Source organism: Pedobacter psychrodurus (assembly GCF_032678585.1).
Lineage (GTDB): Bacteria > Bacteroidota > Bacteroidia > Sphingobacteriales > Sphingobacteriaceae > Pedobacter > Pedobacter psychrodurus_A.
The window spans coordinates 57,672-111,489 of the sequence record NZ_JAVTSN010000025.1 but is presented as its reverse complement, the minus strand read 5'-3'; the positions used below and the strand labels follow the sequence as shown (position 1 = coordinate 111,489).

The window sequence follows — 53,818 nt, the reverse complement described above, 5'->3', positions numbered from 1 at the left end:
CCAGGAAAGATTGCTTCACTCCATCACACATTCCCTTTCTTCAGTTCGCAATGACGAATATATTTCTATTTCACCAAAGGCAATAACTCATCAGCAACCAGTTTATTACCGGTTTCGTTTAAATGTACCCTATCAACGGTTAACACGCCTTTTTCTTTATCTTCTGTGTTATTTTTCGCTTCGTATTCCGTGAAAATTTTTCTCAAATCGCACACGGGAAGATTATTTTTTGCAGCCAATTCTCTAATACCAGCAGCATATTTATTTAAATCGGCATCCAATTCATTGGTGCCATCTTTTTTCTCACCAACAACTGATGGAGTTACCAAAACCACTTTACTTCCAACACCTTGAATTTTATTGATCAAAGCCTGGTAAAATTTCAAATACTTATCATAATCTGTCCCGGTATGTGAAGATTGTTTGTGCCAAACATCATTGATCCCCACATAAATCACTACTAAATCCGGTTTCTTGTTCAATACATCGTCTTCTAAACGCAGATATAAATCGTATACTTTATTGCCACCTATCCCAGCTCCGATTACATTGTATTTGGTAGAATCGAGCGATTGTTTGATCAGCGTTACGTATCCATTTTTAGAAACACCCTGCTGGGTAATCGAGTCGCCGAAAAAGATAATCCGTTTTGGTTTAAATGTCATTGAGGTTAATGCAATTAAGCAAAAGCTTAGTAAAATACTTGTTTTCAATAGTGTTTTCATCTGTTTGTAATAATTGGTTAGGGTTATTTTTTATCGGTCTTTTTAAAATCAAGATCCTGAAAATCGAAACTAAAATCTGTTAGCGGCGATATCGCTTCTATTTTAAATCCATCTGCCATTGCATTGTTGTCTAAACTAAAATTAACAAAAGCATCGGCATCCAGACTTCTATCATACCATTTTACGATGTAGGTATTTCCTTTGTAATAGGTCATATCGCCTCTTAATTTTGGTGCATTCTTAGCTTGAAAATGCATTTTACCATTTACGTCGATGATGGTAACATCGCCAAACCAGGCATCATGAAAAGTTCCGTAGTAATTTTTGACATCAGGTTTTGTAGTCGATAGTTTTTGTTGTGCTGCAATATCGTTCCAAACTTTGCTTACCATTTCATCGGCCTGTTTTTCATTTCTAAGACGGTTATCGTTGTAGGTTTTAATTCTATCCTGTCCTTTAATTCCAAGGTAGCCGTCTTTAATCGAATTGGTAATGGCATTAAATGCGGCACCAGACTGTTGATTGGTTAATACGATAATCCCCAATTTCATTTCCGGAAGGATGGTTACCTGCGTTACAATCCCAGATAAACCGCCGGTATGTGTAGCCTGAAAATTGCCATTCACATTACTTAAAAACCAGCCTAAACCGTAGCTGCTAAAAGCAGCAGGATTACCACCTGCTATAATGGTCTGCGGGGTCCAAAGTTCTCTGGCTACTGCAGGACTGAATAATTTCCTATCCAATGTTTCGCCGTATTTACCCCCGTTGATCATGGCCATTACCCATTTGCTCATATCGGTAACATTCGAATAAATTCCTCCGGCTGCATTCGCAATTTCTCCAAAGCTTAATCCTACCGGAAGCAGCTTGCCTTCGTAAGGCGCATGGCCATCAATTACATTCGATTTATCTTTTAAACGGTACCAGGAGGCGGCTGTTTTGCTCATGCCCAATGGTTTAATGATTCTGCTTTCTATAAAATCCTCATAAGTACCTCCTGAAACCCTTGCTACTACATCACCTGCAACAATATACATCAGGTTGTCGTAATCGTATTTGGTACGGAAAGATGAAACTGGTTTCAAATAACGGAGGTTATGGATCAGTTGTTTTTTATCTACTGTTGATGAATCGGGCCAGATCATTAAATCGCCGGCCCCTAAACCTAAACCACTGCGGTGTGTAAGCAGATCGCGGATGGTAAATTCGCTGGTTACGTAGGCATCGTACATCTTAAACTCCGGAATTACATCGGTCACTTTTGTATCCCAGGTGATTTTCTTTTCATCAACCAACATACCCAAAGCCGCCGCAGTAAATGCTTTTGTATTTGATGCCACACCGAAAAGGGTATTCTCATCAACCTTTTTATTGGTTTTGATGGAGCTTACCCCATAACCTTTTAAGTGGATTATTTTACCATCTTTGATTACAGAAACTGCAATTCCAGGAACATTAAAAGTACTTAACGTTTTTTCTACTACACTATCGATCTGTTTTGAAGTAAGCACCTGTGCATGCACCTGTATGCCCAAAAACAGTGATAAAGCTAATGATATTTTAAATTTTAATGAGGAGAAGAGTTGCATATTGATCGGTTTAAATAATCGTTTAAAGATAATAAATCTTTTAGGCGATAGTCGAATCCTTATTTTCCCTTTTCGAGTTTGTAATCTTTATGCACGATTAAAAAGCTTGCCCTTTCTTCCTTTTTGAAAGGATAATCCCAGTTGCCCTGGTAGGTAATTTTAGTCGGTAATTTATCTTCTCCGAAATAACCCATTTCGATATTCATCTGCACATCGAAATCGAACAGCATATTACTGTATTTCATATCCACATAACGGCCCAGAATATTGAAATTGCGTTTATCAAAAATAGTTACCAATTCTTTGATCATGATGCCATCTTTTGTCCAACTGCTCAAATCGGGTTTTACAGAAACCTTAAAGCGATAAACCGGGATAGAATCCAAATAAGTACCACTGGTAAAACCATAATCGTAATATTGGCGCATATTGGCTGAAAATATTTCAGTCTTACTGCCAATAAAAGGAACCTTTACCGGGCGGCCTGGATTAAAGATTAATGTTTTTAGCTTGTCTTTATAACTCTCGTTTGTTCCACCCTTGCCATCGGGCTTTGGTGCATTGGGTACAAAATCGGTGCTGTAGGCATTCATAAAAATGTAATCGAACATTTCTACGGTATACAGCTGGTATTTACCATTTTTCTTGTAAATTTTACCAGTATCCTGTTTAACCAGATACTCCATTTTATAAGGCCCGCTATTGTTGTGACGGATTTTACGGTATATTTTGCCATCAACCTTGTTCTTTTTATCATAGCTATAAATCCTGTTTTCGGCAATGAAAGTATAACGTTTCATATCCCTGAACGACTGATAAAAAGAAGTATCGTACATCACCTTTCTAATAAAAGTTTCTACATTCAACTTTTCGGCCTTGATGTTTACTGTAGAATCGAGCGTAATGGTTTTAATCGTATCCGGATTGAAACGCTTGATTTCCTGGGCAAAACCTGTGTAAAAGAGCGAGCTTAACAGTAAAAACAAAAAGATTTTTTTCATGTAAAATGGGTAATGTTTGATGGATGATATGTGATGGAAGATGGATGATGGAAAAAACTTCTCCCCTCATCCATCTTACCTGTTTACATTCTACATCCTAGTTTCCTAGTTGTTTTAAAGCGATATAAGCCATCAGTCCTGTTGATATTTTCAATGCATCTTCATCAACATCAAATCTTGGGGTATGTACCGAATATTGTGTGTCTTTAGCAGCATTACCGGTACCTAAACGGTAAAAACAAGCATCTGTTATCTGAGAGTAAAAAGAAAAATCTTCTGCAGCCATCCAGATATCCAAATCAACCACATTGTCTTTTCCTAAAAAATCTTCGGCAAAAGCTCTTGCATTGGCCGTTAATTTCTCTTCGTTGATTAAAAACGGATAGCCTCTGTGGATATCGAAATCGCAGCTTCCGCCCATGCTTTCGGCCATTCCTTCGGCCATTTTTTTCATGCGTTTGTGTGCTTCATCTCTCCAGTTTTCATCCAGGGTCCTAAATGTACCTTCGATTTTCACTTCGTTTGGAATAATGTTGGTTGCTCCGTTGGCGATCACTTTACCAAAAGATAAAACCGAGGGCAAACGTGGGTCGGCATTACGGCTAACAATTTGCTGTAATGCAATAATAATGTGTGATGCGATGACAACAGGATCGATATTTTGATGTGGCTGTGCACCATGGCCGCCTTTTCCAGTTACGGTAACATACAGTTCATCGGTGGAGGCCATATAAATTCCCGAACGGAAACCCACTTTACCAGCATCGATCATCGGCATCACATGTTGACCAACGATGTGCTGCGGTTTTGGATTTTCGAGCACACCTTCTTTAATCATAATACTTGCGCCGCCGGGCAACAGTTCTTCGGCAGGCTGGAAGATTAATTTTATGGTTCCACCGAAATCATCTTTCATTTGATTTAAGATGTTTGCCGTACCTAAAAGTGAAGAAGTGTGCACATCATGTCCACAGGCATGCATTACCCCATGGTTTTTAGAGCGGTAGGGTTTATCATTGGCTTCGTGGATGGGTAAAGCATCCATATCAGCGCGTAAAGCGATTACTTTGTCGGATGGGAGATTTCCCTTAATCAATCCTACCACACCTGTGTTGGCGCAATCGGTATATTCTATTCCCCATTTTTTTAATTTATCCTTGATGAATAAGGAAGTTTCGAATTCTTTGAAAGATAATTCAGGGTTGGCATGGATATGTTGACGGAAGCCTACTACTTCATGAAAAATATTAGTGGCAAGTTCTTGTATTTTATTTTTAATCATTGTTTGTTGTGGTATCTAAAGTTGGTGCATTAATTTTTTCCCTAAAAATAAACAGTGTAGGGAAAGCTGGTCTGAGTTCGTTAATTAACCGTTGTGCCTCTAAGCGGCTCCTGAAATCGCCTACCCGAACATAATAATTAGGTTCTTTATAAATGAGGTAAGTATTTAATTGAGGATAAAGGCCCTTAAAACGTGCCTGTTCGTTAAAAACCTCGCGCCGGTCTGAGCCATAAAAAATCTGCACCCGGTAACCGTAGGCCGAAACAATAGGTTTGCCAGGTTTTACTTCGCCCGAGGTTTTGTACACTTCGAGACGTTTAGCGATTAAACTATCAATTAACGGATCTTTTATAACCGTTACCTCCCCTTTTTGCGCAAAAGCAGTAGTAAAAAGAAACCAGCAGCATATAAAAGTGAATATTATTTTCATGTGTAATAACCTTGACATTTAGTGAAGAGATGAATAAAATATCATCTCATTTCTTCTTAACAACAAGAATGCCGAAATCGTTGCAAAAATCGGCATTCTTTATGGGTTAAGCAAATCGTTATTATTTGTGTAGAAATCTTAATGATCGTATGGATTAGAAACCTTTAGTTGCGGGATCTTATTGAAATCTTTGGTATTTCTTGTAATAAGAGTAAGTTTATTCACAATAGCGGTTGCTGCAATTATCGCATCCGGTAATTTAAGGTTATAATATTTTCGTATTTCGGCCGTCTGATTTTTGATATCCTGATCCAATTCATATGTATAAGAATCCTGAATAAAATTCCTTAATATTGATTTCCAACAGAGAAGTTCAATTTCTGTAATTGCAGAAATGGTAGGCTGATTAGTTGAAATAATATCATCAATAAACTTTTCGGCTGTTGGCGTAAATTGCCTTTGAAGAAAATAAATTACAGTATTAGTATCCCAAAGATAATTTATTCCCACTCGTTCCGGATATTATTTAATTGTTCATCAACTTCCGAAATCGGCTGTTTTTGCATCGTTCCTTTATACTTTGCAATTAAATCATTACTCAAAACATTCGATGTATTAGAATCCTTTCTCAAGCGAATAACTTTAAGAAGCTCCAAATCTTTTAAAAGATTAAGGGCTTTATCATTTAAAATATCTAAGGTTATTGTTCTCATACTCAAAAATACTAAAAATATAATCAGCTATCAAGATAAAAACCGCGGTATGAAAAAAGCCAGATTCCTTTAGAAACCTGGCTTTTAGAACTATAACCATTAAGCAGATTTTTAATTCGCTTTCTTAGGTTCTAACGTAAATTCGTAAACTTTTGGATCATATTTCATCATCGAACCTGTAGCAGCATCAATAGCAAAACCAAATAAACCAATAACATTTAATATGGCAACAGGATTGAATGTAGTTTGTGGCTGGAATGTTTTGGTTTCATAACCATCAAGTTTCAAACTGATGGTTTGTCCGGTAAATCCCTTTTTTAAGGATACGGCCATTGGCGTAACACCGGTTTTAACACCATCTACTTCAATAGCAGCGGCAGGAGGGTTTGAGTTGATCTGAACGGTTTGGGTGGTTCCTGTAAAAATGGTGGCGCAGCTCGATAGCAGCAGTGTCGCTGAAACAGCGGCAATGTTAAAAATTCTTTTCATTTGTGTGTGTGTTGTGTGTGTGTTCCTACTCTTATGGCTTTTCAGTTACGCCCCGTTTTTTTATGGTTTCTGGACTCCATTTTTAAGTTTATTCGCCATTAAGAAATTGCCTACCAATTCCGAATTGACTGTGACTAAATATAGGGGTTAATTTGTAAATTAAAAATTTAGTTATAAAAAAAGCCCCGACATTTTTGTCGGGGCTTGGTATGCTATTATTTTTCGATTATAAATTGGCACCGTGGCAGTTTTTATACTTTTTACCGCTACCACATGGACAAGGTTCGTTTCTACCAACCGTTGCTTCCTTGCGGATCGGCTGTTGTGGAACGGCCTCACGTGTATCGCCAAACTCAATACCTGGTTCTTCTCTGCCAAACTCTTGTTTGGTAGTTTGCAATTTTGGTTGTTTTACCGGAGCTGGTGCTTCTCTAACCTGATCTGGCTCTTGTTGTACCGGGATACCACCTTTATACAAGAAACTTACTACTTCTTTATTTACCGCATTAAGCATGTTTTTAAATAAGTTGAAAGCTTCCATTTTATAAATTACCAATGGATCTTTTTGCTCGTAAACTGCATTTTGCACCGATTGTTTCAAATCGTCCATTTCACGCAAATGCTCTTTCCAGCTATCGTCGATCAAGGCCAGTACAATGGTTTTTTCGAATGAACGAACCACCTCTTTTCCTTTATTATCGATTGCTTTCTTTAATTCAACAGCCACCTGGATACCACGGATACCATCAGTAAACGGAACCACAATCTGTTCGATGTGTTCGCCACGCTCCTGATACACCTGGGTTAAAACTGGTAATGATTGTTGGATAATCGCTTCCGATTTACGTGCGTAAAAAGCTTCAGCTTCGTCAAATAACTTTTCTGTTAACTGAGGAATACTTGTTGACGTAAATTCTTTTTCGGTAATGGCTGTATCTAAAGAGAAGTTTTTAATTACCTCTAATTTGAAACCATCGAAATTACCTTCTTGTTTATATTCGCTAACGATATCTTCGGCAACATCGAAAACCATATTGTTCATATCCACATCTAAACGTTCGCCAAATAAAGCGTTTTTACGTTTAGCATAAATTACCGTACGTTGTGAGTTCATCACATCATCATACTCCAATAAACGTTTACGGATACCAAAGTTGTTTTCTTCTACTTTCTTCTGTGCACGCTCGATAGATTTGGTAATCATAGAGTGTTGAATCACTTCACCATCTTCGATACCCATACGCACCATGATGCCAGAGATACGCTCTGAACCAAATAAACGCATTAAGTTATCTTCTAATGAAACGAAGAATTGAGATGAACCTGGATCACCCTGACGACCTGCACGACCACGCAACTGCCTGTCGACACGACGAGACTCATGACGTTCGGTACCTACGATGGCTAAACCTCCAGCTTCTTTAACACCTGCACCCAATTTAATATCGGTACCACGACCAGCCATGTTGGTTGCAATAGTTACGGTTCCGGCCTGACCAGCTTCGGCAACGATATCGGCCTCTCTCTGGTGCATTTTAGCATTTAATACATTGTGTTTAATGCCACGAAGTTTAAGCATACGGCTTAATAACTCTGAAATCTCAACAGAAGTTGTACCCACCAATACCGGGCGGCCAGCTTGTGGCTCCAATTGTCCGGTTTGAGGATTAACCGCAGGAATTAATGCGCCTTTCGCATCAAGTTTAGGCACAGCTCTACCGGTTGGATCGTATTTAACCACCGGTTTACCATCCTTTTGCTTTACATTACCTTCCTTATCTGTTTCATATTCTGTTTCGTAATGAGAATATGGAAAAACAAGGTATTGTATCTCTGCTGCAACGGCGTTATATTTTTCGCGAACGGTACGGTAAACGTAATCCTGTTCATCAATTCTTGAAATATTTCTGTTGGTGGGAATCTCAACTACGTCTAATTTATAGATCGACCAAAACTCGCCAGCTTCTGTTGTTGCAGTACCCGTCATACCGCAAAGTTTGTGGTACATACGGAAGTAATTTTGTAAAGTTACGGTTGCATACGTTTGGGTAGCATCCTCAACCTTTACATTTTCTTTTGCCTCAATCGCCTGGTGTAAACCATCAGAGTAACGGCGACCATCCATAATACGGCCAGTCTGCTCATCAACGATTTTAATTTTTCCTTCATCGATGATGTATTCTACATCAATTTCGAATAAGGTATACGCTTTTAACAATTGGTTTACAGAGTGGATCCGTTCTGCCTTAACAGAGTAATCGCGCATTAAAGCATCTTTCTGAACAACCTTTTCTTCTAAAGGCATATCAGATTTTTCTAAATCCGCTACTTCAGTACCCACATCAGGCAATACAAAGAAGTGAGGATCTTCACCCGATTGGGTAATCAGTTCGATACCTTTTTCGGTTAATTCAACCTGGTTGTTTTTCTCATCGATATAGAAATACAATTCAGAATCTACCTTAGGCATATTCTTAGATTGATCTGCCATGTAATGGTTCTCTGTTTTCAACAACAAACCGCGAACACCGCTTTCACTTAAGAACTTAATTAAGGCTTTATTTTTTGGTAAACCACGGTAAGCGCGTAATAAGGCTAAACCACCTTCACCTTCTTCGGTTCCGCTGTTACCTGCATTGATTAATTTTTTGGCTTCGTTTAATGCTTGTGTAACATAAGCCTTTTGTGCATTAACCAAACGTTCGATACGTGGTTTTAGCTCATAAAATTCATGCTCATCGCCACGTGGAATCGGACCCGAAATGATCAACGGGGTACGTGCATCATCAATTAAAACTGAATCGACCTCATCCACCATTGCAAAGTGCTGCTTGCGCTGCACCAATTGATCAGGCGTTTGCGACATATTGTCACGCAGGTAATCAAAACCGAATTCGTTATTGGTTCCGTAAGTAATATCTGCGGCATAAGCCTTTCTTCTTTCTTCAGAGTTTGGCTCATGTTTATCGATACAATCAACACTTAAACCATGGAACTCGAATAATGGGCCATTCCACTCACTATCCCTACGGGCCAGATAATCATTCACTGTAACAATATGCACACCTTGTCCGGCCAATGCATTTAAATAAGCTGGTAGCGTACTCACTAAGGTTTTACCCTCACCAGTAGCCATCTCGGCAATTTTACCGCTGTGTAAAACAATACCACCAATTAACTGTACATCGTAATGTACCATGTTCCAGGCCACTTCGGTTCCTGCAGCATCCCATTTATTGGCCCATTGTGCTTTATCTCCAACAATTTTAACATTGTTTTTTCTTGCAGCGTAATCTCTATCAAACTGGGTTGCGGTAACTTCTAAATAATCGTTTTCACTTAAACGGCGTGAAGTTTCTTTCACAACAGCAAAAGCTTCGGGTAGAATTTCCAAAAGCACTTTTTCCAATTCTACATCGCGGTCTTTACCTAAGGCATCAACCTGATCGTAAATAGCCGTTTTTTGGTGAAGATCTAAATCTTCGCTTTCTGCATCAGCTTTTAGGGCTGAAATTTTTCCGTCAATTTCAGTTAAAAAAGCCGAAATCTTCTCTTTAAATTCTATGGTTTTACCACGTAACTCATCATTGCTCAGCGCAGACAGTTTACTGTAGTGTTCGTTAATTTTAACAACCAATGGCTGGATAGCCTTTATATCTCTTTCTGATTTACTTCCGAAAACCTTCGCTAAAAATCCTAACATTATAATATTTTAAATCGTATTTATTATTAAAAAATGGTGTGTTACAACAACCAAGCCATTGTCTTTCTTAAGTCAGTTTGGCAGTTGCTGGTATAAATGGGGCTCAAAATCTTGTAAAAGATTTTTCAGGAAAGAAAACTAGGGGCTGTTGTTCTTTGGTTTTTTTCTGATGGTTAAATCAGCAATTACCTGATTTACGCTTACATATTTTGCAACTTTTAATTGTGCCTGGGTGCCAATTAAAGCCAGTTTAGTGTACGATAACAGATAAGGGTTACGGTCTTCATTAAGCTGAACTGAGGCCTTACCAGTTGCATTGATGCTAATGTTATGCTCATTACAATATTCGTTTAATATCCTAAGCCCTTCAACGCGTTCGGCCTTCGCCAAGTGTGTTAAGCTAAAAAATACAAGCGATATGGTAACCAGGTGTTTCATTAATAGCGGCAAAGCTAGTTTTAATTTTTATAAAAAGAAATTACATCATCGCAAAAAGCGTACCTCATTTTTTTAGTTCTGTATTTTATATTACCATATTCGGATTTTATTTTATTGCATTCCAATTCTATTTTATCGCATTCCAATTCTATTTTATCGCATTTGCATTTCAATAATAATGCAGACAGCGCCCTTGCCCACCTCTCCATTTATCCCGTTCACCGTTCCAAAACAAGCTTCTGTCGATATATTTGTTAGCTATAATGCTTTTGGTGTAAATTTAATCAACATAACAAAACGCACTAACTATGAAAAGAAAAAATTTTATCAGAAGTTTAATGATCGGAGCCATCTCCACTCCGGTAATTATTGAGGCCTGCAAAAAAAACAGCATTATCGATGGCAGCGATACATCTGGTACCAACGGCACCTGTACCCTAGCCCCAACTGAAACCGAAGGGCCTTTTCCTACTAAAGTACCAACATCTTATGTGCGCAGTGATATTACCGACGGGCGTTCGGGTTACAAAATGACCGCTAAAATTACCGTAGGCAACGTGAATAACAGCTGCGAAGCTTTGGCCGGAGCAATAGTGGATATCTGGCATTGTGATGCGGAAGGCAAATATTCTGAATATGGTGGCAATGGCATACAAAGCACCAATTATCAATCGGTACACTTTTTACGCGGTCGCCAAACCACCGATGCCAATGGACTGGTTACCTTCACCACCATTTTTCCGGGCTGGTATAACGGGCGTGCAACGCATATTCATGTACATGTTTACAACGCCGCGGGAACATCTTTAAATGTAACACAAATTGCTTTCCCCGAAGGGGCAGGAACATCTTTAACGCTGGTAAATGGCTATAGCAAAGGTTTAAGTGGCTACACCTATAATAATGCCGACAATGTTTTTAGTGACGATAAAACGGGTGTAGAAATTGCAACCGTAACTGGAACATTGACAGCAGGTTTCGAACTTACTTTTAAAGTGAATGTAAAAGCATAATATATCCTTATAATTATTTTATTTTCATAAAGACGTTAGGAATTCTTAACGTCTTTTTTAATTTTATACCATGTCGAGAAAAGTTATTACACTCTGTTACCGAAAAATAATTGATGCTACCAATACCACTGCATGGGATAAGTTTGTACATGAAGATAGCTTTGCAGAGTTTAAAATGCAGGCCCAGTTTTATAATCAGGAACAGCGGCATACTACTTTTGCCGAAATGTTGCTGAATGCGCCAGAGGCTGAGAAACTTCATTTTTTAGTGAGCGCAGCCATTACAGGTTATTTACGCCAGTTAAATGGAATTATACCCGATATATTGGACAATTTGGGCAGGCGCTTTTTAACTTTTGAAAATTTCAAGTTCGAACTGATCAACTCAGACATCAACGATATCGAGAAACACAAAGTGGCGATCAATTTCTTTTCCAAACCACTCGTTTGGCACGATACCATTGATAATTTGCTTTTGGTGTCGCAATTTAAAGGAAACAATGAAGAGGAAGTTTTTACCAACCTTTTTCAGATTCAGCCTTTTGTAAGTATTCACGCTATAAAAAATATCGGTTAACGATGGAACTCACACCCGGAAAAATATTTTTAGCCGATCAGCGTGGATTAACTGAAAGTTCGGTACTAAGAAGGTACAGCACCTTTAATTTTGAAAAGTATTACAGCGAGCATAAACAGGCATTTGGTCATTTATTCTTATGTAATGATGAATCGATTGTTGGCGGGAAGGTTACCTTTTTTCTCTGCAAGGAAGATTCGCTCCAGATATTTATGCCCATTACCGGCGGAATCGATATTGTTGCCAATGGAAAAGAATTTGCTTTAGAAACCGGCCAAATACAGGTTTTGAATATGGGCAAGGGTGAGGTGCTGGAAATCAGTAATCCTTACCAAAACGATGTGATTAATTATATCCAGCTTGGCATCAAAACCGATATGTTTTTAATGCGGGCAAGTGAAATGCTTTTCAATTTCGACTTTGAAAAAAACCAAAATCAGCTGCTCGAAATTATTGCGAACCCTAAATTACCTTTTAAATTAAGTGCGGGTATTTTTGCTGGTCGTGAAGAAGCAGTGTATAAAATGCAAAGCCCAAACCATCGGTTTTATACTTTTATTGTAGATGGTGCTTTCGAAATTGAAGGCCGTTTAATGCACGCAAGAGATGCTTTGGCCCTCTGGGATATTGAACAGGTAGAATTGGAGGCCTTGAGTAATCATGCCATTGTGGTGGTTTTGGAGTTGACCCCAAACCCCTAGAGGGGCTTAGATTTTCCGTAAATTCTTGGTGGAGTCAGATGTTACCATCTGACTTAATGCATATTAAAAAGGTGATTCAGAGACTGTCTCAAAAGTCATTTTTTGACAAAGAACACCAAATTAAATTCTAAAGCTGGTAAGCTTGGAATCAAAAGAGGCTATTTTCGATTTGAAAGTAGCCACTTTTACATGATATACTAGATTGAAAACAAGGTTCGCGAAATTTAATTCCGTTTTGTAATTACCATTTTTACTTTTGAGACAGCCTCCACAACAAAATAAGATAAACCTGTTTATCCTTCAACAAGCTCAGGATGACATTTTATTTAAACACCACTTCCGTAGCACCGTAACCAAACTTTTCTTTCCTGGCATCCATATATGTTTTTACATGCGGATTTTTGCTGATCAGTTTATGGATTTTATCTCTCAAAGTACCATTTCCCGAACCGTGGATAAAAACGATCTTATCGAAATGATGCACCACCGCAGCATCCATAGCCGTTTGAAAATGATTGATCTGGATCTGTAACATCTCATCAGCTTCTAAAAAGTGATGGTCATCTCTCAGTTTTTCGATGTGCAGGTCGATTTCTTTTTGGGGAGCGGCAACCGTTTTTTTCTCTTCGGTTGATTTGAAAAAACTTTCCTTTAATTTTTGAGGATCGATGCTTACCGGAACCAGGTCATCAAAACGGATCAACCAGCCTTTGTTTCTAAGTTGAGGCAATTCTTTTTGTTCGGTACTGAAATCTTTTGCCCTAAATTTTTTACCGATCACCAACGGATCGATAGGTTTAACATCAGCTTTGCTGAAAACCAAAACCTGGAAGTTAAATTCTGGCCAGAGATCAAGATCAGCCAGCGAAGCCGAATACACCAAAGTAGAAGCATAGGATTCGATAATACCATGGAAAGCTCCAGAATACTTTTCTTTACGCGCTGTAGTTAAACTCAGCAATAAAATATTCGGTGAATGATTCTGCAGGTGAAAATGCACCACATTACCGGCCTTATCATCTGTAGCAACAGCAAGGTAAATGCCATTTTCGATTTTACTTATGCTGGGGATATTTACCTGAATAGGTTTAGGTGCATCTAGTTCTTCAGCTACCACGCCATGGCCATGCACAGAAGTTAAATTACTTACCGCAACAGGAATTTCGAAACCATCCTCATCGGTAACACCTAAAGTTTGCGTATCGATAATTTTAGTTACATATCCTTCACGTTTTTCATCAACAAAACGCACAAAATCTCCCAGTTTAAATTTCATTTCTTTATTTTTTTAACCACTAAGACACAAAGATTTTTTTTAATATAATCCGTTTGTTCAATTAAGGTTGTTCAATTACACATTACATCTTCGGACTCCGGACTTCCGACTTCTGACTCATTTAATGCCTTGTATCGTTTCCGTGGTAAATACTCAGATAACTTTCGTATCTCGAAACGGCAATTTCACCATTGTTTACCGCGGCCAAAACAGCACAACCTGGTTCCTTAACATGTTTACAGTTGTTAAACCGACAATAGTGCGAAGTTTTAAAGATTTCCCTAAAAAAATGGCCTAGTTCCTCTTTTTCAATGTCGATAACACCCAATTCTCTAATTCCGGGTGAATCTACTATAAAGCCGCCCTGAGGCAATTCGAACATCTCGGCAAAAGTGGTCGTATGTTGTCCTTTATCGCTCCAATCCGAAACTTCACCTGTTCTTAAATCACGGTCAGGCAATAACGCATTGATCAGGCTTGATTTTCCTACACCCGAATGACCCGATATCAAAGTAATTTTATCGGTAATCAATTCCTTGATCACGGGGATATTGATCCCTTTTAAAGCCGAAACTTCGTAACAGGCATAACCAATATTTTCATAAATATCTTTAAATTCCTGAAGAATTTCTAAACCTTCTTTACTAAACAGGTCGAGTTTATTAAACACCAAAACTGCAGGCACATCGTAAGCCTCGGCGGTTACCAAAAAACGGTCGATAAAACCCAACGAAGTACGTGGTGAAGCCAGTGTAACTACCAACATGGCCATATCTAAATTGGCTGCCAGTATCTGTGCTTGCTTGCTCAGGTTAATCGATTTGCGGATGATGTAGTTTTTACGGGGTAGCATTTCGTTGATCAGGCCCTGATTGCTGTCCCTTTCCAGATCAAATTTCACCCTGTCGCCAACCGCAATCGGATTGGTGGTTTTAAGTCCTTTAATTCTGAATTTTCCTACAATCCGGCAATCGTAGCGCTCGCCGTTATCGGCCAAAACACTATACCAGCTACCTGTAGATTTAATAACTAATCCCTGCATATTTTCGGTAAAGGTATGAATATGATTTCATTGGTAGAAGCGGCCAGCCCGGATAAAAGTTTGTGCATCCAACACAGGGAACAAAAAGAATGCAGCCAATTTGCCCTTATATTTGTTATCTACCAAATATCTTACATAAATCCAACGCTTTAAAAAGCAAAAAACCTAAATTTGCGACAACAAAAATCAAAATATAATGAGTTTCAGAATAGAACACGATACCATGGGCGAGGTGCAGGTACCAGCCGACAAATACTGGGGTGCACAAACCGAACGCTCACGCAACAACTTCAAAATTGGTCCTGAAGGTTCGATGCCAAAAGAAATTATCCATGCTTTTGGATACCTGAAAAAAGCTGCAGCCCTTGCCAATACCGAACTAGGGGTATTATCAGCAGAAAAAGCTGAACTGATTGCCAAAGCTTGTGATGAAATTGTTGCCGGTAAATTGGACGACCAGTTTCCTTTGGTAATCTGGCAAACCGGTTCGGGTACGCAGAGTAACATGAATGGTAACGAGGTAATTGCAAACCGTGCCCATGTTATAAACGGCGGCTCATTAGCCGACGATAAAAAAGTGCTTCACCCTAACGATGATGTAAACAAATCGCAATCATCAAACGATACTTTCCCGACTGCAATGCATATTGCAGCCTATAAACTTACGGTAGAAAACACTATACCTGGTTTAGAGAAACTAAGAAATACATTAGCTAAAAAAGTTGAAGAGTTCAGTGCTATTGTTAAAACCGGACGTACACACTTTATGGACGCCACTCCACTTACCCTAGGGCAAGAGTTTTCGGGTTATGTGCAACAGATCGACAATAGCATCAGGGCCATTAAAAATGCTTTGGTTATGGTTGCCGAACTGGCTTTAGGCGGTACTGCTGTAGGCACGGGTTTAAATACACCAAAAGGATATGATGTTTTAGTGGCAAAGAAAATTGCCGACTTAACAGGATTACCATTTGTTACCGCGCCAAATAAATTCGAAGCTTTAGCAGCACACGATGCTATGGTAGAACTTTCGGGCGCATTGAAACGTACCGCAGTTGCCCTAATGAAAGTAGCCAACGACGTAAGGATGTTAAGCTCAGGCCCACGTTGTGGTATTGGCGAAATTGTAATTCCTGATAACGAACCAGGCTCTTCTATTATGCCGGGAAAAGTTAATCCTACGCAACCAGAGGCTTTGACGATGGTTTGTGCACAGGTAATCGGTAACGATGTTGCGGTTTCGGTAGGCGGTATGTCTGGCCATTTTGAACTGAATGTATTTAAACCCGTAATTGCGGCCAATGTGTTACAATCGGCGCGTTTAATCGGCGATGCCTGTGTTTCTTTCACTGATAAATGTGCTGAAGGCATTACAGCTAACTTACCGGAAATTGAAAAACACCTACAAAATTCTTTGATGTTGGTAACGGCTTTAAATCCACATGTGGGTTACGAAAACGCAGCTAAAATTGCAAAGAAAGCGCATAAGGAAAATAAAACCTTAAAAGCGGCAGCTGTTGAACTAGGCTTATTAACCAACGAACAATTTGATGAATGGGTTCGTCCGGAAGATATGGTTGGTAGCTTGAAGTAGCTAATTACATAAACGGTCGTCATCCTGAATTTATTTCAGGATCTTTTCAGTACTCAAAGATGCTGAAACGAGTTCAGCATGACGCTCCTACTTTTCAAAACAATTAATTAAAAACAGGTAAAATGAATTCAATACTCTCTACACTACTCAGCCTGGTATCTATCATTTCACACGTTATCATATTTGGCACCTGCGGTTATTTTTTATCAAAAAAATCTGTTGTTGAGGCCATTTTAATGACCATTGGTTCGGGAATCGGCTTACTGACAGCTTTATTTTATAGTGTGTTAATGCCCTTTTTATTAAATGATCGTCATTTGGCGTACACTGAAGTTTCGCAATACTACACTGTAATAGGCATCATTAGTTTTATTGGTAGTTTATGTTTCGCGGGAGGGCTTTTAATCCTGATCATCAACACCGTTAAAAAGAACACTGTAAGTTACAATCAGTTTCCTAAAAACAACGATTAACAACACAATGAACAAACTGCATCCGGGTTTAAAGGCTTTCTACATCATCCTTTTTATATTATCCATTTTACATGTAGCTTGTAGTCCACGGCCCAATATACAGGGCAAGGGTGAAGATTTTATGCAGGGTGTATGGAACGAAGATTCTGTTGCCTTTAGCAATAAATTAAGCAATTATACCCAACACCATTTTAAGTTTAGCTGCGATTCGGTTTACATTGATATGGTTACCCACAGCAAAGTAAATCTATACGAAGATTCGTGCTACCACAATGGAATTTGGAAAGAATATGCAAAAGGTGTTTATGTGGTAAGGGGCGATACCCTCTTTGTTGGCGCTACCTTTACGCAGGCCAATTACAAACAAAAAATATCGGGCTGTTATCGGATTGGCAGATACGACAAAAACTTCCTGATCAAAAAACGCTCTGCTGACACCTTATCTTTAGAAAGTTTAAGCGATCAGCGCGAAATCAAATTAATCTTCAAAGAAAAAATAACCTGCGTACAAAAAGAATTATAAAATGATTTTAACATCAATTAAAAAGAAATTAGCAGCGGCTTTAGCTATTGGTTTTCTAGCTTATTTACCCATTCAGGCAAATGCCTGGGGTACCATCGGCCACCGTGTGGTTGGCGAAATTGCCGATAGTTATTTAAAGGCCAAAACACGCAAAGCCATTCAAGGCATTTTAGGTTACGAAACATTGGCTATGAGTGCCAACTGGGGCGATTTTATTAAATCAGACTCCACGTACAATTATATGTACAACTGGCATTTTGTTAATCTTCCGGCAGGATTGGATAAAAATGGAGTATACAATTTTTTGTCGACTGAAAAATCGCCAAGTCTTTATACCAAAATACCTGATCTGATCGCAGTTTTAAAGAAAACAAGCAGTACTGCGACAGAAAAGAAACTGGCTTTACGCATGTTGGTACATTTGGCAGGCGATTTATGCCAACCGATGCACGTTGCACGTAAAGAAGATTTAGGCGGAAACCGTGTTTCTGTTTTATGGTTCAATGAAAAATCGAATATTCACCGCGTTTGGGATGAGCAGCTGATCGAGTACCAACAGTTAAGTTATACCGAATATGCAAAAGCAATCAATCATCCATCGGCAGTTCAGCTTTACAACTGGCAAAATACCAGCTTAAAAGATTGCATTTACGAATCGTATGGCATTTGCAATAAAATTTACGATACCACCAAACCAGATTCGAAATTAAGTTACCGTTATAATTTCGAATGGGTTGATACCCTTAACAGCCAACTGTTAAAAGGTGGTGTACGCCTGGCAAAAATGTTAAACGACATTTACGGATAACATTTCAATTGAATATATTTAATGCCCCGATGCTTTCAAGGCTTGGGGCATTTTTTTTGAACTGCCATAACGTGCAAATGAATAGTTCGTTTCAACAGTACAAAATAAAAAACTTATACAGTTGTTTATATTTACAAATAAATCTAAATCACATTGAAAATTTTAATGGTTTGCCTGGGTAATATCTGCCGTTCGCCATTGGCTGAAGGCATTATGCGCCATCTGGCGGATGAACAAAACTTAAACTGGGAAATTGCTTCGGCAGGAACAGGCAATTGGCATATTGGCAAAGCTCCAGACTATAGAAGTACTGCTGCCGCAAAAGAACTGGGCTACGATATCAGCCAACAGCGCGCACAGCAATTTAATCACTCGATGTTTGCCAAATACGATCTGATTTTGGTAATGGACTGGAACAATTTGGCCGATGTGCAAAGCCTTGCCAAAACTGTTGAGGAGCGAAAAAAGGTTAAACTTTTCCTTGATAACGGCGAAGTTACAGACCCATATTGGGATAATGCCTTATTTAGCCCCGTTTGCAATCAGGTTGAAGAAAGATGTAAGGAAATTATCAAACAACTTTCTTAAATTTAAAGCACATTAAACATCACTAACCAAGTTAAAAAAAATGAAAAAGTATCTTTCTATATGTCTATTGATTGCCACTGTTTTTTTATTCCAAAGTTATACCGTAGCAAAAAAATCGGCAAAAGTTTTAGTCTTCTCCAAAACCAAGGGTTTTAGGCACAACTCCATTGAGATCGGAAAAGAAGTGATCCAAAAGTTGGGCACTGAACATCACTTTGAAGTAGACACCACTGAAAATGCGGATGTTTTTACTGAAGATAACCTTAAAAAATATGCTGCTGTAATTTTTCTAAGCACCACTGGCGATGTTTTGGATAACAAACAACAGGTTGCTTTCGAAAGGTACATCCAGGCAGGTGGAGGTTATGTGGGTATCCACGCCGCTACTGATACTGAATACGATTGGCCATGGTACGGCAAATTGGCTGGGGCCTATTTTATAAGTCACCCGGCCGTTCAGGAAGCCAGATTTGTAATTAAAGACAAAAAACATCCCGCTACCAAATTCCTTACCGATTCGGTATGGATGAGAAAAGATGAACTTTATAATTTTAAGGATATCAACCCTGATATTAAAGTGCTGATTACGTTAGATGAGAAATCGTATACTGGAGGCAAAAATGGTGATTTTCATCCTTTCAGCTGGTACCACAGCTTTGATGGCGGAAGAGCTTTCTACACTTGTATGGGCCATACCAAAGAAGGTTGGGCCGAAGATAAATTCCAGAACCATTTATGGGGAGGCATCGAATATGCTATCGGCAGCCAAAAGAAATTAGATTACAGCAAAGCGCATTCTAAATTTTAAATAAAAAAAGAGCTTGTTGAATGATAATCAGCAAGCTCTTTTTGTTATCGTGTAAAGATTTTACTGTTGATATTAATAAACAACGAATATATTCCACCATATATTATCGTCTTTATCCAATGGTTTCATCGCCCAAAAGCGATCGATTTGATCTTCATCAAGTATCTTTTCTAAATTCTGTGAGAAATCAAAAAGTCTATTATTCGAACCTGCAACCCATTCTTCAGGCTCTCTATGTTTGAATTCTGTCCATTCCATACGCTTAATCAGATATTTTCTAAGTCCAGTCTCAATCTTAGGTTTTGGGTCTACTGTTAACCTTAACTCTTTTTCCATCTCGAACATTAACTTATCAAGATTTAGCGTATCTATTTTAAATTCTTTAACCTCATTCTTATCTCTATTACTTGGTTGCACCTGTTGGGCATAGGCAAGATATGCCGCACAACAGACAAATAATAAAGTTGAAGCCGTTCTTTTAATCAACATATAAATTTTAGTTAACTTTCTTAAAGTTAACCAAATAAATATAATTAAGCATACAGAAAGATGCTACAGCACCAAAGGTATGCCACAAAAAATGCGTACCAATGCTTAGTATATCCCATTTATCAGCGATACGAAAAGTGAGGGCAAATACAAAAGCAAGCAGGGCAAAACCTACCCATTTTCCATTTTTCCATTCTGTTTTAATAAGGTAACCAAACACTGGGAATAAAACCAGCGCGGCCATAAAAGCATAATTGATGTTGATAAAAATCTGAAAATCCCCTTGGCTAAAAAGCCTTCGCACATAAAACTGAAAGAAAGCATAAACGGCTACAATTAAAATAGCAAAATACCACTTTGTTAATTTAGAGAGGAAGTAAACCCCGGCAGAAAGACACAGCAACATGATCGGCATCCAGTCCATCATGATAAAAACAGGCCAACGCCTGAATCCATGATAGGTAGTGCCTCCAATCCCACCGATATAAAGCAATGCCAGTGCAATACTTAAAAAAGTATGCTGTTTAAAATTACCCCAAAGTTTAATCGTCCAGTATACCGCAATACCCAAAAAAAAGCAACTCGTAATCGTATTAAAAGGTTCAGGAAAAAGCTGGCCAAGATTGGTTTCGGTGTACATTGTACCACCATCGGGAGGGGTCTGGGTAAAAGCGCTCATGATTAATTAACGTATACAGAAATTAAATGTTTGATGGATCAATGTAACGTTCAAGATGTAAAAATAATTTCACCTCCACGTTTTCAATAGGTTAAATATTGATTAACTCTTGCGTTTGGGGAGTAATTATTTGTACTTTAGTTTTATCTAAGCTATACTGTTATGAAACCTTTATTAATTCTTTTTCTATTCCTATCCACAAGTATTTTCGCCCAATCGCCACCGAAACCTTATGGTGCCTTACCATCAAAAAGGCAACTGGCCTGGCACGATATCGAAGTATATGGTTTAATCCATTTTACACCAACTACGTTCGAAAATAAAGAATGGGGTTTTGGCGATGCCGATCCGAAAACATTTAACCCTAGCGATTTTAATGCCGACCAGATTATAAAAGCAGCAAAAGCTGGTGGATTAAAAGGCATTATACTGGTTGCCAAACACCACGATGGCTTCGCCCTCTGGCCAACCAAAACAACGGAATACAACATTAGTAAAAGTCCATTCCGGGATGGAAAGGGAAACCTGGTTAAAGAGGTAGAACAGGCTGTGCGCAAAAATGGTTTAAAGTTTGGCGTTTACTGCTCTCCCTGGGATCGGAACAATGCCCTTTATGGTACCGACAAATACCTGGCCATTTACCAGGCCCAGTTAAAAGAGCTTTACAGCAATTTTGGTGAACTTTTTATGAGCTGGCACGATGGCGCCAACGGTGGCGACGGTTATTATGGCGGTGCCAAAGAAAAACGTTCGATAGATAATACAACCTATTACGACTGGAACAATACCTGGGCCATTACACGTAAAATGCAACCAATGGCCAATATCTTTAGCGACATCGGTTTAGATATCCGCTGGGTAGGCAATGAAGACGGTCATGCAGCAGAAACCTCATGGGAAACCTTTACACCAATGCCCCCTGCCGGAAAAAATGTGGCTGTTCCTGGTCAGGCAAATTATCCAGAAAGTCCTGAAGGGATTAGAAATGGCAAGTTCTGGATGCCTGCAGAATGTGATGTGCCTTTAAGAAAAGGATGGTTTTATCATGCCAACGAAAAACCTAAAACACCAGAAACCTTATTCGACCTGTATTTAAAGAGTGTTGGCCGTGGTGCAGGCCTGGACCTTGGCTTAGCACCCGATACCCGGGGCCAGCTCCATGCAGATGATGTTGCGGCACTGGAAACATTTGGAGACATGGTTAAACATACCTTCGGAAATAATCTGGCTCAAAACGCACAGATCAAAGCCAGTAATAGCCGGGGTAAAAAATATGTCACCACTACTTTGCTCGATAACAACAGAGAAAGTTATTGGGCTACACAAGATGACAGCCATGAAGCGAGTTTAGAAATCGATTTAAAGACAGCTAAAACTTTCGATATTATCAGCTTACAGGAGTACATTCCCTTGGGCCAGCGCATAGAAGCTTACACCATAGAAGTGTTTGAAAACAATGACTGGAGAAAAGTTTACGATGGAACCAGTATCGGCGCTAAACGGTTGATCAAACTGGATAACCCGGTTACAACTGATAAAGTAAAAATAAACATTACTAAATCTCCGGTTTGTATTACCTTAAGTGAAATCGGATTATACAAAAAAACCGGATAAGCACCTCAATCTTTTTTGTAAAGAATTTCGAACACCTCACTTAAAGCATTGGATGTTTGTTTGCTGTAACGGTTAGTGCTATCTGCTTTAATATCCCGGTACATCAACATTACTGCGCTGTACGATGCTTTACTGATTTTAATGATTTTTTCACGTTCTTTAACATCTTCGGGCCTTAATTTTAAGGTCTTCATTTCCTTCACTATAGCAAGGTTCTTTTCCATTGGCTCAATGCCATCTTGTTTAATCGAGCTGAGTTTAACCTCTTTTGGCAAAGAAGTTTTTAAATACATAATGTTGTTAATAGAACCCAGGTTACCGTTAAAGGTATTTCTTAATTTACGGTATTCTTCTGTTCTGTACGTTGGGCTAAAGTGGAGAACACCACTAAAAAACATCAGGAATAAAAGAACCGAAACCGCATACCTTGCCCAGTTTTTAATTTCGAAAGTTTTGTCCCATTTGTAAGTAAGTATATAGGCAAAAATAAAGCCCGAAACAAAACCTCCAATATGTGCGGCATTGTCGACCCTTTTACCAAAAGCACCATTCACCAGCACCAAAAGTGATACCATTAATGTACTTACCAACAAAGCTTTTGTTGCTTTCCGCTCGAAAGATTTAGTGATCAATAAAGCAATAAATGCTCCATACAAGCCCATTATTGCCCCTGAAGCCCCCATCATCATCCCTTCCTGATGAAAAATCAAACTGACCAAGCCACCGCAAATACCACCCAGCAAATAAATAAAGAGGTATTTTTTCCAGCCCATTTTATTCTCAATCATCAAACCCAGATAAACCAGGGCATACATATTAAAGAACAAATGCGAAATTGACCCGTGGATAAACTGATGGGTAATTAAACGCCAATATTCGCCGCTTAGCACCAAATTGCGCTGGTTAACGCCAAAATTTAAAGATAGCCGTTTCATTTCTTCAATATAATCATCATGAGAAGCACTGCCATTTTTTAATGACAGGCCAGCCATAAATACCACCGAAAAAAGGAAGATGGCGATGTAATAAAAAACATTAAAAAGAACAATAATCGGCGTTACCGCATACCCTTTTTGAGGAAAAAACAGGAACAGTACATTTTTGATCTTGTTTTTCGTTGCCAAAGGTGCTTTCTCAAAATACTGATCATCCTGTATGGCAATAAACTGATGAAAATTATACAAACTTTCTTCCCAAACATCTCTGAGATGAAACTCAACGTATTCGAACTCATGAAAAAACTTTTCGAGGTTGAGATCGTTCTTGCCATAATCGTTGAAAAACATCTGGATACCTACACATTCACTTTTTACCACAGCAAAATTTCCATGGATGCGGATTGATATTTCTTCACTGTACGACTGGAAGGATATAGGCGTATAGGCAATTAAACCAGTTTCAGAAACATGGCTCAAACTCCATCCCAAATTTTCGATGGCTTGCTTAGCAACAATTAAATATTGATCTGCCGGAAAATCGGCCAAAGGAATATACTTTTCAATTTTAGGAGAATACCCCCAGCTGAGTGACATAGCGTTTTAGATTTTTTTCGCTGCTAAGATAATATAAGGTGATAGATTTTTACTTTCGAACGGGATAATCTTGGTGAATATTTTTCCGGTAAGCCAAACTGCTTTTTTGAATAAACGAACGCTGGCCGATTTCTGCCTTTCATTCTCCAACCATACACTAAACCGGCCAAAATAACCAGATTTTACTTCCTTAAGTCCGGCCTGCTCGCAGATCGATTTCAGCAATGCTGGGTCCATGCTATCGATATTGTGCTTATCATAGTTTTCTTTATCAAAATTTTTCTGGAACCAACCGTTAACGGCTTTAAAATTTGGCAGGGTAATAAACAAAGTTCCGCCCGGTTTTACAAAGGCGATATGGCGGTTAATAATATCGGCTGTATCGTTAAAATGTTCAATCAAACCGCAGCTCAGCACAAGATCGTACTGCATTTCTGGTGTATAATTAAAAAGATCCGTTTCGATGATGTGAATATCACTGTCAATTAAATTATTCTTTTCCAGAAGTTCTTTTACAACGGGAGGATGAACAAAATAATCCAAAAGGGTAACATCCAGTTTGAAATACTTTTTCAGAAATACGGCATAATAACCAGGAAAACCGCCCAACTCTATGGCCGTTTTCACATTGTTCTTTTGGATCACATCTGCCAACTGCTGGTGAAATAAATAGTTTGGAGGTAACTGGACCGCAAGTCCTTTTTTACTTTCCCAATAATTTACCCAAAAAGCCCTGTCGGTTAATAAATTTGCCATGTTTTAAATAATTCCAATCCCAAAGAAACGGAAAAAATTGAGAAGTTATTTATAAAAATGTCAGGTTGATCCTGCGTATTTATAATGATGATCATTAATGCTGAGGCACGAAGCCTGCCTGCAGCAGGCAGGCTTCGTGCCTCGCAATGACGAAATACATACTCAATTAACCGATTTAAACAGTTAACCGATTAACTCTATTTAAGGTCTTTCAATATCTCTGCTACGGCTTTTTCCAGTTGAGGATCTTTATCGGCCAAGCGGTCTTCAAAAGTATTCTTCACAAAAATATCCGGTTTTACGCCTTCCTTTTCGATGTTTTTACCATCCATCGTATAACAGCCCCATGATGGCAAACGATAAGAGGAACCATCAACCAAACCTTTTGCTGAGGTGAAAATAATCCAGCGGTAGGTTTCTGTACCGATAATTTTGCCCAGTTTTAATTGTTTAAAGCCTGCAGCTGTCATTTCTGCATCACTTAAAGATTGTTCGTTAACAAGCAGTACAATCGGCTTGGCTGCCGGACCAAAATTACTTTGCGGAGCCAATTTGCCACCGCGGTATTTCCATTGCAAATAAGGGCGCTGAGAAAGGAATTTTAAAACATCATCGTGCACGTTTCCGCCGGTATTGTAACGGAGATCGAGGATGATGGCTTCTTTATTTTCTTCTTGTGCAACCATATCTAAAAGAAAAGTTTCTAACTCTCCCCCACCCATATTTTTCATGTAGGAATAAGCAATGCGATTGTTACTCCATTTGTCTACATTTTTATGGTTTTGTGTGATCCACTCATCATAAAGATTTCCGCGCAAAGTACCCGAACTTTCTGGATGTACATTTACATAAATATCTTTGCCATTGCGTTTAAAGGTTAGGGTTATTTCTCTGTCTAGGGATGGTTTACTGAAGTAATAATCGCGGTCTATTTTTTCATCTACCTTAACTCCGTTTACTTCCGTTAAAATATCTCCGGCCAAAATATTGGTTCCCGTATGGGCGGCATTACTTTTGGCTGCAATACGTTCAACCTTTAAAGGATTTTCATTATCAAAAATAATTCCTGTTTCATTGGTGATGTAAGTCAGGTTTTTGCGTTCTTCTGCCCCTGCACTATTGAAACCCATGTGCGAAGAATTTAGCTCGCCAAGCATATCGTTCAATAAAAGTCTCAAATCACTACGGTTGTTCACATAAGGCAGATAAGCTGCATAACGCGTTCTCATTTTATCCCAGTCTACACCATGGAATTTTTCATCATAGAAGTTTTCATCCAAGCCCACCCAGGTTTCGTAAAACATCTGGTTAAATTCGGCATTCAGGTTTCTGGTAAATTTATAACCATGATCTACCCGGTCAAGCTTATTTCCTTCCAAAGAATATTTGTTGATCGTACCTCTTGATAATACGAAAAATCTATCCCCTGATGATACAATCGAATAATCGCCACCATCAGCAACCTTTTCGGTTTTATTGGCTTCGAAAGGCTCAATGGTAGTACGGTAAAGCCCTGGTGCACCACCTTCATGGTTAGACGAATAGAAAACATAGGTTTTATCACCTTTGGCAAAAGCATCAGTTCCGTACTGTCCACCAAATGAAGGGCCAACCAACTCAATCCGATCCAGAATATCCTGCGTATTAATGGTAATTACGTTCGCAGGTTTTGGCGTAGGCTTTACCTCTGTTTTCTTTTTAGCAGTATCGATTTTCCCTTTTTTATCCTTTTTGTTATCAGTTACTACAGGCTTAACTTCTGTTGGAACAGGTTTTGTTTCTTTAAACAGATCATCGAATTTATCAGAACGATATGGCTCATCATAATTATCAAGCGCCATGCGGTAAATGTGCGCATTTGCCATCCCGGTTGGATAAGACGGCTTGGTGCGCGCACTGGTAAAGAAAATATATTTTCCATCAGGCGACCACGCCGGGCCAGTTTCTGTAACGCCGGTATTGGTTAAATTGATGGTTTTATTGCCTTTAATGTGATGCACCACAATATCCTGTTCGAAATTTCGGTATACAGTAAAAAGCACATACTCATCATTTGGCGAAAAACTTGGTGCAGCACTCTGCAGGGCCCAAAACTCGTCGGTTACCAATGTTTTGGCATCAAAAGTTTTAAGATCCATGAGCTTGAGTTCGTTTCTACCACTCAGGTACACGGCCATGGTTTTGGTTTTGTTTAAAGTGATGTCGCGTACGTTTGCTTTATCTTTGGTTAGTTGTTTTACAGATCCTTTTCCATCACCAGTAATGGTAAACCAGTTTTGATAACCGTTAGCGGTTTGACTAAACAGAATCGTTTTATTATCTGCCAGCCATTTGCATTCCAAAGCACGTTCTCCGCTATTGGTAATCTTGCGGATAAACTTTCCATCTGCATCACTCACAAACACCTCACCACGGGACACAAAAGCCATCTTTTTCCCATCTGTAGAAACATCGAAGGCAGAAATATTGCCACGCACGTCATACTCTTGTTCCTTACTTAAAACCTGATTCCGTGAAGTGCTGATATTGACTTTCTCCGTTTTCTTCGAGGCTACATCATAAGTATATACCTGATAGTCCTTTTCAAATACTACGGTAGTTCCATTTGCCGAAACAAACGGGCGTTTGATAGAGGTATCGAAATTGGTTAAACCTGTTTTTTTACCGCCAATAAAGGTGTAAAGATTGTATTCTTCATTTCCCTCGTCCGACACGAAAAATATATTTCCTTTTTGATCAACACTGGTCCAGAAATCTTTTCCAATATAATCGGTATAACGCTTGTAACTTTTTGATTTTGGATTGTAAGATTGAATATCAGGATTGTAAGCACCTTTGTAGTGCTTGCGGTTTGCAAAACGATAACTTTCCCAGGTATCGCTAAAAAACAGTTCACCATCCGGCGATTCGGCAATATGATGTGTGGTATTAAAATAATTATCGAATAAACGCACTGCTGTACCCCCGTTTACACTTACTTTATAACTTGAAAAAGAATTGTAACGACCGGAAGTAAAATAGATCGTTTTCGAATCCCAGCTCCAGTTGTCTACTTCATCGGCAGCATCGTTAAAAGTTAATTGCTTAATATCACCTCCTGTTAAAGGCATAATGTACACATCATAATTACCAAACTGATTGGAAGAAAAGGCCATCCACTTTCCGTCAGGAGATATTTTCGGATTGATCTCTTCACCCTGCATCGCTGTAACCCTCGAAGCTACACCACCTTTTACGGGTACTTTCCAGATATCTCCATCATAGCTGAATACTATTGTTTGCGCATCGGGCGTTAAAGCAGGGTAAGCGGCAAAGTAGGTTTGCCCTTGGGCAAACGAATGAGCAGGCAACAAAAATGCGAGTGTCGCGAGCGATTTTAGCAGGGATTTGATCATGATTTATTTTGTTTGGCTTTGGATGCATGCACCAGGTTGTTTAAAATCATCATACACTGATGAAATGATTTTTTTAAACATTAAAGGCTCCATCCTACAGTTAAAAAGCGATAAAAAATATTAGGATGAAAATACACAACAGATTTTATATTCGTAAACAATAAAATGTATTTTTGATTGATTTGAAAGTAGTACACCTAAATACCTATGATGGAAATGGCGGAGCAGGACGAGCCTGTTTGCGCTTAAGTGATGCCTTAAAGGCCAGTGGAATCGATTCAAAAGTATTGGTTTACTATAAATTTGGGCAAAACCCGAAAATAGATACCTTTAGTAAATCGCCTTTTCAAAAGGCCAGGGCGGTTTATAATATTTTATCAGAAAGGTATTATGCCAAATGGTTAAGCAAATCGGTAAAAACACCTTTCAGTTTGCAATGGTTTGGCCGTTCGGTAATTAACCACCCTGATGTTAAAAATGCTGATATTATCCATTTACACTGGGTGAATCATGGGTTTCTAAATCCCAAATTTTTGGCTCAGCTTGATGAACTGGAAAAACCGATTGTATGGACTTTTCACGACAGTAATGCTTTTACAGGTGGATGCCACGTACGTTATGGCTGCGAAAACTTTCACCAGCAATGTGGCAATTGCCCAATTTTAAAGATCAGCGGTAAAAATGATATTTCTCACAAAACCTGGTTGCGTAAACAAAAAGCCTATACCGAATTAAATTTTCATATCGTAGCGCCTAGTAAATGGATGGCGGCATCGGTTAAGTTTAGCAGTTTATTGGGTACCAGAAAAGCGACCGTTATCCCCAATACTATTGAGACAAAAATTTTCAAACCCTACGTTAAATCAGAGGCCAAGAAAATTTTAAAAATCAATCCAGATAAGTTTGTACTGATGAGCGGATTTATGCCCTCAAAAAATGATAAACATAAAGGAACACCCTATTTAATCGAAGCTTTAGAAATCCTATCACGCAGGGCAGGAATACAAAAAGAAAATATCGAACTCGTTATTTTCGGGAATAAGGAAAATGCCGAAATGCCTGAGTTTCCTTTCAAAACTACATTTTTGGGCACCATTAATAAAGATGAGCATTTAGCTAAATGCTATTCAGCTGCAGATGCTTTTATTACACCTTCGTTGGAGGATAACCTGCCCAATACCGTGATGGAAAGTTTAGCCTGTGCCACACCTGTTGTTGCTTTTACTACTGGGGGCATTCCTGATATGGTTAAACACATGCAAAATGGTTATCTGGCAGAGTATGAAAATGCGGAAGATTTGGCTAATGGCATTGAGTGGCTTTATCACCGCCCCAATAAAGAAGAAATCCATAAGGCCGCCCGATTGAGTATCCTAACCGATTTCTCAGAGGAAGTAATTGCTGCAGAACATATTCACCTTTACGAAACATTGATTGATTTACAGCCGAAATAAAATTGACCATGGAACCAGGCAAAAGTTATCTCAACAATATTAAAGCCCTTAAATCGGCAATTTTGCAAAGCCGTTACCGTGCTGCAACCCTGGTTAACAAAGAATTATTAACCCTCTATTTTGCAGTTGGAAAGTTTATTTCAGTTAAAGTTAAAGAAGAAAAATGGGGTGCTAAAGTTTTAGAAAATCTATCTAACGACTTGCAAAATGAACTACCTAGACTGAGGGGGTTTTCAGCAACCAACATGAAGCGGATGCGTTTGTTTTTTGAATCGTGGGAAGAACATTCGCTAATTAGTCCGACACTGTCGGTCCAATTACAAGCAATTGAATTAGAGGTGATTACATTTAGACCGACAGTGTCGGACCAAATAGAAAATAGTTTCTTTAACCTAAGTTTTTCACACCATCTAGAAATCATTTTAAATACAAAATCTTTAGATGAAAAAGCATACTATATAAACAAAGCTAGGTCTGAATTCTGGAGCTTGAGCACCTTAAAAAATCACCTTAACAACCAAACTTTTCAAAAAACAGGAAAATTACCAAACAATTTTTCCAAAACGATTTCAAATGATGAAATAAGACAAAAAGCATTACAGACCTTCAAAGACGAATATTTATTGGATTTCATTAATATTGAAGATGCAGACGAAAATGACGAGAGGGTGCTGGAGAGCGAAATCGTACACAACGTTAAAAAATTTCTAATGTCATTAGGTTCTGATTTTGCTTTTATCGGTAATCAGTACCGCTTAATTGTAGAAGAGGAAGAATATTTTTTAGATCTTTTATTCTTTAACCGCCAATTACAATGTTTGGTGGTTTTTGAATTAAAAACCGGCAAGTTTAAGCCCGAATACATGGGTAAAATGAACTTTTATCTCTCAGCTCTTGATGAATACATCAAACAGCCACATGAGCAACCATCCATAGGCATCATTTTATGTAAAGAAAAAAACAATAAAGTGGTAGAATTCTCTTTCAGGGATTTTAATAAAGCAATGGGTGTTTCTACTTATAAAACCAGCAAGGTATTGCCTCCTGCTTATAAGGGTTTATTACCAGATGTTGAAACGTTAAAAAAACTAATGGATTAACTACATACAATTTCAACAAAAAACATCATTCTTTTGAGGGAATAAACTAAATGTTTGTCAAATTTCATTTTCACCTCCACGCAGAGAAATTTGCAAAATCTTTATTAAATTTACTCCAACCCAAAAAATTACCCTTGCCAAAGCTAACTGTCATCACCATTGTTTACAATAACGTTCGCGATATCGAACGTACCATCCAGTCTGTTCTTAATCAAACGTATAAAAAAATTGAATATATTGTAATAGACGGAGCATCAACAGATGGCACTATACAGGTTGTTCAGCGTTACAGGGATCAGATTTCTAAAATTGTATCAGAACCCGACAAGGGTATTTACGATGCCATGAACAAGGGGCTGGCACTAGCTACCGGTGATTATGTTTTATTTATGAACTCAGGAGATGAGATTTACGATAATCATACCGTAGAAGAGATATTTTCGTCCGAACCAGGTGCAGATATTTACTACGGGGAAACTGAGATGTATAATGACAACTGGGAAAACTTAGGACGAAGAAGGCACGAAGCACCAGAAGAGTTCGACTGGACCAGTTTTAAATACGGCATGAATATCAGTCACCAGGCCATTTATATCCGCCGAAGCATCATTACACCTTACGATTTAACTTATAAATACAGCGCCGATATCGACTGGATTATCAAAGCGGCAAAAAAGGCCTCAAATATTGTTAATGTTCACCGTTATGTGGCCAAATATCTCGTTGGTGGCATGAGCAAGAAAAAACATCGCGAGAGTTTAAAAGAACGGTTTAACATCTTTACCAAATATTATGGCTTGTTACCCAATATTTTCAATCATATTGTTATTGCAGGTAACTTGGCTTTATATTTTGTAAAACACCGCAGGACAAATGACTAGCGTATGAATGAAGAAATTAACGAACTACTCTCCATCTACAAGCAAGAAAAGGAACTGATCGAATCCTTGATCGAAAGCGATAGGCTCGACAATGATAATAGAGCGATCTACCTGAATTCTAAAATCCTGTTAAACATCCAGCACCAGATTAGATTAATTGAACTGTTACACGACCCTCATATACGAGAAAAAGAACAGCTGAAAAGAACAATAGATTTTTATGTTAATAGAAGCGGACTTGAAAAAGCTGAGGATTATAGAACCCATATGTTGGCTCAGATTGACCAAAAACTTGATCAGTTAAACAGCTATAAAGCCGCCTATTTTAATGATGGACAAGAGTTTGATGACGCCATTTTTGATCTGGTAGACAATAAGATCAGTGCTTTTATTTTCCATCTACGAAAAGAAGAAAATCTTTATCTCAAATTTTCAATCAAAAAAGATAAAATCATTATTAGATTAACTCCATTCTCCGATATTTCAGTTAAGCAATATTTTACCAAATCCGCAATAATCACGCTTAAACAGATCGGCTTTAAGAAAAATAAATCACTCACTTGCTATCAAATTAAATATCCTCTGGAAGGCTTTAAAGATGCTATCGCGATCAAAACAATTGTGAGCAGAGTAGTTTACGAAGCCCTTTACAATTATCAGCTAAACAAGTTAACCACCCTCGAGATTATCCCTTAATCTCAAATTTCTAAAAACAATAATTTTTCCCAACTGTCTTTAATACATCACCTATTAAAATTTAAAGATTATGGGACAATTAAGTAACCGCACTATTGCTGTACTTTCAGAAAGCGGATTTGAAGAAGTAGAATTAACCAAACCAGTAAAAAGGTTAAAAGAAGAGGGCGCAACCGTTCACATTATCTCCTCGAAAAGCGGAAAAATAAAAGCCTGGGACCACGATCACTGGTCGATAGAAGTGGATGTAGATAAAGCCATTTCGGAAGCAAATGCCAATGATTATAATGGATTGCTTTTACCGGGTGGTGTAATTAATCCTGATCAGTTGCGCGTTAACGAAGATGCTTTGGCTTTTGTAAAATCGTTCTTTGCCGATGGAAAACCAGTTGCAGCAATCTGCCACGGGCCTCAAACCTTAATCAATGCAGACGTGGTTCAGGGTAGAAAAATGACCTCAGTAAAAAACATCTCACAGGATCTGATCAATGCAGGTGCCATCTGGTCGGATGAAGAAGTGGTGGTAGACCAGGGTTTGGTTACCAGCCGTACACCAAAAGATTTACCTGCTTTTAACGATAAAATTGTAGAGGAATTTGCCGAAGGTGTTCATGAAGGGCAACACGCCTAAAAACTTTGGACGCTCTTTCTAGATTCACTCAAAAACGGTTGGCAAATTTGCCAGCCGTTTTTATATACCGTCAGAGGTTACCATCTGACGGATAAATTCCTTTTGATTATTTTTCGTGTCGGATGGTAAACATCCTACACCACTTAAAATCAGAATTTATAACTTCACCTGCCGGATGATATTTTTGATATTTAATTCAATAATATCAGTCATGGTTTTACAGCGCAGATAGTTTGTATCCTTAAAATAATCGCTCATACTCTGTTTTAGCAGCGCAATGTTTTCAGGTGTTGTTAATTCTTCTTTATTAGAAACATCACGAAGATCAGTTAAGCGGTGCCGCTCGCTCCTTACGCGGTGTACAATCGACGATCGTTCTTCCTGTTGATATTGCAGTACAGTTTTTTCCGTCAGCTGCTCCATGCTCATTTTTACATATGGGAGGTTCTCTTTAAAAAACTGAGGCAGATAAACCTTTAAATTCCCCTCATAAAACTGTTGATCGAAATCTATGGCCCGGATCCGGAACTGGATATCATCAAAATCGGGTGTAATCTGTACCACAAAATTGTAGGCCCGCATATCGCCCAAAAGCATAATCAAACAACGTTCGTTAAACTTTACAAATTCTTTAGCTATCCTGGTAGGATTAAACTCTGGCGTATATAACTGCCCTTTTGTAAAAACATCGCCCGGAATCCCGGCAATGTGTTCCTCAACCAAGGTATCGCCATCAACCAGATAATTCACTTGATTCGGCGAAAGGATTTCTTCCATTTCCAGTCCATAAATACGCGAGGCATCGGCTTTTTTGATGTAGAAATAATCATAAACATCGTTTAAACGGTTTACAATCCGGATACGGAAAGGGTGTGTATTGCCGAAAGTACAATATTCAATTTTATCGATGTATTTATGCTCAACAATGCGCAGGTTACCAGATGCCTTAAGGTTCGCATAAATTTCTTTCAAACCATCATGCAATGTTTCAATTAAATCCTGCGCGTATATAGGTCCTTCCCAAAGCGAATCTTTACCAAACTTATCCATCAAAGGAAAAGCCTCGTTAAACTGCATTAAATCATTATAACCGATGGGTAATTTCGCCTCGCGCTGATAGGTACGCAAATATTTCTGCAAAGCAGGGGTAACCGGAAAAATCGGTTTCTTTTTTGAAATTTTTACATCATTGTTTTCCATGAAATGGCAATGTACCATTTTAAAAATTTAACCGCAAAGGACACGAAGTTTTCCGCAAAGAATACAAAGTTCTGCATTACACTGCGTCCTTCGCACCATTTCTCAGCGCACTTTGCGGTTAAGACCCAGGATATTTAAACGGCAAACCGCTCAAATACCGGCTGATCTTGCGATAGGGATAATTCCCCGCACCATGATCTGCAAACTGTACAATAATCGTTTTCGTTTTCGGATCGATGTATAACCGCTGTCCAAGCATACCTTCAGCAGCATAATCTCCATTGTCTCCCTCTTGCGGAATCCACCAAAGATAGTGATGTGCCGATTTTTGCCAACCTTTTGCTGAGGCAGGCTGTTCTGAACCAATATTGGTTGATTGATTCACCCAGCTTTCCGGAACAATCTGATTCCCATTGTATCTTCCTTTATTTAAATATAAACGGCCGACCTTAGCAAAATCAATAGCAGTAACCTGGAAACGGCTTGCGGTATTTGTTAAACCATCTGCTTGATCTAAGCCCCAGGTTGCATTGTAGGCTGAACCGATTTTCTTCCATACATGTGCATCGAAATATTGCGCAACTGATTTACCCGTTGCCTTTTTTAAAACCCAGCCCAATAAAATCGGATCGATGCTTTTGTAGACCCAAACAGTACCTGGCTTGTTTACCAGCTTTACCTTTAACAACTGGGCCCTCATATCATCGGTGTAATAGTATTTGGCCTCATCAGAAAAAAATGCTTTAACTATCCCACCCAACGCATCCTGAAATTCCAGACCTGATTTCATATCCAGAAGATTTTTCAATGTAATCTCCGCAAAAGCAGGGTTGGATTTTAACTCAGGTATATATTGGGTTACCCTATCATTTAAACTTTTGATAGCATGATCATTCAGTGCCTGACCAATCAAGATCGAAATCATGCTTTTCGCTCCAGAAAAGATAGAAGTTAGCGTACTATCACTATAACCCTTGTCATATTTTTCATATAAAATGCTATCATTCCTGATCACGATAAAAACATTGATATGTCCATTTTTTAAATATTCCTTTAACGGGACAAACCGGTTATCTCCATCTAAAACATGAAGTGTGTCTAAATCATTACGCTGTTTGCCCGATCTGATAAAATGGAATGCTGAATCACTCTTATGAGAAATTTCCTGCGGAAAGATTTTATAGGTTTCGGCATTGGGCGTTCGATATCTCAATACGCTTAACAGATAAGGCTTCCAAAGAAATAGTGCAAGCAGCGATAGAAAAAAAGAATAAATCAGGATTAGGAGTGCTTTTTTGAAGGTTTTCATTGGCAGGCGTTGTGCCAACAAAGATAAAATATTTAGGAATTCAAAATACTCAAACAGAAATTTAATAAGCCTGCATGCTAAGCCATTGCATCCGTCATATTCTCATCTTTTTTGATGATTGCTGAAACCTTTGGCTCTGGTTTATATTTCCACCTGCGGTGGCTCCATAACCAATAAGCTGGCGCTTCTTTTATCATATCTTCCAAAAAGTGCGTATGCATTTCGGTAATTTCAAACTCAGCAGTTTCCGCAGGGTTTAAGCAGATCGGTACACAATCGACTTCGTAATAACCTCTTTTTAAGTAATTTATTTTGAGATAAAAAACAGGACGGTTGGTCTTTCTGGCAATTTTCTCAACCCCTAACTGAATAGAAGATTCCTGGTTTAAAAAAGTGGTCCAATAATTCGATTCCTCTTTTCCGGGCGCCTGATCGCTTCCAAAAGTAAACATCGTTGGTATATTTTTATTGGATTGTATGGCCCTTAAAGTTTGGCGCATAGCAACCATGTGATTACCAAACCTACTTCTCATATCCAGAAACCAGTTATCAAACGCTTCGCTACTCAAAGGTTTATAAATTGGAAAATGTTCACCCGAAAAATTTAAGCCAATGGCCATACATACCCACTCATAGTTGCCATAATGTGACGAACAGAAAAGTACACTTTCATTATTTTTAAGATAAGCTTCAACCAGATCGGTGTTTTTAAACTTAACCCTTTTATTCAGTTCTTGCTTAGAAATACTTTTCATCTTAATCACTTCGATAAAAAGGGAAGCCAAAAATTTGTAAAAACGTTTCTCTATAGCATAAATTTCAGCAGGATTTTTCTCTGGGAATGCATTAATAAGGTTTTCCTTTACCACTTTTCTACGGTAGCCAAAAACATAAAATATCAATACAAAAAAAGCATCCGCCACTCCGTATAATATAAATAGCGGTAACAGAGAGAGCGTATTTAATAAAAATATACCCATTTTGGATAACCCTTTATTAATCATGGCGATGGATGATTTGTTTGCTTTTAAAACACAAAACTACAAGTGTAACTAAAATTAATTGCCATTTGATTGTTACTTTTTTATTCCTATAGGTTTTATGAAAAATTGATGACAAAAAACTACGCTTTTGATTAACAATAAACTGATCAAAAGCCAGTTACTTTAAGAGCCTACCCATTTTATATACATCATCAATCCATTTTAAACGTTGATTTTCAGTTGATTTTTTTACAATTCCGATGTAGCTAACTTTAACAGGATTTACCCCGCAGAATTGCAATACACTTTTCTTTAACTGATTAACGCTCGGGCGGCCAAAGAACAGCCTATAATACCAGGATGGCTGATCTAAAGTGGTAATAATACGCGCTGTTTTTCCTTTTAATAACTTATCCCACCAAACGCTATTTTCACGGTACTGAAAGGTAATGCCGGGAAGAAATAAGCGGTCGATAAAACCTTTCATTATAGCCGGCATGCCACCCCACCATACTGGGTGAATCCAAACCAAATGATCTGCAGCTTTGATTTTCTCCAAACTTGATAGCAAGTCCGGTTCTAATTCCGTCCTTTGGCGATAACCGAAAGCCAGGTTGGGGTTAAATGTTAAATCGGTTATATGGATTAATGAAACATTGGTACCCGAATCTTTAGCCCCATTATAATAGGCTTCGGCCAATGCAAAATTGATGCTATCTTTATTTGGATGACCATTGATGATTAAAATATTTTTCATGTTTTTTTATCTACAGCACAAAATTAACACGGAACTTTCGCTTAAGAAGCAGACAAATGTCCTTAAGTGATTTCCTTCCGCAGCCTGCTCAAATGTCTTGGTGTAATACCCAGAAAAGATGCCAGATACTTTACCGGAACTTGCTTGATATAATCGGGGTGATTTTTAAAAATCTCTAGATAACGCGCTTTCGCAGCATCTTTTTGGTACATAAAAACACGTTTCTCCAAATGTAAATACTGCTGCTCCGCAATGGTTTTTAACAACTTCAGTCCGTTTATACTCGATGCAGCCAAAGTATCTATTACCTCTTTTTTAATGATCAATAAATCTACATCACTCATGGCCTGGATATTCTCGGCAGTCGGGCTACCAGTAATCAGCGATGAATAAGCCGTCATAAACTGATTTGGAAAGGTAAGGCAATAGGTATATTCTTCTGCATTAGCCGAAGTATAATATGAACGCAGAATACCTGATTTTATAAATGCCACTTCTTTACAAATCTTATTCTCGGTAATAAAGAATTCTCCTTTTTTTAATCTTCTGGGGCTTGCATCCGCCACAAAGATCTCTATTTCTGCCTGTGTAAGAATATTAAAGGATTGGAGGTAGGTTTGCATGGATATCATATTGTTTTGGAAAGATAAGTAAAACTGAAGGAACCTAATAGCAAATGTTATTAAGGTAAGCCCTACTCACAGGCAAACATAATTTAACCACAGATAAAAAGGATGCACACAAATAGAAAGATCGTATACATCCCCGCCTGAACGGCAGGGCAGGTGTGTCCATCTGTGGCTAAAAACGCTTAACTTAATGATATTGACCTACTATCACATTTCCAACAATCTTAAACCTTATTGTAGCAGTATCCCCCGATTCTTCATCGGGGATTTAGCGAAAAGAAGGACTGACTTTAAAAAAGGTCTTCAAATTGCTTTCCTTATCATTTTTTTAGTGTCATAACACATCTAACTAATGTTGGAGAACTTTTATTATTTCATCAGATTATGATTTTAAGAGTTGACAACTTTCAAGGCCTGTTACTATTAAAGTTGTCAACTCAAACAATCTAAACGCAAAAAAGCCCCGATTTACATCGAGGCTTCACTTAGTATTTATTTTAAGTCCCCTTTAGGGGATTTAGGGATAGAGTTAAGCGAATTGCTTTCCTTTAACTTTACGTTCTTGTTCTGTTAAGAAGATTTTACGTAAACGCATGCTTGCAGGTGTAACCTCGATATATTCATCAGCCTGAATGTATTCCATAGCCTCCTCTAAAGAGAATTTAATTGCAGGAGCAATACGGGCGTTATCATCTGTACCAGAAGCACGCATGTTCGTTAATGCTTTACCTTTAACAATATTCACTACTAAATCATTATCACGGATGTGCTCACCCATAATCTGACCTTCGTAAACATCAGTTCCCGGATCCACAAAGAAACGACCTCTATCTTGTAACTTATCGATTGAATAAGCTGTAGTTTGACCTTTCTCCATAGAAACCAATACACCGTTTGAACGACCAGGGATGGTACCTTTCCAAGGCTCGTAAGCTTTGAAACGGTGTGCCATAATCGCTTCACCAGCAGTAGCAGTTAATACGTTGTTTCGCAAACCGATAATACCACGAGATGGAATTTCGAATTCTAAATGCTGTAAATCACCTTTTGGTTCCATAATCAACAACTCACCTTTACGTTGAGTTACCAATTCAATTACTTTACCGGAAACTTCTCCAGGAACATCAACAATTAAAGTCTCAATTGGCTCACATTTTTTACCGTCGATTTCTTTAACGATAACCTGTGGCTGACCAACCTGAATTTCATAACCTTCACGACGCATCGTTTCGATCAATACCGATAAATGGAGAATACCACGACCGTAAACCAACCATGAATCTGGAGATGGGGTTTCTACAACCTTTAAAGCTAAGTTTTTCTCCATCTCTTTGTATAAACGTTCTTTTATACGTTGAGAGGTTACTAATTTACCTTCTTTACCGAAAAATGGAGAGTTATTGATGGTGAACAACATGTTCATTGTTGGCTCATCAATGCTGATCACTGGCAATTGTTCTGGAGCATCAAAATCAGAGATGGTATCACCAATATCGAAACCATCAATACCTACAACAGCACAAATATCACCTGAGCTTACTTCTGTGGTACGGATCTTTCCTAAACCTTCGAAGGTATACAGTTCTTTTACTCTTGATTTTACGATTTTACCATCGCGTTTGATTAAAGTTACCGGTTGGTTTTCTTTAATTGTACCACGGTGAACACGACCGATAGCAATACGACCTACGAAAGATGAATAATCTAACGAGGTGATCTGCATCTGTAATGTACCATCGTTAATTGGTGCAGGTGGAATGTTAGCCACAACCGCATCTAATAGAGCGAAAATATCAGTAGTTGGTACTTTCCAGTCGGTGCTCATCCATCCTTGTTTAGATGAACCGTAAATTACCGGGAAATCCAATTGCTCTTCAGTTGCTTCAAGATTAAAGAACAATTCGAAAATCTGCTCATAAACCTCTTCAGGGCGACAGTTTTCTTTATCCACTTTATTTACCACCACAATCGGTTTTAAACCAAGGGCTAAAGCCTTTTGCGTTACGAAACGCGTTTGAGGCATTGCACCTTCAAAAGCATCGCAAAGTAAAAGTACACCATCTGCCATTTTCAGAACACGTTCTACCTCACCGCCAAAATCCGCGTGACCAGGAGTGTCAATAATGTTAATTTTTACGTCTTTGTACTGAACCGATACGTTTTTAGATACAATCGTGATACCACGCTCGCGCTCTAAATCGTTATTGTCCAATATCAAATCTCCTGTTTGTTCGTTGTCACGAAAAATAGAACAAGAATGTAAAATCTTATCAACCAAAGTAGTTTTGCCGTGGTCAACGTGTGCTATAATAGCTATATTTCTAATCTTTTGCATAAAATGCGCCTCAAATTTGGCGCAAAGATAGTGTTTAGAAATGGATTTTCTACTATATCTCGCACTATTTAATATGATGATAATGTTGTAATTATCTCATTTTTAAACAGAATGGCAGGCCTTCATCTCTTTATTTTTTTAAGTGATTTTTACAGGATATTTCCTCAAAAAATATTATGCTTAATTTAGCTACAACTAACATGTATCCTTATCAGAGTAAAACAATGAAAATTGAACCGCATACCATAAACAATATCCAAATCGCAGAAACCATTTCAGACGAGGTCATTATCAACCATGCAGAAGATGGGCTAGACTTATTGGGAAACCTGTATTATCAGGGTTTTGATAAAATCATCATACACGAACAGAACATTACTCCTGCATTCTTTGACCTGAAAAATGGAATAGCCGGAGAAATTCTCCAGAAGTTTTCAAATTATCGGGTAGGCCTGGCTATTATTGGTGATTTTAGCCCATACCAGAGCAAAAGCATTAAAGATTTTATTTACGAAAGCAATAAGGGTAAACACATTAATTTTTTGAGTTCGACAGCTGAAGCATTGATAAGGCTTGCCCATTGAACAATTTATAAGCTTGACCAATCATCATAAGAAATTACGCCCAGCTCGGGCTTTGCTTCACCATCTAAAATCGCTATAAATTCCAATGCATGTCCATCGGGATCGTTAAAATAGATGGCCAGGGCAGGCATCCAGGCAAAAACCATTGGTTCTTGATTTCCATTATTAAGAAAATTATATGGTTTTAGGTTTTTAGATTCGAGAAAGTTAACTGATTTGTTCAGTACATCTTCAACATCACAACTAAAGGCAAAATGCCGGACATCGATTTCCGCTTTTGGTTTTTCCCAAATCCCAAGCATGGCTTCTTTTGGTTTGCCTATCCAGAAAAATGCAATTTTACGCTCTGCATCGTAATGGCACTGGGTTAAGCTCAAAATATTGCTGTAAAAATCGATCGATCTTGCTAAATCTTCAACATAAATATGTGTTTCAAAAAGTCCTTTTATCATATGGTGAAGGTAGGGACAAGTTGTAGCCGCAAAAAATCATGTTTTTCGATACCGTCATCAATAAAATCGATATTCAAAACCAAACGCATTACCAAAAGTACCGATGCGGTACTAGGTATAAATAATCCGACCAAAAAGAACAACACATATTGCTACTACCAAAAAAGGCTCCGATTTTCATCGAAGCCTTTTAAATAATTTTAGTATTCCCAAAGTCCCTGTTCGTAATCGAGAACAGATTTTTTAATCCTTTCTGATTCGTACAGTCTCTCTTTAGGGTTTGAAATAATATCTCTGATTTTGTTATCTCCGGGATTCGATTCTTTAACGATATAGCTGCTAAATAAACGGCGGATAAAGAAATCATCAAAACTTAATGAAGAAGCATCATTATTGGTGTTGACTAAACGCTTTTTCGTTAAAATCTCCCTTGCTTCCGGATAATATACCCAAAATACAGGTTGCCATTGTTTAGAAACTTCATTGTATTTTAATGGTGCAATACCTACAATACGTGGTTCAAAAATAGAGCGTTTGGTATCAAAAATCCAATCTTCTTTAATCCTGAATTTCAAGAACAGTTCTGGATTAAAATCATTAACAACAGTAGTAACTGTTCCTGTTTTGTTGTTAGACACCTCTGCTGTTCCTAAAGCCGATTTAGCGGCCGAATCTGCAGACATTGGATTAAGAAAGGCATCATCTTCGTTTAACGCACTATCAATTGGTGAATATGCGGTGAGTTCGTCTTTTTTAATTGCCGCGATTAATACGTCGATTAGTCTCGATTTCGGTGATTTTAGCGCCGAATTAACAGTATCGCGTAAATCAATTTCCCTCCATATCCGTTTTGCGTAAAAAACATCTTCTTCTCTCACATCAGCTAAAGGAACCATTTCAGTACTGTCGATGTCCTTACGGGCATAGAAGCCATCCTTAGGTGGTACTTTTAGCTTCTTTTTAGCTGTTTTAACAGGCGCTTTCACCGTATCTACTGCAGGAGCAGCAACTACTGGTGCAGCTTTCTTTGGTGCTAACTTAGTTGGCTTTTTTTGTGCAAAAGCAAACGAGGTTAACAAAACTAAAATAGCAATACTTAAAATCCTTTTCATCTTCTTCTTATTTTACACTAAACGCTAATGAAGGTAAAATTTTCTGACGGCCATCTGGGCCTACAGAAACGATATCTTCAAAGAACACCCGGGTTCCAGGAGTAATTGAGTTTATAGCACCTTTAACCGCACCAGCGAAACTTCCACCACTACCCGGAATGGTAACAGCATCAGAACGCGGTTTAATAACAGTCAATTTATATCGTAATATCTTAAACTTAACGTCAAAAGGGAAATCATCCAGATCCGCTTCAATTTCGGTTTCACTTTTCAATTGTACCGAAGCCACATCACCCCCTGCGCGTCCACCTACCTTAGCTACTGGTGCCGGAATACCTTTAACCCTGAATTTTTGTGAGCCTAAACTAACGGTTTTACCTGCATTACTTGCCGACACATTGATTGATACTTCTGAACCAACCATGCTACCTGGAACGTTTACATTAAAGTTTCCGTTGCCACCGGTCATCGAACCTCCAGAGATGGATGCACGAACACTTTCTAGTGGAAAACCTGCTGCCGAAACGGTAAATGGATTAGGAATACCTGCATAAATTACATTCAGTTTTGTTGAAGAAACAGATGCTGATGGTTTTGCAACCTGATAAGTTTGCGGTTGGGTTTTGTATTCTTTTACCTGTCCGTCGGTTTGACGAACGCGTATTGTACCCACCCAGGTAAACTGACCAACACTACCCGTACCACCCGTGTAAGTTCCTTTACCCTCTTTAACCGATAATTTATTTCCGTTAACAGTAATATCAGGAGTTGATCTCGAATCGCTGGCTGTTAAAAATACTTCAGCAGTATAAGGCTGACCTTGAATTACGTAAGACGTAGGTGCTACTGCAACTGCCGCAAACTGATCCAGATTAACCTGAGCCTTATCCATATTTCCGAATAATTTTTTAACTACCTCTGCTTCAGCATTTTTTGTATCTGTTTGCAGTTTGGTTAAAATAGTCATTGCAGCGGTTAATGGCGTTCCCTCACCGAAGTAAGTTTCCTGCCAGTTTCCTTTTCTTTTTCTTTCAGGATCTTTAGCCTCCAGAGAGAATGATACATTCGCCCTGTCTGCAGGATCTAATAAAGAGATTAATTTTTCGCGAGTGGCGTTAATCTTTATCTTTAATTCATCCGCTTTCTTTTGGTTAATCATGATATTTTGAGCAATATCCTGATTAGACCTGTTTACCAAATCACCCGTTTCAGGATCAATTCCGTCACCAGCCTGAGTAAACTGTTTTTTAATACTTTCGATGTAGTTATTTAATTCATCTGCGGTAGCCTTAGCTTTCTGTGCCTTTTCATAAATGGGCTGTGCACGTGCTGGTTCTTCTTTTAACTTCGAGTTTTCGAAGGCAGAAAATAACTGGTTTATACTTGTATTTACGTTGTTTTTAGACGTATCCAAACTATCGTTGATATTTTTGAATGCATCTAAAATGGTATCTGATACGTTTAAGGCGAGCATAGCCAACAATACCAAATACATGATATTGATCATCCGCTGCCTTGTTGTTTCTTTTCCGCCTGCCATGTTTGATGTAGCTTTCCTTTAAAATTAAAAACTAAACAAATTATACACGTGGGCCGTTCATAGCCGATAGCATATTGCCATAAATTGCATTAAGCGATGACAAGTTTTTAGCCAATTTATTCACTTCTTCTTTAAACTGTTTCGAATCTTCCATCGATTCGTTAAAGTTCTGCATGGTTAAAGATAAGTTTGAATAAAACTTATTCATCGATTTTAAATGTGCACTCGAATCTTGTAATTCCAATTCATATACTGCATTTAAAGCTGATAAATTTTTAGCCAGATTGTTCACCTGATCGTGGTAAGCCTGAGAATCGACACTGCTCTCGCCCATTGCTTTCAAATTAGCAGTGGCTTTATCAAAAGATGCGCTCAGATTATCGAAACCTGCTGATGCAGTTTTAATTTTACCGGTAAACTCATTGGTTGCGGTAGACGCATCTGCTACGTTAGAAATTGTTGCTACTTTATCACCAAACGTACGTAAACCAGTTCCTAAGCTTTCGATCAATTCAGGGCCGATTTTAGCATCTGATAACATTTTATCTAAAGCTACTGTGTTTGAAGATCCTGCGGCCACAACTGGTCTGGCTGATGCTGTTGGCAATTCGCCTTTAAAATCTGTTCTTAGTTCAGGATAAACTCTCTCCCATGCTGGTTCTGGCTCTGGCGGGAAAAATCCGGTTAAAAAGAATAAAAACGCTTCCACTCCTAGACCAAGCCCGATCATATAGTTACCTACAATTCCGCCAATGTGCAGAATTTTAAATAATGCTCCGATAATTACAATACTTGCTCCCCATGAAATCGCTACGTGTAACCAGCCTGGTTGTTTCTTTGCTGCCATAAAATTTTAATGTTTTTCTTTAGTTTGTAGTTTTGTTTGGTTTAATTTCTTAAATCGGTGCCAGGATAAGATGAAACACATCTGAAACCGATATATGATCTTTGGGTATCTTGATATTCGTATGTAGCCACTGCATTTTGTAGAAAATAGCCAGTATCTTTCCACGAACCACCTTTTACAACTTTACGCTTTTTGTATTTGCTATCGTTTGCACCAGCATCGTAAGTGAAGTTGGGATTCAGATCGTGCAACAGTGGGCTAGCGCCTTTATTGTATGCCGTTAATGTCCATTCGGAAACATTTCCTGCCATATTGTACAATCCATAGTCGTTAGGGAAATAAGATCTTACCCCAACAGTATAGATACCGCCATCGCTTGAATAATCACCACGACCTGGTTTAAAGTTGGCTTGTAAACATCCTTTGGTATTTCTGATGTACGGGCCGCCCCAGGGATATTTGGTTTTGGTATTACCACCTCTTGCAGCATATTCAAATTCCGTTTCAGCAGGCAATCTATAGTCTGATCTCGATCCGGCAGGCAGTTTCCTGGCGGTAGCAACACCATCATATAATCTGGTTCTCCAATGAGAAAAAGCTTTTGCCTGTTCCCAGCTTACACCAACTACAGGATAATCATCATAAGAAGGGTGATTGTAATAACCACGAACCATAGGATCGTTTTGTGAGTAAGAATAATCTGTTTTCCACACCATTGTATCAGGATAAATGGCAACGTTATAACGGTCGATATAATCCTGACGTTTAGCATTCGGGTCCTTATGGCCCATAGCTGCTTTTTCCATGTTTAATTCGGCGTAAGCATATTCGAATTTGCGCACATCAAGTTCTTTTTTACCTGGAAGCGCATCTAAGCCCGAATAGTACATACCATCTAACTGACTCGCTTGAGCAGCAGCTGCCCCCCTACCTTTGTTGCGCCAGATATTTGCTCCGTTTGGCCCAACTCTTCTCCAGTCGATGTATTTATCTCCACCAACTGCAGCGGCAGCATTACCCCTCGGCGTAATCATAAACTGCTGTGGGTTGCCCATCATTACAATGGCAATCGAATCGCGAACCCAATTGGTAAACTGGCGGTATTCCGCATTAGAGATTTCGGTCTGATCCATGAAAAATGCACTGATAGTGGTCATTCTACCTGGCAAATTCTGAGAAAATGTAATATCCTCATCCGCTCCCCCAAGTACAGTATGCCCGGGTGGAACATAAACCATTCCTAGAGGAATTCTATCGTTTTTAAATTTTCGGTTATAAGCACCAACCAGCTCGCCTTGGCCTCCATGACCACAGCTTGCTAGCATTACAGTTATACCTACAATAGCTAGAAGGTAGATTTTCTTCATATTTTTTACAGTGTGCAAAGCACGGTTAGGAGCAATTTTATCAAAAATCACTGAAATTATCAACAAAAGCAAATATTTTACATTAAATCATCACCCAAAGGCCATTAAAATTGCGTTAACAATCCTTCAACAACCTCTGGTTTTGTCTATAATAAGCGTAACTCTCTTAATAACAGTTAAGTTACGCTTTTATTGTACTGACTTAAAGTAAATTATAGAATGTATTATTTATTAGATATTTTAATATAATTCTCAATTGCCATGGTCATCGACGGCACACCTGGGGTTGGTGCAGCAATATCCACGATAAGATCCATGTCTGTACAGGCCTTACTGGTGTTTGTTCCGAAAGCTGCAATCCGTGTATTATTTTGCTTAAAATCAGGAAAATTCTTAAACAAAGACTGAATGCTAGACGGGCTAAAAAATGCAATTACATCATAAAAAACTTCAGCTAGGTCAGATAAATCGCTCACTACAGTTTTAAATAAAACAGCAGGGGTAAAATCATAACCACTTTTCTCTAGAAACTTCATGGTGTCTTCTGTAGCCATATCAGAACAAGGGTACAAAAATTTCTCATTTGCATGCTTTTTCAATACTTCAGCTAAATCTGCTGCAGTTTGTTTACCAAAAAAGATTTTACGCTTTCTATATTGAATGTATTTCTGAAGATATAATGCAATAGTTTCAGAAAGACAGAAATATTTTAATTCTGCCGGTACGTCATAACGCATTTCTTCACAGATTCTAAAGAAATGATCTGCTGCATTACGACTGGTAAAAATAACTGCCGTAAAATCGGCCAAATTAATTTTATCTTTCCTAAAGTCTCTTGCGGGTACACCTTCAACGTGAATAAAAGACCTGAAATCAACTTTTAGGTTGTGTTTTTTAGCCAAATCGTAGTAAGGAGATTTTTCTGTTTCAGGCTTTGGTAAAGTAACCAAAATACTTTTTACTTTGCGGATTCTAGAGTCGTTCTTTTCTTGCATTTTCCTTTTTCCTGCTACAGCCCTATCGTTTTAATTAGTATTAGGATAGGACATATTTCGAGGGCGCAAAAGTACAAAATTAAATGCATTCTAGAAAACTTATTATTAGAAAGTATTGTAATTCCTGCCCTCAACAATTGAAACGCAAAAATTATGCCTAACAATAAGAACGCCAACACGATATATACCAATCCATATTTAAGTGGGGATAGTGCAAAAGCAACAACCAGAGGGATAAATAACAACGATGCATTAAAGTAACTGAGGTACAATATGGATATATATTCGCCTACCGGTTTTTGAACATTAAACAGGTAACCCAAAAAGCGCAAAAGGATTAATTTCAGTGCGTAAAAAGCAATGATGGTGATGGAGATGCTGAAGAAAAACTTAAATCCGTCCTTTGCCTGATACATATCATTCCATTGTGCCACAAGGAAAAAAAACATGCCGAAAACGAAACCGAACTGCACAAAAAGCAGTAAAAATGGCCAGGAACTAAAAAGATTATCTTCTTTATTGATATTGTTTAAGATCCTATTGCTAAAGAATGATTGAACAATAGCAGATAATTGTTTCGAAAATGCATTTTTTAAGATGGCAAAGATGATGAGCATGCCAAAAATAAATCCCAATAAACCTACATTTCCTTTGGGTATTTTGGTACCAAGCTGATAGGGATTCACTTTTTTCTTTAAATGCTGGTATTTCTTTTGCCAGGCCAACAGATCCAGCTTGGGGGAAAGATATTCTTTTTCAATAGTATCTAGAAGCGCATTTTTGTTGATTAAACTATCTGGCAGCACCCAGGTGTGATGAACAATAGAATCTGTCGAAAATTTCTGCCTCGCCAATGTTGCCGAATCCGGGCGATACCTTCTATACTGGTATTGATTAACAGCAACACTATCCGTTTGAACAGGAATTTCTTGTGCAGCTATAAAATTAGCCGACCATAAAAATGCGAACAAAAGGAAAATGAATTTCGGCATGCTGTAAATCAAAACTTAAGGATGCAAAAGTAATTGAATAATCATGGTTTACCTAAAGAAAATAAATGGATTTAAGATGTGTTAAATCTTCTCTCTAGATTTTGCTTAAGATCTGGCAAATAAAAGAAGTGCTTCGTAACTACCAATGAGCAAACTTTCTTTTTCTTTCTCATCCAAAGGGGTTTGCCCATCAATATAAACTAAATCTAATCCCATAAAATTTTAGGCATTTCCTTTTTAAGTTCTTCGGTTCTTTCATTTATGGCTTTCTCAACCCTTTCCTTAAAATTTTCCTGATCTTCCAATTTCATTGTGTTTGATGTTCTAAGCACAATTTTTGTCGCCAGTTCATTTGCTTTTTCCTCGATCATGGCGTCTAGAGAACCAGCTTTAGGTACAAAACCATAAACCAGCTCCATATTCATAACCCTCGCCAATTCACGTAATGATTTTATTGTGATGGAACCATCTTTCTCCCTTTTTCTATCTCTAGAACACCTTGCCTGCTGATGGAAAGTTTTTTTGCCAATTGTTGCATAGACATACCAAGTGTAATACGGATTGCTTTAATCCACCCATCTGGCGGAGCTGCAATACGGCTTAAAATTGAAAAACTTAAAAGTTTACCATTCAGCTACTGAAGCATTAGTGATTTTTACTCATAAGTAAAGTTATTACTTTACAAAAACAATAATAAAGTAAAGTTATAGCTTTACTTTTAATCACGGTTAAGTTCTTGAAGGATGTAACCACATATTATGACAATAAAGAAAAAGTAACTTCATTATCTTTGCACCAATGTCTGGTATCTATATCCATATTCCTTTCTGTAAAAAGGCTTGTCACTATTGCGATTTTCACTTCAGCACTTCTTTAAAATATGCTGATGAAATGGTCGATGCGATCTGTAAAGAGATCAAAATGAAAAAAGATCGAATTAGCGGACAGATTGGAAGTATTTATTTGGGCGGGGGAACACCTTCTATTCTGTCGCAAACAGCATTGCAAAAGATTTTTGATACGATTAACCATACTTTTTCAGTCGATACAAATGCAGAAATCACCATCGAAACCAATCCTGATGATTTAACCGCTCAGAAATTAAAAGAGCTTAAGCAATTGCCTGTTAACCGTTTTAGTGTAGGGATCCAATCTTTTTATGATGAAGACCTGATCTGGATGAACCGTGCACATCAGGCCAGAGAAGCTGAAGATTGTATCAGAAGAAGCCAGGATGCAGGATTCGAAAATCTAACCCTTGATTTAATTTACGGATATCCATTACTCACCGATCAGAAATGGTTGAACAATATTCAGAAAGCCATTGAACTGGAAGTTCCGCATATTTCTGCGTATGCTTTAACTGTTGAGCCAAGAACAGCTTTAGCACATGCCATTAAAAACAAAAAACAAACGCCTGTAAGTGATAACCAAAGTGCGGCCCAGTTCATAATTTTGATGGACAAATTGGTTGAAGCTGGCTTTGAACACTACGAAATTTCTAATTTTGCTAAACCAAAGCATTATGCGGTACACAATACCAATTACTGGAAAGGTGTAGATTATATCGGCGTTGGGCCGTCAGCACATGGCTTCGACGGTCAAAACCGATACATGAACCCTGCAAATAACACTTTATATATCGAAACTTTAGGGAATAACAAACTCCCTGAAATTGTTGAGGAATTAAGCCTGAACGATAGGTTTAACGAATATATCATGACCTCACTCCGGACGGTGTGGGGAACTGATCTGCAAAAAATAAATACCGATTTCGGGAAAGACTTTTTAGAAGAGACAAAACATAACCTAAAAAATTTCGATGATAAAGATTGGCTGATCATTGAAAGAGATAAAATCTGCTTAAGTCAGAATGGGAAACTATTTGCCGATCATATTGCTTCTGAATTGTTTATTGTAGCAGAAAATGAGTAAAGGAACGAATTAGAGAATAAATGAGTTTTGAATGAGAGAATGCTTCGTAACACAAGTCCATCATTCTGTCATTCAATCATTCTCTAATTCAATAATTATATATCTATGTCAAAAATTGTATGGATTACAGGCGCATCATCAGGTATTGGCGAGGCACTGGTATATGAACATTTTAAAGCTGGCGACAAACTGATTATATCGGGAAGAAACCGCGATGAGCTTTTTCGTGTAAAAGGCAACTGTCAAAATTCTTTTAATGTACATGTCTTGCCATTCGATCTGAGCGAAATTGCAACACTCGAAAGCAAAGCTGCCGACGCGATACGCATTTTTGGCAAAATAGATTTACTGATCAATAGCGGTGGTGTAAGCCAGAGAAGTTTAGCGCTGGAAACCAACTTACAAACTGAGCAACAGATTATGGATACCAATTTCTGGGGAACAGTTATACTGAGCAAAGCGGTTCTGCCTTTAATGATCGAAAACGGTGGCGGACAAATTGTTGCAATCAGTAGTCTTGTTGGAAAATTTGGCACAAAATTCCGCTCTGCTTACGCAGCCTCAAAACATGCTTTGCATGGTTATTTCGATTCCCTTCGTTCGGAAGTCTATGATCAAAATATCGATATTACCATTGTATGTCCAGGTTTTATCAAAACAAATGTGACCTATAATGCGCTTACCGGAGACGGAAATCCACTAAATATGATGGGGGATGCACATGAAAATGCCATGACTCCTGCCGAATGTGCCAAGCAAATTGTATTAGCAATTAAAAGCAAAAAAGAAGAAGTTTATATCGGCGGAAAAGAAACCAGAGCTGTATTGTTAAAGCGTTTTTTCCCAAAGATTTTTTCTAAAAAAGTGAGAACAGCCAAGGTAAATTAGCTTTGCGTATTGCGGTTGGCGATAAGCGCGACCAACGATTTTCGCAATGGATGCGACTTAGAGAAGAAGACAACTTACCTAAATCCAATTGAAGTGAGATCCTTTTAACTGTTATTCTGAGTGGAGCCGAAGAACATCCAAAAGATTCGGCGAAAAGTGAGACTGCCCCATCCGGAGAAGTACTAAATCACATTTGTAAAAAAAATTAAAGAACTAATAATCAATAGATTAAATAATAATTTTCATTTCTAAAAACCAAGCATCTGTAAGCCGTCGTAAATGGAATCAAATAACAGAAACTTAAAAATTAGAAATAATGAAAAATTTAATCTTATCCGTATTTGCCGTAATTACAATGGCATTCACCACTCAAGTTTACGCTCAAAAAAACCCAATGGTTGGTGGAGCAGCAATGTATTCAACTAAAGATATTGTAGACAATGCCGTAAACTCAAAAGACCATACAACACTAGTTGCAGCAGTTAAAGCAGCAGGTTTAGTAGAAACCTTAAAAAGCGCTGGTCCTTTCACTGTTTTTGCACCAACTAACGCTGCATTTGATAAACTTCCTGCAGGAACTGTTGACAATTTGGTTAAACCAGAAAACAAAGCAATGCTAACAACTATTTTAACTTACCATGTTGTTGCCGGTAAAATGGATAGCAAAGCCATTGCAAAAGCGATTAAAGCGGGCGGTGGTAAAGCAGAACTAACTACAGTACAAGGTGGAAAACTTTGGGCTTGGATGGAAGGCAAAAAATTGGTTTTAAAAGATGAAAAAGGCGGAATGAGCACCGTAACAATCGCTGATGTGTATCAAAAAAATGGTGTGATTCATGTAATCGACACTGTTTTAATGCCAAAATAATATTTGAAAGCTATCCTTATTAAAAACATAAATCATATTCCAGGTGATTTATACATGAACGTTCTTGCTTACCGCAAGAACGTTTTTTTATTGTTTAATTGTCAGCTATTTATAATTTTCAGTTTTTACAAGTTTATTATTAGAACAGCTTTGTTCTACATTTAATTATGATGCTTAAATTTGGCAGCTTAAAAAAAATATATCGCATTATAGATAGAAAATAAACCTACTGATTAATAGCAGGCAAAACTCAAGAAAAGAATTTACCGAAATAATAATTATTGGATGAGAGAATGATCGGATGGGCATGTTTTGTGATGCTAGTTTAATCTTTCTCTCTTTCAAAATTTTAAATTCACTCATTCAAAACTCAGTCATTAAAAAATTCCATACATGCATCCCAATATTATAAAAATTCAGGAAATAATAGAGCCGGTTAAGCAAGAGATCATTAACCATAAAGTTTATTCGGCCATTAGCGAACTGGAAGATCTCCAGATTTTTATGGAGCACCACATTTTTGCCGTTTGGGATTTCATGTCGTTGCTTAAAGCTTTACAGATTAACTTAACCTGCACTACCCTACCTTGGTTCCCGGTTGGCGACCCTGTTACCCGCCAACTGATTAATGAAATTGTGGCTGGTGAAGAATCGGATGTTGATGCAGATGGAGCCATTAAAAGTCATTTCGAACTCTATTTAGATGCAATGGATCAATGCGGAGCCAATACCAGACCGATTAAGGCCTTTTTAAATGAACTGATAAACGGCAAAAGCTTTAGTGAAGCTTTCGATATAGCTAATGTGCCTGCAAGTGCAAAAGACTTTGTAAATGCCACTTTCGAAACCATCAACAGCGGAAAAACACATTTACAGGCTGCAAGTTTTACCTTTGGCCGGGAAGATTTAATACCTAACATGTTTTTTAGCATGGTAAATGATCTGAACAGCACACAGGCAGACAAGGTATCGATTTTTAAATATTACTTAGAACGCCATATTGAAGTAGATGGCGACCACCATAGCCATTTGGCGCTTTCGATGACAGAGAAGCTTTGTGAGAAGGATGAAGCCTTTTGGTCAGAAGCAGAAGAAACCACAAAACAGGCCTTACAGAAAAGGATTGATTTGTGGGATGCAGCCTATGCTGAAATTGTTAAAAATAAAGTTGAGGCGTAATTACTAAATTGTTAAGTATTTGCTAATTTAGATTACGTAATTTTAGTCACATTTACCTGTTAACATCGATTTTGTAAAATAAAATTTACACATTTGTTGTTCGGCACAAATAACCGATTTTAAGCGCATGAGTTTCATTTTAAAACCTGTTGATATCGTTGAGAGCATCACTCCCGAAGATTTTAAGAAAAATTATCTGAAAACTAAACGTCCGTTAGTAATCAAAGGCCTAACTAAAGATTGGCCTGCCAGAGAAAAATGGACAACTGAATATTTAAAAGAAATTGGCGGTGAACTGGAAGTTCCACTTTATGATAACTCTAAAGCAGATCCATCCAAACCGATCAATGCGGCTACCGCGCACATGAAATTTGGCGATTACCTTGATCTGATCAAGCGTGAACCAACCGAACTGAGGATATTCTTTTTTAACCTGTTTAAGAAAGTTCCTAGTTTAATCAATGATGTAAAAATCCCCAAAGATTTAATGGGTGGCTTTATCGAAAGTATGCCTGCCATGTTTTTTGGTGGTTCTAACTCGGTAACCTTTTTACATTACGATATCGATTTGCCACACATTTTCCATACACACTTTGGCGGCAGAAAACATATTGTTTTATTCGATAACAAATGGAAAGATAGGTTGTACTGTTTGCCAAATGCAACTTATGCTTTGGAAGATTACGATGTGGCCAACCCTGATTTCGAAAAATTCCCTGCGTTAAACGGTGTAGAAGGTTACGAAGTTTTTTTAGAGCATGGCGATACTTTATTTATGCCTACAGGCATGTGGCACTGGATGAAATATCTGGATGGCTCATTTTCATTAAGTTTAAGGGCCTG

General features: G+C 38.2%; 53 protein-coding genes (1 of these 53 running past the window's edge). 21 read left to right on the top strand and 32 right to left on the bottom strand.

All coding sequences use genetic code 11. From position 1 onward, the window contains the following. Positions 1 to 65 precede the first annotated feature (65 nt). The 10 genes from R2S57_RS17230 to R2S57_RS17185 form a co-directional block, all read right to left on the bottom strand. Positions 66 to 665 (bottom strand): SGNH/GDSL hydrolase family protein, encoded by a 600-nt coding sequence (locus tag R2S57_RS17230; RefSeq protein WP_316846189.1) that lies wholly within the window; start codon positions 663 to 665, stop codon positions 66 to 68. Positions 666 to 748: 83 nt separating this feature from the next. Then, a complete protein-coding gene (locus R2S57_RS17225; protein WP_316846188.1) occupies positions 749 to 2,317 on the bottom strand; it encodes a serine hydrolase in 1,569 nt (522 codons plus the stop codon). A 59-nt stretch (positions 2,318 to 2,376) separates the two neighbouring features. Next, positions 2,377 to 3,318 carry a hypothetical protein gene (locus R2S57_RS17220; RefSeq protein WP_316846187.1) on the bottom strand — a complete coding sequence of 314 codons (942 nt, stop codon included), beginning with the start codon at positions 3,316 to 3,318 and terminating at the stop codon, positions 2,377 to 2,379. A gap of 97 nt (positions 3,319 to 3,415) precedes the next feature. Continuing rightward, on the bottom strand, positions 3,416 to 4,600 hold the full coding sequence (locus R2S57_RS17215) for a M20 family metallopeptidase (RefSeq protein ID WP_316846186.1): 1,185 nt from the start codon (positions 4,598 to 4,600) through the stop codon (positions 3,416 to 3,418). Then, the gene (locus R2S57_RS17210) at positions 4,593 to 5,030 is read right to left on the bottom strand and encodes an SPOR domain-containing protein (RefSeq protein ID WP_316846185.1); all 438 of its coding nucleotides are present in this window, start codon (positions 5,028 to 5,030) and stop codon (positions 4,593 to 4,595) included. Before R2S57_RS17210 ends, R2S57_RS17215 begins: the two co-directional genes overlap by 8 nt. Before the next feature lie 138 nt (positions 5,031 to 5,168). After that, positions 5,169 to 5,540, bottom strand: a complete 372-nt coding sequence (locus R2S57_RS17205; protein ID WP_316846184.1) for a type II toxin-antitoxin system VapC family toxin — start codon at positions 5,538 to 5,540, stop codon at positions 5,169 to 5,171. After that, positions 5,531 to 5,743 (bottom strand): hypothetical protein, encoded by a 213-nt coding sequence (locus R2S57_RS17200; RefSeq protein ID WP_316846183.1) that lies wholly within the window; start codon positions 5,741 to 5,743, stop codon positions 5,531 to 5,533. The genes R2S57_RS17205 and R2S57_RS17200 overlap by 10 nt, the downstream gene beginning before the upstream one ends. 111 nt (positions 5,744 to 5,854) lie before the next feature. Then, positions 5,855 to 6,232, bottom strand: coding sequence for a PEGA domain-containing protein (locus R2S57_RS17195; protein ID WP_316846182.1), 378 nt, complete (start codon positions 6,230 to 6,232; stop codon positions 5,855 to 5,857). A gap of 226 nt (positions 6,233 to 6,458) precedes the next feature. After that, on the bottom strand, positions 6,459 to 9,935 hold the full coding sequence (locus R2S57_RS17190; RefSeq protein ID WP_316846181.1) for a preprotein translocase subunit SecA: 3,477 nt from the start codon (positions 9,933 to 9,935) through the stop codon (positions 6,459 to 6,461). Positions 9,936 to 10,073: 138 nt separating this feature from the next. Next, on the bottom strand, positions 10,074 to 10,373 hold the full coding sequence (locus tag R2S57_RS17185; RefSeq protein WP_316846180.1) for a hypothetical protein: 300 nt from the start codon (positions 10,371 to 10,373) through the stop codon (positions 10,074 to 10,076). A 308-nt stretch (positions 10,374 to 10,681) separates the two neighbouring features. On the opposite strand from R2S57_RS17185, the gene R2S57_RS17180 reads away from it, so the two are divergent. The 3 genes from R2S57_RS17180 (at position 10,682) to R2S57_RS17170 (ending at position 12,664) form a co-directional block, all read left to right on the top strand. After that, positions 10,682 to 11,386 (top strand): intradiol ring-cleavage dioxygenase, encoded by a 705-nt coding sequence (locus tag R2S57_RS17180; protein ID WP_316846179.1) that lies wholly within the window; start codon positions 10,682 to 10,684, stop codon positions 11,384 to 11,386. 70 nt (positions 11,387 to 11,456) lie between these two features. Then, the gene (locus R2S57_RS17175; protein ID WP_316846178.1) at positions 11,457 to 11,963 is read left to right on the top strand and encodes a hypothetical protein; all 507 of its coding nucleotides are present in this window, start codon (positions 11,457 to 11,459) and stop codon (positions 11,961 to 11,963) included. Between the two features lie 2 nt (positions 11,964 to 11,965). Next, positions 11,966 to 12,664, top strand: a complete 699-nt coding sequence (locus tag R2S57_RS17170; protein WP_316846177.1) for a hypothetical protein — start codon at positions 11,966 to 11,968, stop codon at positions 12,662 to 12,664. A gap of 322 nt (positions 12,665 to 12,986) precedes the next feature. Here R2S57_RS17170 and R2S57_RS17165 read toward each other — a convergent pair whose 3' ends face one another. Both R2S57_RS17165 and rsgA read right to left on the bottom strand, forming a co-directional pair. Beyond that, positions 12,987 to 13,940 carry a Smr/MutS family protein gene (locus R2S57_RS17165; RefSeq protein WP_316846176.1) on the bottom strand — a complete coding sequence of 318 codons (954 nt, stop codon included), beginning with the start codon at positions 13,938 to 13,940 and terminating at the stop codon, positions 12,987 to 12,989. A gap of 121 nt (positions 13,941 to 14,061) precedes the next feature. Further along, on the bottom strand, positions 14,062 to 14,982 hold the full coding sequence (gene rsgA / locus R2S57_RS17160; RefSeq protein ID WP_316846175.1) for a ribosome small subunit-dependent GTPase A: 921 nt from the start codon (positions 14,980 to 14,982) through the stop codon (positions 14,062 to 14,064). 196 nt (positions 14,983 to 15,178) lie between these two features. Between rsgA and fumC the strand changes: the two genes are divergently transcribed. The 6 genes from fumC to R2S57_RS17130 all read left to right on the top strand — a co-directional run bounded on the left by fumC (position 15,179) and on the right by R2S57_RS17130 (position 19,776). Continuing rightward, the gene (fumC, locus tag R2S57_RS17155) at positions 15,179 to 16,576 is read left to right on the top strand and encodes a class II fumarate hydratase (RefSeq protein ID WP_316846174.1); all 1,398 of its coding nucleotides are present in this window, start codon (positions 15,179 to 15,181) and stop codon (positions 16,574 to 16,576) included. A 122-nt stretch (positions 16,577 to 16,698) separates the two neighbouring features. Continuing rightward, a complete protein-coding gene (locus tag R2S57_RS17150) occupies positions 16,699 to 17,049 on the top strand; it encodes a hypothetical protein (RefSeq protein ID WP_316846173.1) in 351 nt (116 codons plus the stop codon). Positions 17,050 to 17,056: 7 nt separating this feature from the next. Beyond that, the gene (locus R2S57_RS17145) at positions 17,057 to 17,572 is read left to right on the top strand and encodes a fumarate hydratase (protein WP_316846172.1); all 516 of its coding nucleotides are present in this window, start codon (positions 17,057 to 17,059) and stop codon (positions 17,570 to 17,572) included. Position 17,573: 1 nt separating this feature from the next. After that, on the top strand, positions 17,574 to 18,380 hold the full coding sequence (locus tag R2S57_RS17140) for a S1/P1 nuclease (protein ID WP_316846171.1): 807 nt from the start codon (positions 17,574 to 17,576) through the stop codon (positions 18,378 to 18,380). A 153-nt stretch (positions 18,381 to 18,533) separates the two neighbouring features. Next, positions 18,534 to 18,968, top strand: coding sequence for a low molecular weight protein-tyrosine-phosphatase (locus R2S57_RS17135; RefSeq protein WP_316846170.1), 435 nt, complete (start codon positions 18,534 to 18,536; stop codon positions 18,966 to 18,968). Positions 18,969 to 19,008: 40 nt separating this feature from the next. Beyond that, on the top strand, positions 19,009 to 19,776 hold the full coding sequence (locus tag R2S57_RS17130; RefSeq protein WP_316846169.1) for a ThuA domain-containing protein: 768 nt from the start codon (positions 19,009 to 19,011) through the stop codon (positions 19,774 to 19,776). Between the two features lie 72 nt (positions 19,777 to 19,848). Here R2S57_RS17130 and R2S57_RS17125 read toward each other — a convergent pair whose 3' ends face one another. Together R2S57_RS17125 and R2S57_RS17120 are read right to left on the bottom strand one after the other, a co-directional pair. Next, positions 19,849 to 20,265, bottom strand: coding sequence for a hypothetical protein (locus tag R2S57_RS17125; RefSeq protein ID WP_316846168.1), 417 nt, complete (start codon positions 20,263 to 20,265; stop codon positions 19,849 to 19,851). 7 nt (positions 20,266 to 20,272) lie between these two features. Then, positions 20,273 to 20,944 (bottom strand): hypothetical protein, encoded by a 672-nt coding sequence (locus R2S57_RS17120; RefSeq protein ID WP_316846167.1) that lies wholly within the window; start codon positions 20,942 to 20,944, stop codon positions 20,273 to 20,275. 162 nt (positions 20,945 to 21,106) lie between these two features. Between R2S57_RS17120 and R2S57_RS17115 the strand changes: the two genes are divergently transcribed. Continuing rightward, positions 21,107 to 22,558 (top strand): alpha-L-fucosidase, encoded by a 1,452-nt coding sequence (locus R2S57_RS17115; RefSeq protein ID WP_316846166.1) that lies wholly within the window; start codon positions 21,107 to 21,109, stop codon positions 22,556 to 22,558. A 5-nt stretch (positions 22,559 to 22,563) separates the two neighbouring features. On the opposite strand, the gene R2S57_RS17110 is transcribed toward R2S57_RS17115, so the two are convergent. The 3 genes from R2S57_RS17110 to R2S57_RS17100 form a co-directional block, all read right to left on the bottom strand. After that, positions 22,564 to 24,090: a rhomboid family intramembrane serine protease gene (locus R2S57_RS17110; protein WP_316846165.1), complete on the bottom strand. Its 1,527-nt coding sequence runs from the start codon at positions 24,088 to 24,090 to the stop codon at positions 22,564 to 22,566. Between the two features lie 6 nt (positions 24,091 to 24,096). Then, positions 24,097 to 24,846: a class I SAM-dependent methyltransferase gene (locus tag R2S57_RS17105; RefSeq protein WP_316846164.1), complete on the bottom strand. Its 750-nt coding sequence runs from the start codon at positions 24,844 to 24,846 to the stop codon at positions 24,097 to 24,099. 197 nt (positions 24,847 to 25,043) lie between these two features. Continuing rightward, positions 25,044 to 28,241, bottom strand: coding sequence for a S41 family peptidase (locus tag R2S57_RS17100; RefSeq protein WP_316846163.1), 3,198 nt, complete (start codon positions 28,239 to 28,241; stop codon positions 25,044 to 25,046). A gap of 173 nt (positions 28,242 to 28,414) precedes the next feature. On the opposite strand from R2S57_RS17100, the gene R2S57_RS17095 reads away from it, so the two are divergent. From R2S57_RS17095 to R2S57_RS17075, 5 genes are all read left to right on the top strand, one after another. Beyond that, complete coding sequence (locus R2S57_RS17095) at positions 28,415 to 29,695, top strand: glycosyltransferase family 4 protein (RefSeq protein ID WP_316846162.1); 1,281 nt, start codon at positions 28,415 to 28,417, stop codon at positions 29,693 to 29,695. An 8-nt stretch (positions 29,696 to 29,703) separates the two neighbouring features. Continuing rightward, positions 29,704 to 30,795: a YhcG family protein gene (locus R2S57_RS17090; protein WP_316846161.1), complete on the top strand. Its 1,092-nt coding sequence runs from the start codon at positions 29,704 to 29,706 to the stop codon at positions 30,793 to 30,795. Between the two features lie 134 nt (positions 30,796 to 30,929). Beyond that, positions 30,930 to 31,676 carry a glycosyltransferase family 2 protein gene (locus R2S57_RS17085; protein ID WP_316846160.1) on the top strand — a complete coding sequence of 249 codons (747 nt, stop codon included), beginning with the start codon at positions 30,930 to 30,932 and terminating at the stop codon, positions 31,674 to 31,676. A gap of 3 nt (positions 31,677 to 31,679) precedes the next feature. Further along, a complete protein-coding gene (locus R2S57_RS17080; protein ID WP_316846159.1) occupies positions 31,680 to 32,372 on the top strand; it encodes a hypothetical protein in 693 nt (230 codons plus the stop codon). A gap of 70 nt (positions 32,373 to 32,442) precedes the next feature. Further along, a complete protein-coding gene (locus R2S57_RS17075; RefSeq protein WP_316846158.1) occupies positions 32,443 to 33,003 on the top strand; it encodes a type 1 glutamine amidotransferase domain-containing protein in 561 nt (186 codons plus the stop codon). Between the two features lie 156 nt (positions 33,004 to 33,159). Here R2S57_RS17075 and R2S57_RS17070 read toward each other — a convergent pair whose 3' ends face one another. The 6 genes from R2S57_RS17070 to typA form a co-directional block, all read right to left on the bottom strand. Further along, entirely contained in the window at positions 33,160 to 34,203 is a 1,044-nt protein-coding gene (locus R2S57_RS17070) for a hypothetical protein (RefSeq protein WP_316846157.1), read from the bottom strand. Between the two features lie 118 nt (positions 34,204 to 34,321). After that, positions 34,322 to 35,512, bottom strand: coding sequence for a serine hydrolase (locus R2S57_RS17065; protein ID WP_316846156.1), 1,191 nt, complete (start codon positions 35,510 to 35,512; stop codon positions 34,322 to 34,324). Positions 35,513 to 35,589: 77 nt separating this feature from the next. Beyond that, on the bottom strand, positions 35,590 to 36,516 hold the full coding sequence (locus R2S57_RS17060; protein WP_410479083.1) for a lysophospholipid acyltransferase family protein: 927 nt from the start codon (positions 36,514 to 36,516) through the stop codon (positions 35,590 to 35,592). Positions 36,517 to 36,673: 157 nt separating this feature from the next. Next, positions 36,674 to 37,252, bottom strand: coding sequence for an NAD(P)H-dependent oxidoreductase (locus tag R2S57_RS17055; protein ID WP_316846155.1), 579 nt, complete (start codon positions 37,250 to 37,252; stop codon positions 36,674 to 36,676). A gap of 62 nt (positions 37,253 to 37,314) precedes the next feature. Next, complete coding sequence (locus R2S57_RS17050) at positions 37,315 to 37,875, bottom strand: Crp/Fnr family transcriptional regulator (RefSeq protein WP_316846154.1); 561 nt, start codon at positions 37,873 to 37,875, stop codon at positions 37,315 to 37,317. A gap of 535 nt (positions 37,876 to 38,410) precedes the next feature. Beyond that, entirely contained in the window at positions 38,411 to 40,216 is a 1,806-nt protein-coding gene (gene typA, locus R2S57_RS17045) for a translational GTPase TypA (RefSeq protein WP_316846153.1), read from the bottom strand. Positions 40,217 to 40,440: 224 nt separating this feature from the next. On the opposite strand from typA, the gene R2S57_RS17040 reads away from it, so the two are divergent. Then, complete coding sequence (locus tag R2S57_RS17040) at positions 40,441 to 40,800, top strand: DUF4180 domain-containing protein (RefSeq protein ID WP_316846152.1); 360 nt, start codon at positions 40,441 to 40,443, stop codon at positions 40,798 to 40,800. 5 nt (positions 40,801 to 40,805) lie between these two features. Here R2S57_RS17040 and R2S57_RS17035 read toward each other — a convergent pair whose 3' ends face one another. The 9 genes from R2S57_RS17035 to R2S57_RS30545 form a co-directional block, all read right to left on the bottom strand. Further along, complete coding sequence (locus R2S57_RS17035; protein WP_316846151.1) at positions 40,806 to 41,252, bottom strand: VOC family protein; 447 nt, start codon at positions 41,250 to 41,252, stop codon at positions 40,806 to 40,808. 200 nt (positions 41,253 to 41,452) lie between these two features. Further along, the gene (gene gldN / locus R2S57_RS17030) at positions 41,453 to 42,364 is read right to left on the bottom strand and encodes a gliding motility protein GldN (RefSeq protein ID WP_316846150.1); all 912 of its coding nucleotides are present in this window, start codon (positions 42,362 to 42,364) and stop codon (positions 41,453 to 41,455) included. A 7-nt stretch (positions 42,365 to 42,371) separates the two neighbouring features. Beyond that, the gene (gene gldM / locus R2S57_RS17025) at positions 42,372 to 43,904 is read right to left on the bottom strand and encodes a gliding motility protein GldM (protein WP_316846149.1); all 1,533 of its coding nucleotides are present in this window, start codon (positions 43,902 to 43,904) and stop codon (positions 42,372 to 42,374) included. 40 nt (positions 43,905 to 43,944) lie between these two features. Continuing rightward, positions 43,945 to 44,751, bottom strand: a complete 807-nt coding sequence (gldL, locus tag R2S57_RS17020; RefSeq protein ID WP_316846148.1) for a gliding motility protein GldL — start codon at positions 44,749 to 44,751, stop codon at positions 43,945 to 43,947. Positions 44,752 to 44,792: 41 nt separating this feature from the next. Beyond that, positions 44,793 to 46,118, bottom strand: coding sequence for an SUMF1/EgtB/PvdO family nonheme iron enzyme (locus R2S57_RS17015; protein WP_316846147.1), 1,326 nt, complete (start codon positions 46,116 to 46,118; stop codon positions 44,793 to 44,795). 224 nt (positions 46,119 to 46,342) lie between these two features. After that, positions 46,343 to 47,113 carry a uroporphyrinogen-III synthase gene (locus tag R2S57_RS17010; RefSeq protein WP_316846146.1) on the bottom strand — a complete coding sequence of 257 codons (771 nt, stop codon included), beginning with the start codon at positions 47,111 to 47,113 and terminating at the stop codon, positions 46,343 to 46,345. A gap of 14 nt (positions 47,114 to 47,127) precedes the next feature. Further along, a complete protein-coding gene (locus tag R2S57_RS17005) occupies positions 47,128 to 48,105 on the bottom strand; it encodes a DUF4271 domain-containing protein (RefSeq protein WP_316846145.1) in 978 nt (325 codons plus the stop codon). A gap of 206 nt (positions 48,106 to 48,311) precedes the next feature. Then, positions 48,312 to 48,530: a hypothetical protein gene (locus R2S57_RS17000; RefSeq protein WP_316846144.1), complete on the bottom strand. Its 219-nt coding sequence runs from the start codon at positions 48,528 to 48,530 to the stop codon at positions 48,312 to 48,314. 26 nt (positions 48,531 to 48,556) lie between these two features. Further along, on the bottom strand, positions 48,557 to 48,643 hold the full coding sequence (locus tag R2S57_RS30545) for a hypothetical protein (protein ID WP_410479084.1): 87 nt from the start codon (positions 48,641 to 48,643) through the stop codon (positions 48,557 to 48,559). A gap of 260 nt (positions 48,644 to 48,903) precedes the next feature. Between R2S57_RS30545 and hemW the strand changes: the two genes are divergently transcribed. The 5 genes from hemW to R2S57_RS16975 form a co-directional block, all read left to right on the top strand. Then, the gene (gene hemW, locus R2S57_RS16995) at positions 48,904 to 50,040 is read left to right on the top strand and encodes a radical SAM family heme chaperone HemW (protein WP_316846143.1); all 1,137 of its coding nucleotides are present in this window, start codon (positions 48,904 to 48,906) and stop codon (positions 50,038 to 50,040) included. Positions 50,041 to 50,145: 105 nt separating this feature from the next. Continuing rightward, on the top strand, positions 50,146 to 50,928 hold the full coding sequence (locus R2S57_RS16990) for an SDR family oxidoreductase (RefSeq protein WP_316846142.1): 783 nt from the start codon (positions 50,146 to 50,148) through the stop codon (positions 50,926 to 50,928). Positions 50,929 to 51,244: 316 nt separating this feature from the next. Further along, positions 51,245 to 51,796 carry a fasciclin domain-containing protein gene (locus R2S57_RS16985; RefSeq protein WP_316846141.1) on the top strand — a complete coding sequence of 184 codons (552 nt, stop codon included), beginning with the start codon at positions 51,245 to 51,247 and terminating at the stop codon, positions 51,794 to 51,796. Positions 51,797 to 52,189: 393 nt separating this feature from the next. Continuing rightward, positions 52,190 to 52,975, top strand: a complete 786-nt coding sequence (locus R2S57_RS16980; protein ID WP_316846140.1) for a DUF3050 domain-containing protein — start codon at positions 52,190 to 52,192, stop codon at positions 52,973 to 52,975. A 127-nt stretch (positions 52,976 to 53,102) separates the two neighbouring features. Further along, a protein-coding gene (locus R2S57_RS16975; RefSeq protein WP_307525669.1) for a cupin-like domain-containing protein crosses the window boundary here: on the top strand, positions 53,103 to 53,818 show its 5' portion. 163 nt of this gene lie beyond the right edge of the window; 716 of the gene's 879 nt are visible here — the first part of the coding sequence; the start codon lies at positions 53,103 to 53,105; the stop codon falls past the right edge of the window.

Bases quoted from the DNA above. Each gene is read 5' to 3' on its own strand.
- R2S57_RS17230 (WP_316846189.1), bottom strand. From the start codon at position 665: ATGACATTTAAACCAAAACGGATTATCTTTTTCGGCGACTCGATTACC.
- R2S57_RS17225 (WP_316846188.1), bottom strand. From the start codon at position 2,317: ATGCAACTCTTCTCCTCATTAAAATTTAAAATATCATTAGCTTTATCA.
- R2S57_RS17220 (WP_316846187.1), bottom strand. From the start codon at position 3,318: ATGAAAAAAATCTTTTTGTTTTTACTGTTAAGCTCGCTCTTTTACACA.
- R2S57_RS17215 (WP_316846186.1), bottom strand. From the start codon at position 4,600: ATGATTAAAAATAAAATACAAGAACTTGCCACTAATATTTTTCATGAA.
- R2S57_RS17210 (WP_316846185.1), bottom strand. From the start codon at position 5,030: ATGAAAATAATATTCACTTTTATATGCTGCTGGTTTCTTTTTACTACT.
- R2S57_RS17200 (WP_316846183.1), bottom strand. From the start codon at position 5,743: ATGAGAACAATAACCTTAGATATTTTAAATGATAAAGCCCTTAATCTT.
- R2S57_RS17195 (WP_316846182.1), bottom strand. From the start codon at position 6,232: ATGAAAAGAATTTTTAACATTGCCGCTGTTTCAGCGACACTGCTGCTA.
- R2S57_RS17190 (WP_316846181.1), bottom strand. From the start codon at position 9,935: ATGTTAGGATTTTTAGCGAAGGTTTTCGGAAGTAAATCAGAAAGAGAT.
- R2S57_RS17185 (WP_316846180.1), bottom strand. From the start codon at position 10,373: ATGAAACACCTGGTTACCATATCGCTTGTATTTTTTAGCTTAACACAC.
- R2S57_RS17180 (WP_316846179.1), top strand. From the start codon at position 10,682: ATGAAAAGAAAAAATTTTATCAGAAGTTTAATGATCGGAGCCATCTCC.
- R2S57_RS17175 (WP_316846178.1), top strand. From the start codon at position 11,457: ATGTCGAGAAAAGTTATTACACTCTGTTACCGAAAAATAATTGATGCT.
- R2S57_RS17170 (WP_316846177.1), top strand. From the start codon at position 11,966: ATGGAACTCACACCCGGAAAAATATTTTTAGCCGATCAGCGTGGATTA.
- R2S57_RS17165 (WP_316846176.1), bottom strand. From the start codon at position 13,940: ATGAAATTTAAACTGGGAGATTTTGTGCGTTTTGTTGATGAAAAACGT.
- rsgA (WP_316846175.1), bottom strand. From the start codon at position 14,982: ATGCAGGGATTAGTTATTAAATCTACAGGTAGCTGGTATAGTGTTTTG.
- fumC (WP_316846174.1), top strand. From the start codon at position 15,179: ATGAGTTTCAGAATAGAACACGATACCATGGGCGAGGTGCAGGTACCA.
- R2S57_RS17150 (WP_316846173.1), top strand. From the start codon at position 16,699: ATGAATTCAATACTCTCTACACTACTCAGCCTGGTATCTATCATTTCA.
- R2S57_RS17145 (WP_316846172.1), top strand. From the start codon at position 17,057: ATGAACAAACTGCATCCGGGTTTAAAGGCTTTCTACATCATCCTTTTT.
- R2S57_RS17140 (WP_316846171.1), top strand. From the start codon at position 17,574: ATGATTTTAACATCAATTAAAAAGAAATTAGCAGCGGCTTTAGCTATT.
- R2S57_RS17130 (WP_316846169.1), top strand. From the start codon at position 19,009: ATGAAAAAGTATCTTTCTATATGTCTATTGATTGCCACTGTTTTTTTA.
- R2S57_RS17125 (WP_316846168.1), bottom strand. From the start codon at position 20,265: ATGTTGATTAAAAGAACGGCTTCAACTTTATTATTTGTCTGTTGTGCG.
- R2S57_RS17120 (WP_316846167.1), bottom strand. From the start codon at position 20,944: ATGAGCGCTTTTACCCAGACCCCTCCCGATGGTGGTACAATGTACACC.
- R2S57_RS17115 (WP_316846166.1), top strand. From the start codon at position 21,107: ATGAAACCTTTATTAATTCTTTTTCTATTCCTATCCACAAGTATTTTC.
- R2S57_RS17110 (WP_316846165.1), bottom strand. From the start codon at position 24,090: ATGTCACTCAGCTGGGGGTATTCTCCTAAAATTGAAAAGTATATTCCT.
- R2S57_RS17105 (WP_316846164.1), bottom strand. From the start codon at position 24,846: ATGGCAAATTTATTAACCGACAGGGCTTTTTGGGTAAATTATTGGGAA.
- R2S57_RS17100 (WP_316846163.1), bottom strand. From the start codon at position 28,241: ATGATCAAATCCCTGCTAAAATCGCTCGCGACACTCGCATTTTTGTTG.
- R2S57_RS17090 (WP_316846161.1), top strand. From the start codon at position 29,704: ATGGAACCAGGCAAAAGTTATCTCAACAATATTAAAGCCCTTAAATCG.
- R2S57_RS17080 (WP_316846159.1), top strand. From the start codon at position 31,680: ATGAATGAAGAAATTAACGAACTACTCTCCATCTACAAGCAAGAAAAG.
- R2S57_RS17075 (WP_316846158.1), top strand. From the start codon at position 32,443: ATGGGACAATTAAGTAACCGCACTATTGCTGTACTTTCAGAAAGCGGA.
- R2S57_RS17070 (WP_316846157.1), bottom strand. From the start codon at position 34,203: ATGGAAAACAATGATGTAAAAATTTCAAAAAAGAAACCGATTTTTCCG.
- R2S57_RS17065 (WP_316846156.1), bottom strand. From the start codon at position 35,512: ATGAAAACCTTCAAAAAAGCACTCCTAATCCTGATTTATTCTTTTTTT.
- R2S57_RS17060 (WP_410479083.1), bottom strand. From the start codon at position 36,516: ATGATTAATAAAGGGTTATCCAAAATGGGTATATTTTTATTAAATACG.
- R2S57_RS17055 (WP_316846155.1), bottom strand. From the start codon at position 37,252: ATGAAAAATATTTTAATCATCAATGGTCATCCAAATAAAGATAGCATC.
- R2S57_RS17050 (WP_316846154.1), bottom strand. From the start codon at position 37,875: ATGCAAACCTACCTCCAATCCTTTAATATTCTTACACAGGCAGAAATA.
- typA (WP_316846153.1), bottom strand. From the start codon at position 40,216: ATGCAAAAGATTAGAAATATAGCTATTATAGCACACGTTGACCACGGC.
- R2S57_RS17040 (WP_316846152.1), top strand. From the start codon at position 40,441: ATGAAAATTGAACCGCATACCATAAACAATATCCAAATCGCAGAAACC.
- R2S57_RS17035 (WP_316846151.1), bottom strand. From the start codon at position 41,252: ATGATAAAAGGACTTTTTGAAACACATATTTATGTTGAAGATTTAGCA.
- gldN (WP_316846150.1), bottom strand. From the start codon at position 42,364: ATGAAAAGGATTTTAAGTATTGCTATTTTAGTTTTGTTAACCTCGTTT.
- gldM (WP_316846149.1), bottom strand. From the start codon at position 43,904: ATGGCAGGCGGAAAAGAAACAACAAGGCAGCGGATGATCAATATCATG.
- gldL (WP_316846148.1), bottom strand. From the start codon at position 44,751: ATGGCAGCAAAGAAACAACCAGGCTGGTTACACGTAGCGATTTCATGG.
- R2S57_RS17015 (WP_316846147.1), bottom strand. From the start codon at position 46,118: ATGAAGAAAATCTACCTTCTAGCTATTGTAGGTATAACTGTAATGCTA.
- R2S57_RS17010 (WP_316846146.1), bottom strand. From the start codon at position 47,113: ATGCAAGAAAAGAACGACTCTAGAATCCGCAAAGTAAAAAGTATTTTG.
- R2S57_RS17005 (WP_316846145.1), bottom strand. From the start codon at position 48,105: ATGCCGAAATTCATTTTCCTTTTGTTCGCATTTTTATGGTCGGCTAAT.
- R2S57_RS17000 (WP_316846144.1), bottom strand. From the start codon at position 48,530: ATGAATATGGAGCTGGTTTATGGTTTTGTACCTAAAGCTGGTTCTCTA.
- R2S57_RS30545 (WP_410479084.1), bottom strand. From the start codon at position 48,643: ATGCAACAATTGGCAAAAAAACTTTCCATCAGCAGGCAAGGTGTTCTA.
- hemW (WP_316846143.1), top strand. From the start codon at position 48,904: ATGTCTGGTATCTATATCCATATTCCTTTCTGTAAAAAGGCTTGTCAC.
- R2S57_RS16990 (WP_316846142.1), top strand. From the start codon at position 50,146: ATGTCAAAAATTGTATGGATTACAGGCGCATCATCAGGTATTGGCGAG.
- R2S57_RS16985 (WP_316846141.1), top strand. From the start codon at position 51,245: ATGAAAAATTTAATCTTATCCGTATTTGCCGTAATTACAATGGCATTC.
- R2S57_RS16980 (WP_316846140.1), top strand. From the start codon at position 52,190: ATGCATCCCAATATTATAAAAATTCAGGAAATAATAGAGCCGGTTAAG.